General features: G+C 60.6%; 55 protein-coding genes and 4 pseudogenes (1 of these 59 running past the window's edge). 26 read left to right on the plus strand and 33 right to left on the minus strand.

All coding sequences use genetic code 11. The features are described from left to right. Together AWB65_RS25160 and AWB65_RS25165 are read left to right on the plus strand one after the other, a co-directional pair. Positions 1 to 117: 4Fe-4S dicluster domain-containing protein (locus AWB65_RS25160; RefSeq protein WP_143189302.1), on the plus strand; the 117-nt coding region annotated here is incomplete at its 5' end. Positions 118 to 378: 261 nt separating this feature from the next. Beyond that, positions 379 to 1326: a LysR substrate-binding domain-containing protein gene (locus tag AWB65_RS25165; protein WP_087669740.1), complete on the plus strand. Its 948-nt coding sequence runs from the start codon at positions 379 to 381 to the stop codon at positions 1324 to 1326. 43 nt (positions 1327 to 1369) lie between these two features. Here AWB65_RS25165 and citF read toward each other — a convergent pair whose 3' ends face one another. From citF to AWB65_RS25190, 5 genes and pseudogenes are all read right to left on the minus strand, one after another. Beyond that, positions 1370 to 2911 (minus strand): citrate lyase subunit alpha, encoded by a 1542-nt coding sequence (citF, locus tag AWB65_RS25170; RefSeq protein ID WP_087669741.1) that lies wholly within the window; start codon positions 2909 to 2911, stop codon positions 1370 to 1372. A gap of 125 nt (positions 2912 to 3036) precedes the next feature. Continuing rightward, positions 3037 to 4215 (minus strand): CaiB/BaiF CoA transferase family protein, encoded by a 1179-nt coding sequence (locus AWB65_RS25175; RefSeq protein ID WP_087669742.1) that lies wholly within the window; start codon positions 4213 to 4215, stop codon positions 3037 to 3039. Positions 4216 to 4228: 13 nt separating this feature from the next. Further along, entirely contained in the window at positions 4229 to 5392 is a 1164-nt protein-coding gene (locus AWB65_RS25180) for an acyl-CoA dehydrogenase family protein (protein ID WP_087669743.1), read from the minus strand. Positions 5393 to 5420: 28 nt separating this feature from the next. Continuing rightward, a pseudogene (locus AWB65_RS25185) lies at positions 5421 to 6262 on the minus strand (HTD2 family dehydratase). Between the two features lie 123 nt (positions 6263 to 6385). Next, positions 6386 to 7357, minus strand: a complete 972-nt coding sequence (locus AWB65_RS25190; protein ID WP_087669744.1) for a LysR family transcriptional regulator — start codon at positions 7355 to 7357, stop codon at positions 6386 to 6388. A gap of 128 nt (positions 7358 to 7485) precedes the next feature. Between AWB65_RS25190 and AWB65_RS25195 the strand changes: the two genes are divergently transcribed. The 3 genes from AWB65_RS25195 to AWB65_RS25205 all read left to right on the plus strand — a co-directional run bounded on the left by AWB65_RS25195 (position 7486) and on the right by AWB65_RS25205 (position 10208). Beyond that, positions 7486 to 8028 (plus strand): thiamine pyrophosphate-binding protein, encoded by a 543-nt coding sequence (locus AWB65_RS25195; protein ID WP_087669745.1) that lies wholly within the window; start codon positions 7486 to 7488, stop codon positions 8026 to 8028. After that, entirely contained in the window at positions 8021 to 8617 is a 597-nt protein-coding gene (locus tag AWB65_RS25200; RefSeq protein WP_087669746.1) for a thiamine pyrophosphate-dependent enzyme, read from the plus strand. The genes AWB65_RS25195 and AWB65_RS25200 overlap by 8 nt, the downstream gene beginning before the upstream one ends. 112 nt (positions 8618 to 8729) lie before the next feature. Further along, a complete protein-coding gene (locus AWB65_RS25205; RefSeq protein WP_087669747.1) occupies positions 8730 to 10208 on the plus strand; it encodes an aldehyde dehydrogenase in 1479 nt (492 codons plus the stop codon). A 165-nt stretch (positions 10209 to 10373) separates the two neighbouring features. Here the strand turns inward: AWB65_RS25205 and AWB65_RS25210 are convergent, their stop codons facing one another. The 3 genes from AWB65_RS25210 to AWB65_RS36420 form a co-directional block, all read right to left on the minus strand. Further along, entirely contained in the window at positions 10374 to 11360 is a 987-nt protein-coding gene (locus tag AWB65_RS25210) for an alpha/beta hydrolase family protein (protein WP_087669748.1), read from the minus strand. A gap of 68 nt (positions 11361 to 11428) precedes the next feature. Then, positions 11429 to 12373: an oxidoreductase gene (locus tag AWB65_RS25215; RefSeq protein WP_087669749.1), complete on the minus strand. Its 945-nt coding sequence runs from the start codon at positions 12371 to 12373 to the stop codon at positions 11429 to 11431. A gap of 61 nt (positions 12374 to 12434) precedes the next feature. Next, positions 12435 to 12605, minus strand: coding sequence for a hypothetical protein (locus tag AWB65_RS36420; protein WP_159907765.1), 171 nt, complete (start codon positions 12603 to 12605; stop codon positions 12435 to 12437). Here AWB65_RS36420 and AWB65_RS25220 point away from each other — a divergent pair. The 4 genes from AWB65_RS25220 to AWB65_RS25240 all read left to right on the plus strand — a co-directional run bounded on the left by AWB65_RS25220 (position 12585) and on the right by AWB65_RS25240 (position 17900). After that, on the plus strand, positions 12585 to 13604 hold the full coding sequence (locus AWB65_RS25220; protein ID WP_235007758.1) for an NADP-dependent oxidoreductase: 1020 nt from the start codon (positions 12585 to 12587) through the stop codon (positions 13602 to 13604). The genes AWB65_RS36420 and AWB65_RS25220 overlap by 21 nt on opposite strands. Positions 13605 to 14277: 673 nt before the next feature. Beyond that, on the plus strand, positions 14278 to 15522 hold the full coding sequence (locus AWB65_RS25230) for a DUF1479 domain-containing protein (RefSeq protein ID WP_087669751.1): 1245 nt from the start codon (positions 14278 to 14280) through the stop codon (positions 15520 to 15522). Between the two features lie 83 nt (positions 15523 to 15605). Beyond that, entirely contained in the window at positions 15606 to 16853 is a 1248-nt protein-coding gene (locus tag AWB65_RS25235; RefSeq protein WP_087669752.1) for an ABC transporter substrate-binding protein, read from the plus strand. 66 nt (positions 16854 to 16919) lie between these two features. Then, complete coding sequence (locus AWB65_RS25240; RefSeq protein WP_087669753.1) at positions 16920 to 17900, plus strand: aldose epimerase family protein; 981 nt, start codon at positions 16920 to 16922, stop codon at positions 17898 to 17900. Between the two features lie 161 nt (positions 17901 to 18061). Here AWB65_RS25240 and AWB65_RS25245 read toward each other — a convergent pair whose 3' ends face one another. Both AWB65_RS25245 and AWB65_RS25250 read right to left on the minus strand, forming a co-directional pair. Next, positions 18062 to 18970 carry a sterol desaturase family protein gene (locus tag AWB65_RS25245; RefSeq protein ID WP_087669754.1) on the minus strand — a complete coding sequence of 303 codons (909 nt, stop codon included), beginning with the start codon at positions 18968 to 18970 and terminating at the stop codon, positions 18062 to 18064. Between the two features lie 408 nt (positions 18971 to 19378). Next, positions 19379 to 20671 (minus strand): D-amino acid dehydrogenase, encoded by a 1293-nt coding sequence (locus AWB65_RS25250; protein ID WP_087669755.1) that lies wholly within the window; start codon positions 20669 to 20671, stop codon positions 19379 to 19381. 216 nt (positions 20672 to 20887) lie between these two features. On the opposite strand from AWB65_RS25250, the gene AWB65_RS37885 reads away from it, so the two are divergent. Beyond that, positions 20888 to 21073, plus strand: coding sequence for a hypothetical protein (locus AWB65_RS37885; protein ID WP_159907768.1), 186 nt, complete (start codon positions 20888 to 20890; stop codon positions 21071 to 21073). Between the two features lie 146 nt (positions 21074 to 21219). Here the strand turns inward: AWB65_RS37885 and AWB65_RS25255 are convergent, their stop codons facing one another. Next, positions 21220 to 22452: a M24 family metallopeptidase gene (locus AWB65_RS25255; protein ID WP_087669756.1), complete on the minus strand. Its 1233-nt coding sequence runs from the start codon at positions 22450 to 22452 to the stop codon at positions 21220 to 21222. 142 nt (positions 22453 to 22594) lie between these two features. After that, positions 22595 to 23527 carry a LysR substrate-binding domain-containing protein gene (locus tag AWB65_RS25260; RefSeq protein ID WP_087669757.1) on the minus strand — a complete coding sequence of 311 codons (933 nt, stop codon included), beginning with the start codon at positions 23525 to 23527 and terminating at the stop codon, positions 22595 to 22597. A 236-nt stretch (positions 23528 to 23763) separates the two neighbouring features. Here AWB65_RS25260 and AWB65_RS25265 point away from each other — a divergent pair, with 236 nt between their 5' ends. The 5 genes from AWB65_RS25265 (at position 23764) to speB (ending at position 28079) form a co-directional block, all read left to right on the plus strand. Then, positions 23764 to 25026, plus strand: coding sequence for an aromatic ring-hydroxylating oxygenase subunit alpha (locus AWB65_RS25265; RefSeq protein ID WP_087669758.1), 1263 nt, complete (start codon positions 23764 to 23766; stop codon positions 25024 to 25026). A gap of 7 nt (positions 25027 to 25033) precedes the next feature. After that, a complete protein-coding gene (locus tag AWB65_RS25270) occupies positions 25034 to 26170 on the plus strand; it encodes an FAD-binding oxidoreductase (RefSeq protein ID WP_087669759.1) in 1137 nt (378 codons plus the stop codon). A gap of 59 nt (positions 26171 to 26229) precedes the next feature. Beyond that, positions 26230 to 26523 (plus strand): DUF1330 domain-containing protein, encoded by a 294-nt coding sequence (locus AWB65_RS25275; protein ID WP_087669760.1) that lies wholly within the window; start codon positions 26230 to 26232, stop codon positions 26521 to 26523. 71 nt (positions 26524 to 26594) lie between these two features. Beyond that, a complete protein-coding gene (locus AWB65_RS35815; RefSeq protein ID WP_268808262.1) occupies positions 26595 to 26918 on the plus strand; it encodes a dihydrodipicolinate synthase family protein in 324 nt (107 codons plus the stop codon). Positions 26919 to 27101: 183 nt separating this feature from the next. Further along, a complete protein-coding gene (gene speB / locus AWB65_RS25285) occupies positions 27102 to 28079 on the plus strand; it encodes an agmatinase (protein ID WP_087669762.1) in 978 nt (325 codons plus the stop codon). Positions 28080 to 28142: 63 nt separating this feature from the next. Here the strand turns inward: speB and AWB65_RS25290 are convergent, their stop codons facing one another. Continuing rightward, positions 28143 to 29066, minus strand: a complete 924-nt coding sequence (locus tag AWB65_RS25290; protein WP_087669763.1) for a LysR family transcriptional regulator — start codon at positions 29064 to 29066, stop codon at positions 28143 to 28145. Between the two features lie 229 nt (positions 29067 to 29295). Here AWB65_RS25290 and AWB65_RS25295 point away from each other — a divergent pair, with 229 nt between their 5' ends. Next, complete coding sequence (locus AWB65_RS25295) at positions 29296 to 30438, plus strand: branched-chain amino acid ABC transporter substrate-binding protein (protein WP_087669764.1); 1143 nt, start codon at positions 29296 to 29298, stop codon at positions 30436 to 30438. A gap of 336 nt (positions 30439 to 30774) precedes the next feature. Here AWB65_RS25295 and AWB65_RS25300 read toward each other — a convergent pair whose 3' ends face one another. The 17 genes and pseudogenes from AWB65_RS25300 to AWB65_RS25375 form a co-directional block, all read right to left on the minus strand. Then, positions 30775 to 32145, minus strand: a complete 1371-nt coding sequence (locus tag AWB65_RS25300; protein ID WP_087669765.1) for a hypothetical protein — start codon at positions 32143 to 32145, stop codon at positions 30775 to 30777. Between the two features lie 129 nt (positions 32146 to 32274). Continuing rightward, positions 32275 to 33315, minus strand: a complete 1041-nt coding sequence (locus AWB65_RS25305; protein ID WP_087669766.1) for a rod shape-determining protein — start codon at positions 33313 to 33315, stop codon at positions 32275 to 32277. A gap of 430 nt (positions 33316 to 33745) precedes the next feature. Further along, positions 33746 to 35209 carry a mechanosensitive ion channel domain-containing protein gene (locus tag AWB65_RS25310; protein ID WP_087669793.1) on the minus strand — a complete coding sequence of 488 codons (1464 nt, stop codon included), beginning with the start codon at positions 35207 to 35209 and terminating at the stop codon, positions 33746 to 33748. A 93-nt stretch (positions 35210 to 35302) separates the two neighbouring features. Next, positions 35303 to 36117, minus strand: a pseudogene (locus AWB65_RS37070) (helix-hairpin-helix domain-containing protein); the annotation flags it as partial. 156 nt (positions 36118 to 36273) lie between these two features. Further along, on the minus strand, positions 36274 to 37743 hold the full coding sequence (locus tag AWB65_RS25320) for a PQQ-binding-like beta-propeller repeat protein (RefSeq protein WP_087669767.1): 1470 nt from the start codon (positions 37741 to 37743) through the stop codon (positions 36274 to 36276). A gap of 493 nt (positions 37744 to 38236) precedes the next feature. Then, positions 38237 to 38386, minus strand: a pseudogene (locus AWB65_RS35825) (ISL3 family transposase); the annotation flags it as partial. Positions 38387 to 38534: 148 nt separating this feature from the next. Then, positions 38535 to 38672: a DUF3564 family protein gene (locus AWB65_RS35830; protein WP_327358947.1), complete on the minus strand. Its 138-nt coding sequence runs from the start codon at positions 38670 to 38672 to the stop codon at positions 38535 to 38537. Between the two features lie 2 nt (positions 38673 to 38674). Next, complete coding sequence (locus AWB65_RS25330) at positions 38675 to 39043, minus strand: c-type cytochrome (protein ID WP_235007759.1); 369 nt, start codon at positions 39041 to 39043, stop codon at positions 38675 to 38677. Continuing rightward, on the minus strand, positions 39040 to 39699 hold the full coding sequence (locus tag AWB65_RS25335) for a nitroreductase family protein (protein ID WP_087669769.1): 660 nt from the start codon (positions 39697 to 39699) through the stop codon (positions 39040 to 39042). The genes AWB65_RS25330 and AWB65_RS25335 overlap by 4 nt, the downstream gene beginning before the upstream one ends. Before the next feature lie 29 nt (positions 39700 to 39728). Further along, positions 39729 to 40472, minus strand: a complete 744-nt coding sequence (fnr, locus tag AWB65_RS25340; protein WP_087669770.1) for a fumarate/nitrate reduction transcriptional regulator Fnr — start codon at positions 40470 to 40472, stop codon at positions 39729 to 39731. Between the two features lie 16 nt (positions 40473 to 40488). Next, positions 40489 to 40902 carry a response regulator gene (locus tag AWB65_RS25345; RefSeq protein WP_087669795.1) on the minus strand — a complete coding sequence of 138 codons (414 nt, stop codon included), beginning with the start codon at positions 40900 to 40902 and terminating at the stop codon, positions 40489 to 40491. 108 nt (positions 40903 to 41010) lie between these two features. Continuing rightward, the gene (locus tag AWB65_RS25350) at positions 41011 to 41661 is read right to left on the minus strand and encodes a response regulator (protein ID WP_087669771.1); all 651 of its coding nucleotides are present in this window, start codon (positions 41659 to 41661) and stop codon (positions 41011 to 41013) included. Then, positions 41658 to 42860, minus strand: a pseudogene (locus AWB65_RS25355) (PAS domain-containing sensor histidine kinase); the annotation flags it as partial. The pseudogene AWB65_RS25355 and the gene AWB65_RS25350, both read right to left, overlap by 4 nt. A gap of 98 nt (positions 42861 to 42958) precedes the next feature. Beyond that, positions 42959 to 44125, minus strand: a complete 1167-nt coding sequence (locus AWB65_RS25360; RefSeq protein ID WP_087669773.1) for an oxygen-independent coproporphyrinogen III oxidase — start codon at positions 44123 to 44125, stop codon at positions 42959 to 42961. A gap of 58 nt (positions 44126 to 44183) precedes the next feature. After that, complete coding sequence (locus AWB65_RS25365) at positions 44184 to 45011, minus strand: universal stress protein (protein WP_087669774.1); 828 nt, start codon at positions 45009 to 45011, stop codon at positions 44184 to 44186. Next, complete coding sequence (locus tag AWB65_RS25370; protein ID WP_087669775.1) at positions 45008 to 45514, minus strand: universal stress protein; 507 nt, start codon at positions 45512 to 45514, stop codon at positions 45008 to 45010. The genes AWB65_RS25365 and AWB65_RS25370 overlap by 4 nt, the downstream gene beginning before the upstream one ends. A gap of 33 nt (positions 45515 to 45547) precedes the next feature. After that, positions 45548 to 46387, minus strand: a complete 840-nt coding sequence (locus tag AWB65_RS25375; RefSeq protein WP_087669776.1) for a universal stress protein — start codon at positions 46385 to 46387, stop codon at positions 45548 to 45550. Positions 46388 to 46601: 214 nt separating this feature from the next. On the opposite strand from AWB65_RS25375, the gene AWB65_RS25380 reads away from it, so the two are divergent. The 5 genes from AWB65_RS25380 (at position 46602) to AWB65_RS25400 (ending at position 49419) form a co-directional block, all read left to right on the plus strand. Then, entirely contained in the window at positions 46602 to 47258 is a 657-nt protein-coding gene (locus AWB65_RS25380; protein WP_087669777.1) for a BON domain-containing protein, read from the plus strand. A gap of 5 nt (positions 47259 to 47263) precedes the next feature. Then, positions 47264 to 47512, plus strand: coding sequence for a hypothetical protein (locus AWB65_RS25385; RefSeq protein ID WP_087669778.1), 249 nt, complete (start codon positions 47264 to 47266; stop codon positions 47510 to 47512). Positions 47513 to 47596: 84 nt separating this feature from the next. Further along, on the plus strand, positions 47597 to 48586 hold the full coding sequence (locus AWB65_RS25390; protein WP_087669779.1) for a universal stress protein: 990 nt from the start codon (positions 47597 to 47599) through the stop codon (positions 48584 to 48586). Positions 48587 to 48588: 2 nt separating this feature from the next. After that, positions 48589 to 49152: a universal stress protein gene (locus AWB65_RS25395; RefSeq protein WP_087669780.1), complete on the plus strand. Its 564-nt coding sequence runs from the start codon at positions 48589 to 48591 to the stop codon at positions 49150 to 49152. Between the two features lie 30 nt (positions 49153 to 49182). Next, positions 49183 to 49419, plus strand: a complete 237-nt coding sequence (locus AWB65_RS25400) for a hypothetical protein (RefSeq protein ID WP_087669781.1) — start codon at positions 49183 to 49185, stop codon at positions 49417 to 49419. Between the two features lie 30 nt (positions 49420 to 49449). Here AWB65_RS25400 and AWB65_RS25405 read toward each other — a convergent pair whose 3' ends face one another. Next, entirely contained in the window at positions 49450 to 50496 is a 1047-nt protein-coding gene (locus AWB65_RS25405; RefSeq protein ID WP_087669782.1) for a LacI family DNA-binding transcriptional regulator, read from the minus strand. Positions 50497 to 50682: 186 nt separating this feature from the next. On the opposite strand from AWB65_RS25405, the gene hisD reads away from it, so the two are divergent. The 3 genes from hisD to AWB65_RS25420 are packed head-to-tail and all read left to right on the plus strand — an operon-like array spanning position 50683 to position 52947. Beyond that, the gene (gene hisD, locus AWB65_RS25410) at positions 50683 to 51996 is read left to right on the plus strand and encodes a histidinol dehydrogenase (protein WP_087669783.1); all 1314 of its coding nucleotides are present in this window, start codon (positions 50683 to 50685) and stop codon (positions 51994 to 51996) included. 20 nt (positions 51997 to 52016) lie between these two features. Next, positions 52017 to 52499 carry an acyl-CoA thioesterase gene (locus tag AWB65_RS25415; protein WP_087669784.1) on the plus strand — a complete coding sequence of 161 codons (483 nt, stop codon included), beginning with the start codon at positions 52017 to 52019 and terminating at the stop codon, positions 52497 to 52499. A gap of 58 nt (positions 52500 to 52557) precedes the next feature. Next, positions 52558 to 52947 carry a tautomerase family protein gene (locus AWB65_RS25420; RefSeq protein ID WP_087669785.1) on the plus strand — a complete coding sequence of 130 codons (390 nt, stop codon included), beginning with the start codon at positions 52558 to 52560 and terminating at the stop codon, positions 52945 to 52947. A gap of 26 nt (positions 52948 to 52973) precedes the next feature. On the opposite strand, the gene AWB65_RS25425 is transcribed toward AWB65_RS25420, so the two are convergent. Continuing rightward, entirely contained in the window at positions 52974 to 53924 is a 951-nt protein-coding gene (locus AWB65_RS25425; protein ID WP_087669786.1) for a GlxA family transcriptional regulator, read from the minus strand. 262 nt (positions 53925 to 54186) lie between these two features. Between AWB65_RS25425 and AWB65_RS25430 the strand changes: the two genes are divergently transcribed. Next, on the plus strand, positions 54187 to 54999 hold the full coding sequence (locus AWB65_RS25430) for an SDR family NAD(P)-dependent oxidoreductase (protein ID WP_087669787.1): 813 nt from the start codon (positions 54187 to 54189) through the stop codon (positions 54997 to 54999). Positions 55000 to 55060: 61 nt separating this feature from the next. On the opposite strand, the gene AWB65_RS25435 is transcribed toward AWB65_RS25430, so the two are convergent. Further along, positions 55061 to 55492, minus strand: a complete 432-nt coding sequence (locus tag AWB65_RS25435; protein ID WP_087669788.1) for a MarR family winged helix-turn-helix transcriptional regulator — start codon at positions 55490 to 55492, stop codon at positions 55061 to 55063. A gap of 489 nt (positions 55493 to 55981) precedes the next feature. Between AWB65_RS25435 and AWB65_RS25440 the strand changes: the two genes are divergently transcribed. After that, positions 55982 to 56210, plus strand: partial view of a tautomerase family protein gene (locus AWB65_RS25440; RefSeq protein WP_087669789.1) — the 5' portion only. Its footprint extends 143 nt past the window's final position; the window shows 229 of its 372 coding nt (coding positions 1–229); the start codon lies at positions 55982 to 55984; its stop codon lies off the right edge, out of view.

Below are 56210 nucleotides of genomic sequence, written 5' to 3' on the forward strand. Positions count from 1 at the left end.
CAAATCAACGCGCAGAACTGCGTGCACTGCAAGACCTGCGATATCAAGGACCCGACGCAGAACATCGTCTGGGTCACACCGGAAGGAGGCGGCGGGCCGAACTATCCGAACATGTGAGGCGCAGCTCGACGGCATAGCGTTGCCACGCCCCGACGTCGCAGGGGTTCCGTTGAGCGAGTGCAGGGCGGGATGAGGTATAACAGCGCCGACCGAAGGCCGAATCGAAGAACTAAGTCATTCCCCGAGGGTATCATCGTGAATGTGTCAAGAGCCGGCAAATGGATGAAGTGACACTTCGCAGGAAGTTACCTTCGTCATTGCCAAGCAAAGGATTTAAACCAAGCACGATTTGGCCGACACGGAAGTTTCTAACTCACCATGGACGTTCGACAGCTCAGGTATTTTGTCAGCATCGTTGATTACGGCAGCTTGGGCAAAGCAGCCGAGAAGCTGTTCGTCGCGCAGCCCTCTTTAAGCCAGCAAATGGCTCGTCTCGAAGAGGACCTCGGCGTACCGTTGCTCCTGCGCAGCAACCAGGGCGTTAGCCCCACTTCCGAAGGCAAGGCACTCTATCGGCACGCACGGCTCATCTTGCGACAAATGGAGCAGTTGAAGCAGGAGGTGACGAGGGGAGGTGGGGCCGAGTCAGGCACCGTCGCCGTAGGTCTTCCGACTACTATGGCGTCAGTCCTTGCGGTACCTTTATTTGAACGGGTCCAGGAAACCTATCCGGGCATCAGATTGCAGCTCTTCGAAAGCATGAGCGGTTACCTGAACGAGCTATTGGCAAATGGACGCCTCGATCTTGCAATCTTGTTTCGCGGTTCCGATACGCCAGGCATCACCGCGTTGCACGTCTTTGACGAAGCCTTGTATGTTCTGGGTGAGCCGGGGGGCGAAGTGTCCGCGCGGTCAACGACGTGTCCACTTGAGAAGCTCGATGGTGTCAGGCTCGTTGCCCCCGGGGTATTGAACGGGCTGCGTCTTCTATTGGAACGGACTTTTTCACGTGAAAACGTTGATTTGAACATCGTCGCCGACATCGATTCCTTGCCTGCCTTGATCTCGATAGCGTATTTGGGAAAGGCTTGTACGATTCTTCCTGGTTCTGCCGTTGCGCAGTTGGACCCGTCACGGCTGCCGAAGATTCGACGCATCGTCGAACCGACGATCGAACGGCCCGCAAGTATTCGCTGGCCAAACGCAGCACCGGTTCATGCTGCGACGGTTGCCGTTCGTCAAATGATCATTGCTCTCCTCACCGAGCAAATTAACGACGGTATATGGAAGGGCGTCAACTTGCGCGTGAGTCCGTCGACTGGCTGATTCTTGCGCCGCTCCAGTCCTGCTATTTGCCGCGACAAAGGTTCTACGGGACTTCACGTAAGACATCAATGATAGTTCCGTCGCGATATTGCTGTAGCGCAACGACTCGCGAGTCATGCTTGGCTACGATGTCAGCCGTCCCCGCGCGGTGGGCGGCTGCTGTCGCCAGATCGTGTAGCCGGGCAATCGGCAGCGTCTTGATGCCGGTCCGCTCCAGCCTGTCCAATAGATCGCCTCGACGCGGATTGACTGCTACACCGGCCTCAGTCACTACCACGTCGATGGTGGAACCCGGCGTCGTTACGGTACGAACGCTTTCGACTACCTTCGGATTCGGTCCCGCGTGCAGGCGAGTCGTCACGATCGCGAGTTTCGCGCCGGCAGCGGTGTCGCTATGGCCGCCTGATCCGCCCATAAGCCGACCGTTCGCCTTCGTCGTGACGTTCACGTTGAAGTGCAAATCAACTTCTGCAGCACCGAGAATCATCGTGTCGAGCTTGTCGACAACAGCCCCCCTTCGTGATGGGTTGGCGTACATGGACGCCGACATCGCCTGGTGGGCTGAATTGTCCCGATAAGACTGTACCGCGCGTAAATCGAAACATTGCACATCCAGAAGCGAGGTGAATAGCCCAAGCTCCAGCATCTCGACAATCTGACCGGTGATACCGCCTGATGCGAAGCTGCCCACAACGCCTTTACGCTGCATCATCTGCTGAATGAATTTGGCAACGGCGAGCGACACGCCGCCAGCACCGGTCTGAAACGAAAAGCCGTCGCGAATCAGGCCTGCAGCCTCGACGACGTTCGCCGCGACTCCCGCAATTTCAAGACCCAGAGGATCCTCGGTTACGCGCGTCGTCCCGGATACGATCTGCGCCGAATCACCGATCCTTTCGACCGCAACGACGACGTCGACGTGATCCTGGGTGATTTCGACTGGACACGCCGGGTAGGCGACGAGGTTGTCCGTCACAGCAACGACACGCTTAGCATGCTGAGCGTCGACGATCGCATAGCCGAGCGTACCGCACGCGGTCGGACCCGAAACCCCGTTGATGTTGCCGTAATCGTCGGCAGTGGGGGCGGCGATAAAAGCGACGTCGATTATCAGGTCACCGCATTCGATTGCGCGCGCCCGACCGCCATGCGTCTGGAGAATCGCCGGGCCCTCAAGAAGACCGGCACTGATGGCATCTGCGACGGGCCCCGACGCATAGCCTGTGTAGATCGCGCTTACCACCCCGCGTCGAATCAAATCGACAAGCGGAGCGTGGACAGGAAAGATCGAGCTGGGCGCGATTTTGAGATCTCGAAGACCCAGGCGATCGGCTTCCTGGAGAACCATGTTCATGACCTGGTCGCCGTTACGCAGGTGATGATGAAACGAAAGTGTCGCCCCGTCACGAACGCTGCATTCTCTTAGTGCCGCGCCAATGTCCGGCACTCGTTTTGAGGACCTTCCACCTGCTTTGCCGCGACTAGAAACTTCACTACCTGATCGAGGCTCGGCTCCGACAAAAGGTGAAATGTCTCCAAAACCGGCAACGTATGCCGGAACGACTCGATTCAACGCGTTGAGCAAGCTGGAATCTCCAGCAGCCGGCGCGTGACTCGTGCTGCCATTGCCGTTGGTTGAGAACGAACTTTCCTCCACTTTGCGCACTCCCGTAAAGATCAGGCGCGAGCCTGAATTCAATGCACTGCCGCTCAGATGGCGCCTACCGCATGCATGTCCTCGATTTGGGTGCTGCTAAAGCCCAGTTCCTGAAGAATTGCCTCGGAATGCTGGCCGAGCGCAGGCACGGCGCCCATGCGTGGCTCCTCAGACGGGGCCACGCCAGGCGGATAAAGTGCCGGGATCTCGCCCGCCGGAGTTTGTACCGTCGTCCATCTCTGACGAGCTACCAGCTGTTCGTGGGTCCACACAGCCTGCATGTCGTTCATGCGGGCGTTAGCGATACCCGCCTCATCGAGGCGCTCAATGACTTGGGCAGCGCTCAGGCTTGCAAACGCGTCCAGAATCAGCCGGGCGAGTTCATCGCGGTTCGCAACCCGGCGGCTGTTCGAGCAGAATCGGTTGTCCGCCTGCAACTGCGGGAGCTGTATGACAGTCTCGCAGAACTTCTTCCACTCGCGTTCGTTTTGCAGTCCAAGCATGACTGTCTTTCCGTCACCGGCCTTGAACGGACCATACGGAAAGATCGTCGCGTGGGATGCACCCGTTTGACGAGGCGCTGTTTGACCGTCAATCGCGTAATAGAGTGGGTAGCTCATCCATTCGACCATGCTTTCCAGCATCGAGACGTCAATATGCTTCCCTCGTCCCGTACGTCCACGCTCAAGAAGCGCGGCAAGGATGTTGGTGTAACCGTACATGCCAGCCGCAATGTCGGCGATGGAACAGCCGGCTTTCGCCGGCTCACCTTCAGACCCGGTAATGCTCAGGAAACCCGACTCGCTTTGGATCAGCAAGTCGTACGCTTTTTTGTCGCGAAACGGGCCATCGAGCCCATAACCAGAGATATCGCAGACAATCAAGCGCGGATACCGCTCGCTCAATGCCTCGTAGTCGAGGCCGAGGCGCTGGGTGGCGCCGGGGGCGAGGTTCTGCACGAAGACGTCTGCGTCCGCGAGCAGCTTGTGGACGACCTCGATCGCGTGAGCCTGCTTCACGTCGAGCGTGATGCTTTCCTTGGAGCGGTTCGTCCAGACGAAATGCGAGGCCAGGCCGGAGACACGCTCATCGTAACCGCGTGCAAAATCGCCGGTGCCGGGCCGTTCAACCTTGATCACGCGTGCGCCGAGGTCGGCGAGTTGCCGGGTGCAAAACGGCGCTGCAATCGCGTGCTCAAACGTGACAACCTTGATTCCATCGAGTGGGCGCATAGTGGAGTGCCCCTTAGAACGAACGGGGCAGGCCGAGAATATGCTCGGCAACATACGACAAGATCAAGTTCGTCGAAATGGGCGCCACTTGATAGAGACGCGTCTCCCGGAATTTGCGCTCCACATCGTACTCGGAGGCGAATCCGAAGCCACCATGAAACTGGAGGCATGCGTTGGCGGCTTCCCAGGAAGCATCGGCGGCAAGCAGCTTGGCCATGTTTGCCTGAGCGCCGCAGTGTTGATGCGCGTCGTACAGTTCGCACGCCTTGTAACGCATCAGGCTGGCTGCTTCGACGTTGACGAGCGCTCGCGCAATCGGAAACTGAACGCCCTGGTTCTGGCCGATCGGACGCCCGAACACCACGCGATCCTTGGCGTATTGAGTGACCTTGTCGATGAACCAGTAGCCGTCGCCAATACACTCGGCTGCAATGAGCGTTCTTTCGGCATTCAGGCCGTCAAGGATGTACTTGAATCCTTTTCCTTCTTCGCCGATCAGGTTCTCCGCCGGAATTTCGAGGTTGTCGAAAAACAGCTCATTCGTCTCGTGATTCACCATGTTGGGAATTGGGCGCACAGTCATCCCCTTGGCTTCCGCCTCGCGAAGATCGACGAGGAAAATCGACATGCCTTCGCTCTTCTTCTTCACCTCCGCAAGGGGTGTCGTGCGAGCGAGCAAAATCATCAGGTCCGAGTGTTGAATGCGGGAAATCCAGACCTTTTGACCGTTGATCACATAGCGATCGCCCTTGCGTTGCGCTGTGGTCTTGATTTTAGTCGTGTCTGTTCCGGTCGTCGGTTCGGTCACGCCCATGGATTGCAGACGCAACTCGCCCGAGGCGATTTTCGGCAGATAGCGTTGTTTCTGTTCGGCGGACCCATGACGCAGCAGCGTGCCCATGTTGTACATCTGGCCGTGACATGCGCCCGAATTCCCGCCAGATCGATTGATCTCCTCCATGATGACCGATGCCTCGGTCAGGCCGAGGCCCGAGCCGCCGTATTCCTGCGGGATGAGCGCAGCGAGCCAGCCCGCTTTTGTCAGGGCTTCGACGAAAGCCTCCGGATAGCTGCGCTCGTCGTCGACTTTGCGGAAATACTCTGCGGGAAATTCCTGACACAGGTCGCGCACGGCTTCCCGAAGGTCTTGATAGGGATCTGCTGAAGTGTTGATCATGACGATTCTCGGTCCTGGAAATAGGGATTCAGGCTAGCGTGGCGCGCGCGGACATCGTGAGCCAGCCTTCATGGTCTTTGGCCCAGAGTTCGGCAGTCTTTCCGTCCGGCGAAAGACGCCCGCAAAGCGTCAGCGCGTTCCCGGCAAAACTCGGGCGAATCGCCTTGAAGGCGAAGTCGAGCACGCGGGCTTCAGGCCGATTGCGTCGAATGAGGTCCATCAGCAGCGTTGCGATGAGCGGCCCATGCACAACGAGACCCGGATAGCCTTCGATCCCGGTGACGTACGGCTTGTCGTAGTGAATGCGATGGCCGTTAAAGGTCACTGCGGAATAGCGGAAGAGAAGCACTTCGTCGGGAACGAGTGCGCGATGCCACTGTTCATCCGCAGGCGGATTTATCGGCGATGGAGGGGGGCGCCCGGCAGTGCCAGCTCGCGGTACACGATGTCATGCTCCTCTTCGATCGCGAGCGTATCCGAGGTCCGTATGTCGTGCTTGACCGTGACGAAGGCGAGCTTGCCGCTGCGGCCTTCCTTTACGCTGACATCGGCGATGCGCGAGTCGCGGATAATCGGGTCGCCGATTCTCAACGGCGTATGGAAGCGCAGCCGTCCGCCCGCCCACATCCGGCGAGGCAAGCCGAGGTCAGGGAGGAAGCTGCCTTTGGCGGGATGGCCGTCGGCGGCAATGAGGGACTGGCGCACCATCGGCTTGAAGAACATCCAGTGCCACAGGAGGGGGAGAGGATCGCCCTCGAGGGGAACCGTGTCGTAATCGAGCGTCGCGCTGAGCGCCTCCGCCGATGCGGCCGCGACGACATCCGCGGCGCTTTCCGTACGTCCGATGGACGAGGCTGGGGTATCGGTCATGCTTGTCTCCGTCGCTGGCACGCCAGCAAATAAGTATCCATTAGCTGGACTTTATTTGAAGGCGCTTTTGAACGGAAATACGAGTTACATGTGCCGGACATAGGGTGAACCTATGTCGACAGCTCAACCTTTCAGGTGCGATATTTTCGCCTCAGGCGGTGCTGGTTCATCTGCGAGCCATCGCGCCGTTGTCCACTTCCCGAGCTTGATCGCGTCGCTCATTTGGGAGACCAGCAATTCGACGACGCAACGAACAGCGACCGGTATGCGACGGGAGTTCGGCAAAGCCAGAACGATTTTGCGCAGAAGGTTGGCGTCCGAGAGCGGGGCGGCACTCAAGATCCCGCGCGCTACATCGTCAACGATCGCGATGCTTGGCAGAATCGTGAGACCGAGGCCGCTTACGACAAGCCCTTTCTGCACGCTCATCGCATTCGTCTCGGCCGCAATCGATAGCTCAATGCCCGCTGAAGCGCACGCTTGCTCGACCAGACTTCGTATCCCGTGCGGAGCATTGGGCAGAATCATCGACTCGCCGGCGACCTGTTTGAGATCGACAGGGACATCAGCCTGAAAGCCTGCCTCCGGACGTCCAACGATCCACAACCGTTCCTCGAGCAGCGGCTGGACTTGCATGGTCGGAGAAGGCTTCGGGTCGTACAGGAGCGCGGCATCGACTTCGCCAAGTTCGAGCCAGTTTTGCAGATTGCCCGTATATCCCATGGAAATCCGTAGCCGGACTGCCGGATAGTCGCGCGCCACATTGGAGACCAAAACGCCCGCCAGCAGGTCGCAGGTGCTCGGCAGCAGCCCGATCGTCACGACGCCTGCGACGCCTCCGGCGGGCTGCAGTTCAGATCGAGCGCGATCCAGCTCGGCCAGCGCGCGGCGCGCGTATTCAACAAATATTTGGCCAGACTCGGTCAACTCCATACCGTAGCGCCCGCGAGCAAAGAGCGCCGTCCCGACATCCTCCTCCAGCAGGCGCAATTGTCTCGACACAGCAGGCTGCACAAGATGCAGCAAGGTAGCCGCTTTCGTCACGCTGCCGGTCTCGGCGATCGTCAGCAAAGCCCTGAGTTGCTTGATGTCCACGTTTGCCTGTCCTTCGCATACCCGCTCCGATACCAAAATCGTATGGAGACATCAAAATATTCTATTTCTGAGGCTATCACATCACGAACTAAGATGTCTCAACTAAACCCGTCTCAGGAGACAACCCCATGAATACACAAGCGCCCTCGGCGCCCGCTTGGCAACAGGAGATCTATCAGGTCCTCAAAGCCGGCAACGTCAAGCAAGTCGCCTATGTCCCCGATGCGGGCCATTCGCATGTGATCCGCAGTGTGATCGCCGATCCGGATATCGAAGACGTGGTGCTCACCACCGAGGAGGAAGGCGTGGCCGTGACGAGCGGTGCCTGGCTCGGCGGCCAGCGCGCGGTTCTTCTGATGCAAAGCAGCGGCGTCGGCAATTGCGTGAACATGTTTTCGCTCCTGCAAAGCTGCCGCTTCCCGTTCTTCACGCTGGTCACGATGCGCGGCGAATACGCGGAGTTCAATCCCTGGCAAGGCCCGATGGGCAAGCAGACGCAAGCCGCGCTCGAACTGATGGGCATCACCGTATTCAGAGCCGACGACCCGGACGCGGTCGGCGAGATCGTGAGCGCGGGCTTCGATGCCGCTTTCGAAGCGGGTGAGCAAGTCGCGGTTTTGCTGTCGCAGAGCCTGATCGGACGTAAGAAATGGGAGAGAAGCAATGGCTAAGTCGCCTTCCACCGCTGTAATCAACCGCCGTGAGTTCGTCGCGGCTTTGCTCAAGGCCATGCCCGATGCTCTCGTGGTTACCGGCTTGGGATCGGCTTCGTATGATGTGTTCGCCGCGGGCGATCGCCCTCGGAATTTTTACTTATGGGGCGCAATGGGCGGCGCATCGTCGCTCGGCCTTGGACTCGCGCTCGCTCAGCCCGACAAGCCGGTATTGGTGATTACGGGCGACGGCGAGCAACTGATGGGCGTAGGCAGCTTGGGAACGATCGGCGCCAAGCAGCCCAAGAATCTCACTCTCGTCGTCCTCGACAACGGTCATTTCGGCGAGACGGGAATGCAGCGCAGCCATACCAGCCTCGGGACTGATCTCGTTGCAGTCGCGAAAGGCTTCGGCATCCGCGACTCGTTCACGGTTGAGATTCAAGGAGATGTATCGAGTGTTGCCGAGCGCGCCCTGTCGCGCAATGGACCGACTGTGGCGCAAGTCCTCATCAAAGCGGATGAGCCCCCGCGAGTGCTGCCGCCCCGCGACGGCGTGTATGTCAAGAACCGCTTCCGCGAAGAACTCGGATTCGCGCCTTTCTAGGCGAGGCCGCGCCCAACCGGTGATCGCGCGGGCGCAGGTCCGATTCCAGTGGTCGTTCGATCAAGCTGAACGTCCCCTGACCGATCCACCGAATTACTGCAAAGAGAGACAGATGGAACGCTATCGGCTGTATATCGACGGCAAGAACTGCGACCCCGATGGTGGCGAGTGGTTCGCAAGCGAAAGCCCCTTTACCGGTCAACCGTGGGCGGAGGTGGCGCGTGGCAATACGTCTGACGTCGAGCGGGCCGTCAGCGCGGCGCACCGTGCGTTCGAGGCAGGACCCTGGCGCGAGCTCAGTGCAAGCGCGCGGGGCCTGCTTCTGCATCGCCTCGGCGATCGCCTTGCGGCTGAGGCTTCGCGCCTCGCTGCTATCGAAGTTCGGGACAACGGCAAGCTTTATTCCGAGATGCACGCTCAAATGAGCTACTTGCCACAATGGTTCCGATATTACGGGGGCCTGGCCGACAAAGTTCAGGGAAGTGTCATCCCACTCGACAAAAAAGGCTACTTCAACTACACGAGGCAGGAGCCCTTGGGGGTCGTCGCCGTCATCACGCCGTGGAACTCGCCGCTGATGCTGCTTACGTGGAAGCTTGCACCCGCACTTGCCGCCGGATGCACGGTCGTGATCAAGCCATCGGAATTTACCTCCGCCTCAACCCTGGAACTCGTGCAGCTACTCAACGAGGTCGGTTTTCCGCCAGGCGTGGTCAACGTCGTTACCGGCTTCGGCAACGAAGTGGGGAGCGCGCTCGTCGATCATCCGCTCGTTAAGAAAATCACCTTCACCGGCGCGGATGCCACGGGCCGGCGTATCAACGAACAAGCCGCGCGAGACTTCAAGCACGTGAGCCTGGAACTGGGTGGAAAGTCCCCGAACATCGTGTTCAATGATGCGAACATCGACGATGCGGTGAACGGTGCGGTCTCAGGCATCTTCGCCGCCACCGGCCAGACCTGTATCGCGGGCTCCAGGCTGCTCGTTCAAGACGGCATCTACGACGAAGTAGTCAGCCGCGTAGTGCAGCTGGCTCAAACCGCTCAGATGGGCGACCCGATGAGCGAAGACACCCAAGTAGGGCCGATCACCACGCGTCCACAGTACGAGAAGGTTCTGAACTATATCGGGATCGCTCAAAACGAAGGAGCGACGCTCGTGCTCGGAGGCAAGCCAGCAGCGCGGCCCGAGTGTGGTAACGGATGGTTCATCGAGCCGACGATCTTCACGAATGTCGACAACAAAATGCGAATCGCACAGGAAGAGGTGTTTGGGCCCGTCCTCTCGGTGATTCGTTTCAGGGATGAAGATCACGCAATAGAAATCGCGAACGATGTGCGGTTCGGCCTGGGCGCGGGTGTCTGGACTCGCGACATTGGTCGTGCATTCCGCATGGCCGAACGAATCCAGTCGGGCACCGTCTGGATCAACACCTATCGCGCCGTCAGCTACATGTCTCCCTTCGGCGGATACAAGGACTCGGGACTGGGCCGGGAGAACGGCGTCGACGCAATCAACGCCTACCTGCAAACCAAGAGTGTCTGGATCAATACGGGCGCGCCAACCGGCAATCCGTTCGTGATCCGTTGAGGTATTAGCGCTTTCGGACACGGCAAGCGCCGTGTCCAGTGCGGGACTAAGCAGAAGTCGATCGCGGCGCCTCGACGGATGCATGAGAAAATTCGCACGTGGATAGCGGCGCAAGTTATAGATGAGCGGTGACCACTTCTGCGGATCGATGTGAAGCTCAACGACTCATCGCAACTCCGCCTTAAAGAACCGCACGACTTCGGCATTGAATTTTTCGTGAAACCCCGACCGGTCAAACCCAGGACCACTGGCACAAAGCGCTGGTGACTTGCGGGTCAGGCGCGCATCGCAAGGTGGCAGAAAGTCGTAATGCCCCGCGTTGGCGACTACGTGATATTCGGGTGATCGCGGCAGGTTCGCGTGTACCGCCTCCTCGTAATAGGGATTCGGCTGATGCTGATCATCGGCTGCTCGCCATAGCTGGACCGGGACGCGCACGCCGCGCAAACCCGCGCGTCCGAATGTAAATCCGAAAGCGGGAGCCGCGATCACCACGGCTTTGATACGCGGGTCCGGGCCCCAGGCGTTAGCGGGCACGCTCACGCTCAGGTTGAGATCGACGCCGGCTGTCTTCAGCGCCTGGCACAGGTCATGATCCGGGTGCGCGCGGCAATACGGGGCCATCTCAGACAGGTTTGGCACTCCGCCAGCGGCCACGAGCACGGTGAACCCACCATTAGAAAAACCGAACGCACCTATGCGTGCCTTATCCAGATGGTTACGACCTAACCATTCTGCGAGCATGTAGTCGACCAATCGGCGAAGCTGAATCGGACGACGCCATAGCTGGAGCACTTGGGTCTGGTCGTCGAACGTGTCGCCTGCGTGGCTCACCGCCGCCGCTACGAAGCCGGCATGAGCCAGGGCGAGGGCCGTGTCATAGTGGCTGTCGTACCAGCCGCCGCCGCCGTGCGACATCACGATCAGCGGCAGGTCGTGACCCTCGATCAGAGCGTTCTCTGCGACGCGTTGTGTGTTGTTCCCCCATGAGTGCACGATTGCCGGCGCGTTGGTGGGATACCAGATTCCAACCGTCAGCGGCGGTTCTGTGCCGTTGCCGATCTTCACCTCCATGAAGCCGACATTGCCGGCAAACGAGGGCGCGGCGAAAAGGGCAAGAGCGAATGCGGTCAAAGCAACAAGTCTCACCATGGGCAAACCTCTTCTGCGTCCAGTTGCGCCGTCACGGCCTGGTCAGCCTGATTTTCCTGGCGTCAGCCTTACTCGAACACGACTCCCGTCAACACCTCACACGTGCGCCACAGTCGGTTCGCATCGGCTTCGTCGCGTGCCTGAGACGCGATCTTTGCCGGTCCGACCCGTTCGCCGCGTGTCTCGAACAGGCGAAGCGGTCCATAGTAGCCACCGTCGACGACATCGGGAGCGGTCGCGGCATAGAGCGTCGAGAGCGCGCCGGAGAAATCGCTGTTAAAGAGCGCACCGATGAGGCTGCCAAGGGCGGATCGGACTGTCCTGCTTGCGGCCGAACGATCGTCGCGAAACAGGTTCGTCTTGGCCACGCCGGGGTGCGCGGCAACCGACATCACACGAGATCCGGACGCGCGCAAGCGTCGGTTCAGCTCGAACGCAAACATGAGGTTGGCCAGTTTCGACTGCCGATAGGATGACATCGGCCCATAGTGGCGCGTCGCCTGGAGGTCGTCGAAGTTGAGGCGGCCGGTCTTGTGCGCGATGGAGGCGATCGTGACCACGCGCGGACGTTCCGGTGATGCTTGTGCGGCCTGTTCGAGCGCGGGTCGAAGAAGAGCGGTCAGCGCGAAATGCCCGAGGACGTTGGTGCCGAACTGAAGTTCAAAACCGTCGGTCGTCTCCAGGCGTCGGGGAGGCGCCATGACGCCAGCGTTGTTGACCAGGATGTCGAGCCGTCGGCGAAGCGAAAGCTGCCGGTCAGCAAACGCGCGCACCGAGGCGAGGCTTGCGAGATCAAGCTGCTCAAGCTCAAGTCTTGCTCCAGGCATCTCTCCTTGCATGCGAGCGACGGCCGCTGCGCCGCGTTGCTCGTCCCGGCAAGCGAGAACCACATCCGCGCCATGGCGAGCCAGGATCGCGGCTGCGTGATAACCGATGCCGCTGTTCCCGCCGGTGACGATGACGCGTCGGCCATTCTGAGGCGCGATGTCATCGAGGCTCCACTCTTTGCTCATGTGATTAGCGTTTGCGCGGAAAACTGGATCGGTGCAAGCGGTGGGCCAGCCAGCGAGCACCTTACACGGGACCCGCCGCCGCATGCGTGGTGCAGAGCGTGTACAGCACGTCGGCGCGCTCGGGCTCGACATCGAACCACCGCTGAGCAAGAAAGTCGCGCAGGCCGTGCAGCTTGATGTCGGGGTAGCGATTTGACCACTGGTCTCGTGTTTGGTTGCGGAGGACTATCATGCTAATCGTCAGCGAGGCAGCATACGCGGCACGGCGGGCGGTCAGACACCACCACCAGGGAACGACATGACCACGATGATGAATGCGGTTCAGGTTTCAAAGTTCGGCGGAACCGACGTGCTCGAGTGGGTCGAACTGGAACAGCCTCGACCCGGGCCGAATGAAGTGCTAGTGGAAATTGCGTGCGCCGGCGTCGGGCCTTGGGATGCATGGATCCGGGCGGGAAAAAGCGTGCTTCCGCAACCGCTGCCATTGATTCCAGGATCTGACATTGCCGGCACGGTGGTCGAACTGGGCGAGGGCGTAACAGACTTCGCCATCGGTGATCGCGTGTTCGGCGTGACCAATCCGCGCTTCACGAACGGATACGCCCAGTTCGCTTCAGCCCATGCCGGCATGATCGCGAAAATGCCGGACGGCATGAGCTTCGCGCGTGCCGCTTCGATGCCTGTCATAGCAGTCACGGCCTGGCAAATGCTGCATGACTTCGCGCGAGTCGCACCCGGCCAGCGGGTACTGGTCTATGGAGGTGCTGGAAACGTGGGCGCCTACGCCGTGCAGCTTGGACGGATCGCGGGCGCCTTCATCGTTGCCACAGCGTCCCAAAAGGACCTCGATCGCGTCAGGCAAAGTGGCGCGCAGGAAGTGGTGGAGCGCTCGCAATCTCTTGACGCTTACACGGGAACGTTCGACGTTGTCATCGATACCGTCGGCGGGAACGCGCTTGCTACGTGCTATCCGCTGATCAGGCGCGGCGGCGTCATCGTATCCATCGTCGAAAAGCCCGACGCGGATCGCGTGGCATCGCGTGAAGCGCGCGCGGATTTCCTGCTCGTTTCCGTCAACACGATGACGCTCGCAAGGCTCGCCGAATGGGTCATGACGGGCCAACTGGAGACATGCATCGGCGAAGAGCTTCCGCTTCGCGAAGCGCGACTTGCCCATCAAATGATCGAGGGCCTGCAGCACAGGCCGGGGAAAATACTTCTTGTTCCCTGAAGGCGACTTTAGCAATTTGACCGGTGTAGCGGGAGCGCCGCTTTAGCCGGCATTCCGTGGTTGGATGTTGGCGTTGAGCGCGTTCGATGGTCGCTCTGAGCATCTCTTAGACGTTGCGGTTGGGAACGCAGTGCAATACAGCGAGGCGATGGCAAAGAAGACTCCTGAACCCTGGTATCAGCCGCAGACGATGAGCGAAGTCTGCCCGCTATGCGGTCGCCCGATTCCAACAAGCGAGCGGAGCTTGCACCATCTGGTGCCGAAGACCAAGGGCGGTCGGCACACCGAGGCGATGCACCGGATTTGTCATCGGCAGATTCATGCGCTCTTCTCCGAGGCAGAGCTAGCGGAGCGTTATCCCACTGTGGAGGCATTGTTGTCGAACGAGGCCATTCAGACGTTCGTCCGATGGGTTCGTACAAAACCCGATAACTTTTACGAGCGTACGCGCCGGAGCCGCCGAACGCGGTGAAAATTGGCTTGGCAGCAATGCGGGCGCTTTGATCATCGATAAACCAGATTCCGCGATGAGTTCGTCCGCGCTCGATCGACAGGGTCGCCGTTATATTTCACTCTCATGGCAGAAGACGCAAAGTAATTGTCCGGATACCATCACTTTTGCGGACATGGTCGGCCTATGCTGCGCACATAGACGACCCACAAGGAGACGACCATGGCACTCAACGTTGACGATCTGCCGGCAGCTATCCGGCAGGCGAAACAGGAGCTTCGCGCCCGGCTTCCAAACTATTCCGAAGTATTCGCCGAAGTGGAAGAAGCGGTCCGCGCCGAAGCAAACAGAATTGCTGAACAACGGAATAGCGGCGAAGACGTGATCCCCGAAATACTGTTCTCCGACATCGCGGAGCAGCGTGTAAGTGCGAAGCAAATCGAGCTGGTCAAGACGCGCGGCGCCTGCGTGATCCGCGGTGTGTTCGATCGGTCGGTGGTGGAAGGATGGGACCGCGATATCGCGGAGTACGTCGAGCGCAACGATCTGGATACGCGTCTTCAGAACCGGGCCGAAGACAAATACTTTGGTCAGCTTGCATCGAGCAAGCCGCAGATTTACGGGGTGTACTGGTCGAAGCCGCAGGTCCTTGCGCGGCAGGCGCCGTCGCTGACCGCGGCGCGAGTATTTCTGAACCGGATGTGGCGCAATGAGAGTGAAGGCCGGGTTCACTTCGATCCGGAGCACGTGCCGGTTTATGCGGACCGGATGCGTCGGCGGCCGCCCGGTTCCGAATCATTGGGGTTGTCAGCGCATTGCGACGGAGGATCGGTCGAACGGTGGATCGAGGGAAACTTCCGCAAGGTGTACCGGCATGTATTCGACGGCAACTGGCGTCGATACGATCCATTCGACGCCGCCTTCCGGCCGGACGTCGAGGAGATCGCGTCGCCGGCCGTGTGTTCGATGTTCCGCACCTTTCAGGGGTGGACTGCCCTGACGCCGCAAGGTCCCGGCGACGGTACGCTGCAACTCGTGCCCATTGCGAATTCGATGGCTTATATCCTGTTGCGCGCCCTTCAGGACGACGTCGCCGACGACGACCTGTGCGGCGCGATGCCCGGCCGCGCGCTCTCCATCAAGCCTGAATTTCATGCGCCGCTCTTCGACGCGTTGTCATCGATTCCCCACATGCAGGCGGGCGACACCGTGTTCTGGCACAGCGACGTGATACACGCTGTTGAAGATGCGCATCGCGGTGCAGGCTATAGCAACGTGATGTATATCGCATCGGCGCCCGCCTGTGCCAAGAACGATGCCTACCTCAAGCGCCAGTTGCCCAGCTTCCTCGAGGGCAAGAGTCCGCCCGATTTCCCGGCGGATCATTTCGAAGTCGACTTTGTCGGACGCGCCAGGGCCGACGAACTGACGCCCCTCGGTAAAGCCCAGCTCGGCTTCGATCTGTAGGTGCTACCCCAAAAGGACTTGACGCACGCCGCGATGGGCGTGCGTCGGTCTGCCATGCAAAAAGAAAATGAACGGAGACGGCAATGAAACGAACTCTCATGTCAGCCGCAATTGTCGCGGCGGCGCTCGCCACGGCCGCGCAGGTCGCCGGTGCCGCCGAATCGCTTTCTGTGCTTCACTGGTGGACCTCGGGCGGTGAATCGAAGGCGATCAGAGTCCTGAAGGACGACATGAACAAGCAGGGTTACGAGTGGAAAGACTTCGCCATAGCCGGAGGAGCCGGTGCGGCCGCCATGACGGCGCTGAAGACGCAGGTCATGTCAGGTAACGCACCGTCGGCTGCACAGATCAAGGGGCCGTTGATACAGGACTGGGCTGATCAGGGCGTGTTGGTCGACATAGATAAATCCGCTACCGGCTGGAAAGCTCAACTGCCCGCGCAAATCAACAAGACCATGATGTCGGATGGTCACTATGTGGCCGCGCCATTCTCCGTGCACCGGATCAACTGGCTGTGGATCAACAAAGCCGACCTCGATAAAGTGGGGGGTAAGCCGCCTGAAACGTGGCCTGAGTTCTTTGCGCTCGCCGACAAGTTCCGCGCTGCGGGCATTACGCCCGTCGCGCGTGGTGGCCAGCCTTGGCAGGACATGACCATCTGGGAAGCGGTTGTCCTTTCCCAGGGTGCGGATTTTTATCGCAAGGCCATGATCGATCTCGACCAGAAAGCACTCACTTCGCCGCAGATGTTGCAGGTGTTCCAGATCGTGCGAAGGATTCAAAGTTACTTCGACAAGGGTTCCGCCGGCCGGGACTGGAATCTCGCGACGGCAATGGTGATCAACGGAACGGGTGGGATGCAGTTCATGGGAGACTGGGCGAAAGGCGAGTTCGCAAATGCGAGCAAAAAAGCCGACGTCGACTATGTCTGCACGGCGACGCCCGGTACGTCGAATGCCTTCACCTACACGGTCGACTCGTTTGTGTTCTTCCAGCAGAACGGCAAAAAGGAAGCGTCTCCTGGGCAGCTTGCGCTTGCCAAGACGATCATGTCCAACGATTTTCAGGAACAGTTCAGTCTCTACAAGGGTTCCATTCCTGTCCGGCAAGACGTCTCCATGGACAAGTTCGACGCCTGCGCCAAGAAGTCATACGCAGATGAGCAATCGACGATTAAGTCCGGCACGTTCTTTCCTTCCTTCGCTTTTGGTGATGTTCAGTCCTCGGCCACCGAAGGCGCAATTACCGACGTCGTCACCACCTTCATGAACTCGAACGAAGACCCGCAAGAGGGAGTGCGAAAGGTAGCCGCCGCAGCGAAGGTAAAGTAGACAGCCGTTTCAGAACGCAACGGACCCGTATCGCCAGCCTGGTGCAAGACCGCTGGAGGAGGAGCAATGAATGCAATTACCCGCTGGACGTTGAAGTGGGAGCACGGCGACGCAACGATCCAGTCGCTGGGCGCAATGCTCGGGCCCGTCCGCTTCGAACTCGGCCGGGGTCGAAGCATATCGCCTCTATGGGTTGCACCGTGGGACGACGACGCGCAGTGGCCCGGCCTTATGCGGGCGTTGCGCGGCGAGTGGCCATGCCTCCCGTTTGGTGCCGTCCATCCACCCATCGGCCTGCCGCAAGGTTTCGAGCGACTGGATCCATCCGACAACTGGAATCACGGCTATGGATCGAACCATCCCTGGCAACTAGTGGACCAGACTTCGCATATGTTCCGTCTCCGAATCGACTATCCGGACAACGGCGAGATCGAGAGCCTTGAGCGCGTCATCGAAGCCGATCCCGACGAACCGACGCTGGACGTCTCGCTTACCGTCCGTGTCAGGCGAGAGGCCGTGTTGCCGATCGCCCTCCATCCGACATTTGCCGTTCCCGCCGAAGGCGTGGAAATTGTCGGATGCTCTCATCAGGCCATCCATACCTACCCGGCTCCGACTGAGCCCGGGGTGTCGAAAATCCTGCCGGACCGCGCCGCCGCTTCGCTCACGGCACTTCCAACCGAAACTGGCAGCATCGATGTGACCCGACTGCCTCTCACGGTAGCAACTGAAGAAATCCTGCAGATGGCAGGGTGCCAGCCCCCTTTTGTTCTGAGATACCCAGCCAGCGGCGCCGATGTCCTGCTCGACTGGAATGCCGAAGACCTCCCGGATGCCTTGCTTTGGATCAGTAACGGCGGCAGGGCGCAGTCACCGTGGTGCGGGAGGAACTTCGCACTGGGCGTGGAGCCAGCAAACAGCTTCTTCGATCTCGGACGCGTCGTGGTTCCGCCTGCCGGCCACCCACTCGCCACGCGATCTGGATTGAGATTTCTCGTTGATCAACCGCGCACCATTTCTTATCGGCTTTCGGTACGGGCAATGTGAACTTGGAGAATCGGTCGGCAAGATCGATCTGACACTTGTAGGAAAGTAGCAGTACGCTTTCCGAGTTGTGTGCTTTCGCAATGCCCTGAGCGGGAACTGGACCGCGGCGCCGTATAACAAGGCTAGTCACGCGAACTACACTCGATCGGCGCGAAATCCTTTCACCGGCCCGGGCTTGCTGGAACCGCCGAATTCTTTTGACGCAGCGATTCGGTTGTTTCGCAAAGACCGTCCGCGCGCCAACCCGGCGGCAGGATCACGTAGCGGACGGCGGTCCACACGCTGCCAGCCGACGCGACATCGCGCGCGAGGCTCACCCAGTGCTCGAATTCGACGACGAGCGGATTGCGGGAGCGCGTCGGAGTCGTCAAGCCGTAGCGACACGGCTCATCGGCGCGTTCTTCGACATACGTGCCGAACAGGCGGTCGAAGACGACCAGTACGCCGCCAAAGTTCGCATCGAGATAATCGACGTTCGATGCGTGGTGCACGCGATGCGCGGAAGGCGTATTGAACACGTATTCGAGCCAGCCGAGTTTCGGGGTCCACGTGTTGTGCAGCCAGAACTGATACAGCAAATTGAAGCTGAGGGTCGCGAGCACGATGTCCGGACGCACGCCGAGCCATACCAGCGGCGTAAAGAAAATCGCCGAGCCGGTCAGTTTCCCGGTCAGCCCGAGCCGGTAAGCCGACGACAGCGTCAACTGGTTCGGCGAGTGATGAACCGCATGCGTCGCCCAAAAGAAGCGGATGCGGTGCGACGCGCGGTGGTACCAGTAGTAGCAGAACTCCTGCCCGATAAAAAGCAGGAATACCATCAGCGCGCTGTTGAACGTGACGGTGAAGATCCGGTGATCCCACGCAAGCGCGAAAACGGGCGCCGCCAGCGAAAGCGGCAAAAAGGCAAGCAGCTTGCGGCCAGCCAGGTCAGTGAGCGAAATCCACACTTCATACCAGTCGAAGGGCGTGGCGCTGTCGCGCTGTCTGCGGGTGAGCATGCACGCCTCGATCAGCGAGACGCCAACGACGAACAACGTGACATAGAGCGCGATTTTTCCAGTGGTGAACATGATGGGCGATTGACGGGTTGGGATTGACGCGTCGTCTGCGGGAAAAAGCCGCTATCGCGTCGGGTGAAGCTAATGTAGTGGGCTCGCCGGTTACAGGCTATGCAAAAGCTATGTCGCCGAATGTCACAGCGTCGCGTCCGGCGGCGACTGATCGCCTCCTGCTGTTCGCAGATCAATGGCCGCGGAAATCGGCTTCAACAGTTTCCGATTGCGTGCTCTGGACCCGTCTCCGCCCATCATTTCGTCATGTCTTTACCGCCGACTTTCGGTGAGCGGTGTTATCACGGAAGCGACTCGGTGGGCTTACGCTTGTCGAGCGGGGAGAGCATTCGCGCCTTGCTGTATAGGTGACAGACGGCAATCAAGGCCAACACGATCGCCAAGGTGAGTTCTCTCCCGGCGTCAACGCTAGTTGAGTGCGAAATCGGCCGGAGCGGGCAACTCCTTGGCATAGCGGAAAACGTTCAGGTCGTCATGCTGAATAGCCGGCCGCCGGCCTGATATCAGATCCGCGAGAAGCTGCGCCGAGCCGCAAGACATGGTCCATCCTAGCGTGCCGTGTCCCGTATTCAGATAGAGGTTGCGCACCGCGGTATGGCCGACGATCGGCGTGCCGTCTGGCGTCATCGGACGCAGTCCAGTCCAGAACGTGGCCTTTGACGTGTCGCCACCACCGGGAAAGAGATCGTTGACGCACATCTCTAGCGTTTCGCGCCGGGCTTCGCGAAGACGCTTGTCGAAGCCCACAATTTCAGCCATGCCGCCAACGCGTATGCGCTTGTCGAAACGTGTGATGGCGATCTTGTATGTTTCGTCGAGGACAGTCGAGACCGGCGCGCAGGATTCGTCGACGATGGGCGCCGTGATGGAATAGCCTTTCAGCGGATAGACCGGAATCTTGACGATGCCGGCGAGGAAGTTCGTCGAATATGAGCCGAATGCCACGACATACGCGTCTGCATGAATCAGCTTGGTGCCGTGGCGCAGACCGACGACTTTGCCGCCTTCGACAACGAGACCGTCGACCTGGGTGTTGTACCTGAACGTAACGCCCGATTGTTCCGCCAAGGCAGCGAGGCGGGTTGTGAACAACTGGCAGTCGCCGGTTTCATCGCCCGGCAACCGCAGTCCACCGGTCAACTTATGCGACGTGGCCGCAAGAGCGGGTTCAACCCGAGCGAGTTCGGCTCTCGTCAGCAATTCATATGGCACGTTGGCCTCCTTGAGCACGGCAATATCCTTCGCCGCGCCTTCGAACTGCTGCTGCGAGCGAAAGACCTGCAGCGTGCCTCCGGTGCGCCCCTCGTACTGAATGCCTGTTTCAGCGCGCAACGCCTTCAGGCAATCGCGACTATATTCCGCAAGCCGGACCATGCGGTTCTTATTGATGGCATAGCGCTCGGACGTGCAGTTCTGAAGCATCTGCCACATCCATTGCAACTGGAACTGCTTGTCTTCGTCGTCCGGCCTGATCGCAAGGGGCGAATGCTTCTGGAACATCCATTTCACAGCTTTGAGCGGCACGCCGGGAGCCGCCCAGGGTGCCGCATAGCCAGGCGAAATCTGTCCTGCATTCGCAAAGCTCGTTTCAAGGGCCGGCCCCTGCTCCCGGTCGATGACGGTAACTTCGTGGCCTGCACGCGCGAGATAAAACGCGCTCGTCACACCAACGACACCGCTTCCCAATACGACGATACGCATGGCAGCCGCTCCCGGTCTCGAACAAATTTCTAACAATGCACACATCGGTGCATGCAGATATAAGCGAATGCTATCCGCAATCTGGCAGTTGAAACAACCATTTGAGCGCATGAGCGGCGCCGACGGGGGAGCCGTGCTTCGTCGGGGCTGTGCCGCACGCACACGTCGCGCGGCGAGTCACTATAGGAAGCGGATGATCCGCTGACCGTTGCCGACGTGGACGATCGCGTCCAACAATTGTGGCGGCCATTTCATCGAGCCGTGACCGACGAGATCCGCCGCCTGGGCGCACAGCATGAGCATCTCCTGATGCTGGTGCCGCACGCTGGCTGGTGGCTATCGCCCTTCCGTGCGGAGTCTGCGGGACGCGACTGCGCAGGCTGGCGTGCGCATTCCAGGTAGTCACATCAAGGTGCATGATGTGGACGTTCCGGCAGACGTGATGGATCGCGTGCGGGCTTATCTTGTTCGAGTTTGCCTCGCGTTTCGATGACGCGAAGAACTTCATGCGCGGCTCCTGGCGAACCCGCGCATGCCCTCGATCCCGTTCAAAGCCAGTCCATTGCGAAGCGGAACGTGGAAAGCGGCGTGCAGCCGTTCTCTGTCAGACGCACTTGCTGTTCGAGCTTCACGCCTTCCTTGCCGCCTTCATCGCCGATATAGCTCTCGATGCACAGCGTCATGCCGACTTCGAAAACGCCGTCATACCCACGGTCCTGGACGTACGAGATAGACGGATATTCGTCGACCATGCCGATGCCGTGCGCCAGGCAGCTATAGCGGTTCTTGAAAAAGTGATCGGGCATCGTCCAGCTTCGTTCGGCGAACTCGTTGAACGTCATACCGGGCTCGATGAGCGCCATGTTCGTGTCCAGTTGCTCGTACGCGGCCGCGTAGAGGCGTCGCTGGTCATCGGTCGGACGCACGTGACCGACTGTCCAAGTGCGCGAGATATCGGCGCAGTAACCAAAAGGACCGACGAGGTCTGTATCGAACGCGATCAGCTCGCCCTTGCGCATCACCTTCGGGCTGCATTCCTGCATCCACGGATTCGTGCGGTTTCCCGAGGCCAGCAGCCGTGTTTCGATCCATTCGCCGCCGAGCCTGATGTTCTCGAAGTGCAGGTGTGCCCACAGCTCCTGTTCCGTCATGCCTGGCTGCAACACGTCATACATGCGCTCAATGCCGCGTTCGCACACGTCAATCGCGGCCTGCATCACAACGATTTCGTCGTCCGACTTGATGGTGCGGGCGACTTCCATGATCGCCTGTCCATCGACCACGCGAATGCCTGCTTCGCTCAGCGCATGCAAACCTTCGGGATCGAGACGGTCGACCGCGATCTGCCGTTCGGACGGTGCGTGCTGACCGAGCAGGTCCGCGATCTCGCGTGCCCATTGCCTCGCCTTCACCGCCGCTTCCGGTCCGGCATTGAAGTAGTTCCAGCACACCGCACTGCGGATTTCCGCTTCGAGGGGCACGTCACTCCAGACGTGCTCGCAATTGTGGAACTCGAAGCCGACTACCGGTCCATCGGCTACGACCACCACGTAGCGGGTCGGATTTCGTCCGGACCATATCTGCATGTTCGAGGTGTCGGTCGCATAGCGGATGTTGACGGGGTCGTACAGGACGATCGCCGGCACGCGGCGCTTGCGAAGCTCGCGACGTACCCTCTCCAGCCGGTAGTGACGCACGCGATCAAGCAGACCCGGCGGCAAGCAGATGACGCCGTCTGCCGTCTCCGGCATGGCCGCGTGAAGCGCGGAAATCCCCGACATGAAACTGTCTCCTGACTTGATGTTCAGGCAGTATCAGGATGATGAAAAAGCGGGTCAACGGCCTTTATTTTCCTGCTCGCATGACTTCAAATCATTCGATAGCGCATCGTACGTGCGCTGCGAGGCCTCCCTCGATCGCGCATTAGTCGCGGGTGGCCGGATCGCCCCGCAGCCACTCGATCAGTTGCGTGATTACCGGCGAGATCGTGCGCCCGTGCGGCACCACGACGAAGAACGACTCGGCGGGCGTCAAGGTGGCAACACCCAGACGCACGAGTTCTCCTGTCATGAGTAAGTGATCGACGAGGCGGCTCCAGCCGAGCACAATGCCTTGCCCGTACCGCGCGGCCTGTACCGCATCGGTGTACAGGCTGCAACGCAGCACCTTGTTCAGGCGCGTCGGACGGAAGCCCACCGCATGAAACCATTCGGTCCAGTCCATCCAGCCCTCGCTCGTCGAATCGGATTCGACGAGCGCCATGCCAGCAAGCTGTTCGAGCGATACCGGCACGTCGTTTTCCTTCAGGAACTGTGGCGAACAGACCGGGAAGATCTCCACATCGAACAACAGCGTTGACGTGCCATCCGTCCACTGACCGTCGCCGTATCGCACCGCCACATCGACTTCGACGTGGCGCAGGTCGGCCGTAAACATCTGCGTGGTCAAGCGTAGCTGCAGCGGCGGATCGAGCTTCTTCAGGTTGGCGAGGCGAGGGAGCAGGCGGAACTGCGAGAACGCGGCGGTGGAGGCGAGCACCAGTTCGCGCTGTTCGACCCCGGTCGTCGCCAGACGGTCGAACACGCCTGCGATCTTCTGCATCGATTCGGCCACGACGAGGTACAGCGCCTCGCCTTCGGTGGTCAACTCGATGGAACGATGCCCGCGGCGAAAGAGCCGGACAGCGAGGGTTTCTTCCAGGAACCGGATCTGACGGCTGACAGCCGACTGTGTCACGCCCAGTTCGGTCGCGGCAAAGGTAAAACTACTGAGGCGAGCTACCGCCTCGAATTCGACCAAGGCGGTAAGCGACGGGACGATTCTGCGGTAGCCCTTCGTTGCTCGGAAAGTCTTCATCGTTGTCTCTGATCTTGATGTCGTCGCCGCAGCCGCGCACGCGGGAGAACAGGGATGGGCTCGCATGTTGCAGTGCGTTTCCGACATCAGCCTATCCGTTTTCAGGACGCGATTTTCGCATGACTTAAAGGAATGGCAAACGGTAAATAAAGCGCATTGACGGTGCATATTGGCAAATCAATACTCGGTCCCATGCTCAAGACAGCGCTGCGGCGCGCACCCATCAAGAGGCCCCCATGTCGACCATCATCCCCATCAGAACTCATCGCGAATTGCTCGAGAGCCGCGAGGCCGGTCATGGCATGCCGGGCGAATTATTTGGCCGCCAGGACGTGTTCGAAACCGATGTCGAGCTGTTCTTTCACAAGCTCTGGATTCTGGTCGGCGTGACGGCCGATGTGCCTGAGCCGGGCGACGTCCATACGGTCGATATCGGCAAAGCTTCGGTCATCATCCTGCGCGACGACGACGAAAACATTCGCGCATACCGCAACGTGTGCCGCCATCGCGGCTCGCGCATCATGAAGCAGCCGGGCAAGGCGACCGTCGGCATGCTCGTCTGTCCGTATCACCAATGGACGTACGATCTCGACGGCAGCCTGCGCCACACACAGCACATGGGCAAGGACTTCGATCCCGGTTGTCATAGCCTGATTCCGGTTCATGTTAAGACGGTCGGTGCGCATATCTTCGTGTGCCTCGCCGACGAACCGCCGACGGATTTCGCAAAGCTCGAAACAGTGATGGCACCGCGCTTCGTGCCCTATGACCTGACGCGCACGAAGGTAGCGTACGAGATGGAAATCATCGAGAACGGAAACTGGAAGCTCGTGATGGAAAACAATCGCGAGTGTTATCACTGCTCGGCTACGCATCCGGAGCTTGTGAATTCGTTTTTGGCGGAAGACTTCGGTTTCTGTCCCGACGGACAAAGCGAGGACGCGTTGAAAGCCTACGAAGACTACGTGGAGCGCAACGCGGCGACGCAGGCGGCGTGGGAGAAAGACGGCTGGATCAGCGAACGGTTCGAGTCGGTGGATGAAGGCGTGCAGACGAACTTCCGCACGCAGCGTCTGGTGATCGCCGGGGCCAACGAGTCCCAGACGATCGACACGAAGGTGGCAAGCACGAAGCTCTTTGGTAACCTTCAGCGTCGTGATCTGGGCGACGTGCACATGTGGGGCCACCATTCGTGGACGCACGTGATGAGCGACCACGCGGTGATTGCGTACATCCTGCCGCTCGCGCCCGACAAGACGCTCGTACGCACCGTTTGGCTCGTGCACGAAGACGCGGTTGAGGGCATCGATTACGACCTGAAGAAGCTGACCGAAGTCTGGGTGGCGACGACCAATCAGGACGCGGAGTTGGTCGCCAATACGCACAAGGGCACGCAGGATCCGGCCTATCGCCCAGGACCGTTCTCGCAGTTCACTGAAGCCCCGCTGGACGAATTCTCGCGCTGGTATGACGCGCGCCTCAAAGAACACGGTGTGTGAGGGCCATATGAATAGCGTTGTCGAACCCCGCATTCTTCAGAAACGACCCGAAACGGTCGATCGTTTCGGTCTCGCCTCGACATGGGAACGCGCGGATGCGCAATGGCCCAGTCACGAGCAAAGAACGTTGGTGTGTTGCCGCGTGCTCGATGAGACGCATGACGTCCGCACGTTCGTGTTCTCAAGTGAAGAAGGGCAACCTCTTTCCTTCGAGCCAGGTCAGTTCATCACGGTGAGCGCCGAAATCGATGGTCAGACGGTAAGCCGTTGCTACACGATTTCGTCGCCGCCGACGCGCCCCTACACGTTGTCGATCACAGTCAAGCGCACGCCGGGCGGTGTGATGTCGAACTGGCTGCACACCAACATGACCTTGGGAAGGACGTTGTCTGCATTCGGACCTGCGGGTGTGTTCACACCGTCGGCCGGGCCGGCGCGAAAGGCGCTCTATCTTTCAGCGGGCTCGGGCGTTACGCCCTTGATGGCGATGACGCGGGCGGCCTTCGACCTCGGACAGGATCGCGATGTGGTGTTCGTCCATAGCGCGCGAACGCCTGACGACATCATCTTTGCAAAGGAACTCGACGCGCTTTCGCAAATGTCCAGCGCGTTTCGCGTGATTCACGTTTGCGAAGCGCAGGGAGAGCAGGGCGGCTGGCAGGGTCCGATGGGACGCTTGAGTCTCGATCTGTTGAGAGCGCGCGTGCCGGACTATCAGGAACGTGAGGTCTTCACCTGCGGTCCCGAGGGATACATGGATGCAGTTCGGCAACTGCTCCTCGATGGAAACCACGATCCCGCGCGATATCACCAGGAAAGCTTCGACTTTGCGGAGACGATCGAAGTCGTCGAAGCAGCGCCGGAAGAGGCGAGTGCGCAAACCTGCTTTTCCGTGCGTCTCGCCCGCTCAGGAAAGACCTTTACAATCGAATCGTCGCAGACAGTTCTCGCCGCCGCACGCAAGGCCGGCGTGCCGTTACCTTCGTCGTGCAGCCAGGGCATTTGCGGCACATGCAAGACCACGGTGCTTGAAGGCACGGTCGAGATGAAGCACAACGGCGGCATCCGTCCACGTGAGATCGATAAAGGTCTCCGGCTGATGTGTTGCAGCAGGCCCACCTCAGATCTGGTACTGGATATGTAACGCCGAAACCTGGCCGAACAGTGCGCAAGCTAAACAGCGCTTTGTCGTGAGGAGATTTGATGAAAGGCTATTGGCTCATTCTAGGTTCGAATGTCGAAGATCATGCCGCTCAGGAACGTTACGCGGCGCTGTGGGAGCCCATCGCAGCGCGTTATCAGGCTTCTGTTCGCATGCTTGATGTTACTGCCGTGCTCCAGGAGGCGCGCTCGACAAAGCGCGTTCTGGCAGTCGAGTTTCCGTCAATCGAGCTCGCCCGCGCGTGCTATGAAGATCCTGCCTATCAGGAAGCCATGCCGTTCGCGCTTAAGGCTTCGTATCGCGAATTGCTGATCATTGAGGGCGATCTTGCGTGATATTGCGCGCAACTGGATTGGCCTAAGAATGGTTTAAATCGAATACGTCAACGTGAATTCATGCCAGTTTCCTGGCATTAACCGACGAATCGGAGGCGATCGTCGCGTTCGGCGCTAAAGTGGTCGACGGACGCGCGCGGATCATTGCTCAGGCATATGCGCTGTTCGTTGACGAATTGGTCGAGCGCACGCGCCATGCAGTTGATTGCGGCGCCGACGCTGTGATGGTGCTGCCGCCTTTTTTCGAAGGCCCGGCAGATGACGACGGCGTGTTCGCATTCAAACAGCAGCCGAGTCGCCGGAAGCTTATCGGCAGTTGGGAAAGCGATTGCGCTGCGTCGACGATAGTAACGACGCAATCTCCCGTCCACGACTTGGGAGGCCAAAGCGCGTAGAGCTTTGCTTCGTTCATTCCCGAAGTCTATTTCTTATTTCAGGCATTTTTTCGTTGGATTTCCTTGCTTAGACTCCGTTTCAGATGCATCGCAGGCCCGCCACGACGGGCGGCGCTGCAGCGGCGTGGAAGGCTACGTCCTGTGCGCCGAACCTATCTGAACCATTAACGTGACGGGACCATCATGTCTGAGAACAGCTACGAAACCGGTCGGCTCAATTTGCCGTTTGTTGGAATCTGCACGTTCGCGAAGTCCCCATTGTGCCTCGACTGGGACAAAATCGACGCGGACGTCGCGGTGATGGGCGCGCCCTTCGACTGCGGTACGCAATGGCGCGCCGGCGCAAGGTTCGGTCCGCGATCGATTCGCGATGCATCGACGCTTTTCTCATTCGGACACGGGGGCGCATACGATTTCGAGGACGACGTCGTCTATCTGCCCAGCGACGAAGTTCGCATCGTCGATATCGGCGACGCAGACATGGTTCACACCAACACGGAAAAGAGCCACGCGAACATTGAATACGGCGTGCGCAAGATCCTGGCGGCGGGGGCTTTGCCGGTAGTGATGGGTGGCGATCACTCGATCAACATTCCGTGCATCAACGCGTTCGAAGGCCAGGAGCCGTTCCATATCGTCCATATCGACGCTCATCTCGATTTCGTCGACGAGCGTCATGGTGTGCGTCACGGCCATGGCAATCCGCTGCGGCGTGCAGCGGAAAAGAGCGTTGTATCCGGCATGACGCAGGTCGGCATCCGCAACGTGTCCTCGACGGCGCGCGAAGGCTATGCGCAGGCGCGCGAGATGGGTTCTGACATCATCTCGGTGCGCGACCTGCGGCGCCTCGGCATTCAGGGCGTCCTGGATCGAATCCCGAAGGGCGTGCGCTATTACCTGACCATCGATATAGATGGCTTCGATCCGTCGATTGCGCCCGGCACGGGCACGCCGAGCCACGGCGGCCTGCTCTATTACGAAGGACTTGAACTGTTCGCGGGCCTGGCGGAACAGGGTGATGTGATCGGCATCGACCTTGTCGAAGTGGCGCCTGACTACGACCACTCGGGTTCGACTTCGATCCTGGCGGCGCAATTGCTGTTGAACACGATTGGCCGCGTGATGCATCAACGCAAGGTCAAACGAAATCTTTTCCGCTGAACGGGAGGCGGTTGTGCCGACCTGACGTACACCGCGTTCGGCGGGGCGAGGCACAGGCACCCGCTATTCGCCGCCTCGCCTGGCGCGGTTCGCGTCGATGGCAGCAGCCCGCAGTTGCTTGCAAAAGGCCTGCACGACACGCGTCGGCTCGCCTCCTTTGCGCGTGATGATCTGAAATTCCAGATGGGTCACGTAGTGCTCGGGATCGATGCGGTGCAACAGGCCGCCCTCGACCCAAGGCCGCGCGTAATGAGGCGGCAGGAAGCCGATGTAGTTGCCCGACAGGATCAGCATCGCGCGGCCTTCGACGTTATCGACCGAAGCCGCAGCCTGCGTCATGCGCAGGAGCTTGACCTCCTGGCTGCCGAGATAGGCGCGGGCGGCGAGCCGCTGATTGCTGAGCGCCGATACGGGCACATGAGTGCCCGCCCGCTCGAATAGCGGGTGGGTCGACGCGCAATAGAGGCCTTGTTCCTCGCGATAGAGCGGCAAATAGTCGAGGCCGGGAATCTGCGCGGGAAACGGCCCTACTGCCAGATGCAGACGGCCGTCCAGTACGTGCTGCTCCATGCTGCCCGGCGTTTCGATCTGTACATGCAGGCGAACTTCGGGCGCCATCTGGCCGAACTCGCGGATCGCCACCGGCAGAGGCGAGTGCTGGTCGGTCAACGTCGCCTCGATCATGCCGAAACGCAGCACGCCAGAAAGCTGATTGCGCAATGCGCCGGCCTCCAGATGAAACGAATCGACCGCGCCGAGCAGACGCTGCGCGGCGGCGTGCAGCTCCGCGCCTTCTTCGGTGAGGCGGAAACCGGCGCGTCCGCGTTCACACAATCTCAGTCCGAGACGGGTTTCCAGTTGCGACATGTATTCGCTGATGCTCGACGCACCGACGTTGAGGACCGGCTGCGCCGCGGCGAAGCCGCCGCATCGCACGATGGTATCGAAAATCCGCAACAGCTTGAGATCCGTGTCCTGGACTTGCATCGTGCCGCCTCTCGATTACTTCGGGAATCGCCGAAATGTGTTTCAACAATGGTGCATTTTATTGGTGAATTTGGCTACACAAAATTGCTGTCAACCCGGCCGCCCGATGCCCCCGAAGGCATCCGGACAGCGGGGGCCCAAGGCGATGTTTTTCTGTGCCGAAGCGCGGTGGTTGCGTCACCTTTGGTGACGGGCGGTTTGGCGCGTAACGATGTGAGGAGAGAGCGCGATGAGAAAGCCGTACGCAGGTGCGAGCTGGTTGACGGCAGCCGCTTTGAGCATGATGTCCACGGGCGCGGCGGCGGGTGAACAGGTGGTCAGGATCGGTTTGACCGGACCCTTGACCGGCCCGCAGGCCGCCATCGGCAAGGACGACGAAAACGGCGTCCGAATGGCTATCGAACGTCTGAATGCCGAGGGGCTTGTGATCGGCGGTCAGAAGACGCGGTTCGAACTGGTTTCGCAGGACGATGCCGCCGATCCGCGGACCGGTATGACGGTTGCGCAAAGCCTGGTCGACGCCGACGTGAAGGCGATCTTTGGACCCTTTAATTCGGGCGTTGCGATCCCGATATCAAACCTGGTGAACGTATCGGGCATCGTGATGGCGACGGTCGCGTCGAACCCGTCGATCACGCAGCACGGCTATCCGTTCGTGTTTCGCATCTCCGCCAGCGATACGCAGCTTGGTAGCCGCATGGGGGAGTTCGCGGCAAATGAGCTCAAGGTCAAGCGTGTCGCCGTGATCGACGACCGCACTGCGTATGGTCAAGGTGTCGCAGATGAGTTCATCAACGCGGCCAAGGCCAACGGCATTGAGATCGTGGATCGCGAATATACAACCGACAAGGCCACCGACTTCGTCGCCATTCTCACCCGCGTCAAGGGCGCGAACGTGCAAGCCGTCTTCTACGGAGGCTATTACGCTCAGGCTGGCGCGTTGCGCAGGCAGATGAAGCGCCTTGCCATGAATGGCTACCTGCTCGGTGGCGACGCCATGTGCAATGCGGAACTGGCAAAACTCGGCGGCGAAGCCGTCGATACGCGAGTGTATTGTCCGCAAGGCGGTCCCGTTCTTGATCAGACGCAGGAGGGCCGTCAATTCAAGGCGGATTACAAGCAGCGCTTCAACGCGGAACCGTTGACCTACAGCGCGGCCTTGTACGATGGTGTGAATATCGTCGCGCGCGCCATGCAGAAGGCCAACTCGATCGAACCGGCACAGTATCGCGTTGCACTGGCGGCTATCGACGCTCGCGGCGTTTCAGGACACTATCGATTTGACAAGAACCGCGACCTGACGGACTCACCAATCACGATCTATAACTATCGAAATGGTGAGCCGACTCCGCTGGCATCCTCCAAACCCTAGAGCGACGTCTTTCAACCGAGGCAGGGGATAGTAACGCATCACACTGATGCGGCTAAGCGGTGTCATGCGACCAGAGTGGGGCGTGCGAGGGGAAGGAACTGAGAACGCGCGGCTGGGACTATCGCGATTGCCTGCCCTACTTTCGACGCGCGCAGAGCAATGGAAACCTGAGCGCGCCGACCGTCATGCTCGCCGAGCGAGCGTCGGATCGGGTTCGCGCGGTTTCCATGTTGCCCGTGAAATTACTACGTCGCGCGAGCGTGAGCATGATTTTCGGAAGTGCGATTTACTTCACGGTTCGTGGCGGACCACTGCATGTTCCACCAAGCCGTCTGCTCACAGCAAGACCGCTTGCTGCAAAAGCTCCAGCGCTTTGAACTCGTCCAATTTACCTGCGCGCGCTTTGCCCGCCAAGGTCTTGATCAGCGCCTCCGCGATCGGTTCGATTCCGTCGAGATTTGCCAGACTGGTCAAGGAGGCGGCGGGGCGATGCGACAGCGAATGACGATGCGCGTCAGAAGCGGCAGCAAGTTGCTCGGGTGTTGCTGGCGGTGCGGCGCTTTTCTCTGCGATTGCGGGAGCGTCAAGCCCAGCGGGGGATTCGCTGGTACGCGCTTGCTCGCCCACGATCACGGCCTTGTCAACTCCGCCACCTGCTGAAATATGAGGGCTGTGTTCGACTGACGTGCTCGCCGGAGCGGGCGAGGGGCGCACATTCTCGATATCGACGTCGGCTTCCGCACTTTCTTCTATTGCAGTAACGAGTGGTCGTTGCGTTTGAGATGCCTTACCGCGGGATGTAGGAAGAAGCAACTGCGACACTGAATCTGGAATTTCCATTTCCGATCGCGGAGTGTCCAACCAGCCGGTCGGCAAACCCAAGCGTTCGGTGAAACGATTCGCTTCGGCATCGTCCATGCGTCTCTTGCCGTGTAGCCGATGGGCCATGTTTGAACCAGTAATCGCCATGACCGCAGCGAGCCTTACTTTAGATCCATTGCGGGTTGTAAGAACGTGAAGATTGGCACGTCGGATGTTTTGCACCGCCGCGCTGTCATTTAACGCGAGCGATTGCTGGTGGCCGCCTTTTGGCGACGTCCCGGATTTTATGCGCCCGTTTCTTGGCGATTTGCTGGGCACAGGTTGCACGACTGTTGTGTTCTTATTATTCTGCACGGCCCTTGGCGATGCGCCCGCTGCTTTCTTCGGCATTTCCGATTCCTCGGGCAAATGTTCTTTAATGGATGACTGCTGGCTGACCACTTGAGCGGAAGCCGGTTCGGAAGGCAATTCAAACACTTCTTCTGATTCGGCTTCCGCTTGAACAAAGTCCAGCGGCGATTTCAATCGAGCGACTATCTCCGGCGTTAACACAGGATTGGGCTGGTCGAAGAAACCATGTGGCAGCCCAAGCGTGGTCTCCATGTGAAAGGCCGTTTCGGGCGTGAATTTTTCGCCCTTCATCAGTTCCGCTACTCGCGTCAAGTTGGACTCAAGTCCTAACGCGATATTTTCGGCGCCCACCGCCTCGACCAACAACTGAAACGATCGCGTCTTGAAAATGGAAGCCGTCTGACCTTGGTCTAGCGCAGAATGTCCCTTTACGTAGGGCTGGCTCTGCCGATTGGAAAGCGATTTTTTGACGTGGCGCGATGGCCGCTGGCCACTGTCACGAGTTCCCGAGTATCGCCCGCGCGCTTGACTCATAAATTACGGCTCCCCGCCATTGTTGAGACTGTAGGCGTCGATTATAGACGACGCGATATTCGAGGTTTGCCCGGGCAAAGGCGCTCCAGGCAAGGCAGGAGACCATGCGTGATGCCTTTGCCGCCGCGTTCACTCGTAAGCAAAAACGCTGCCGAATTTGTCCAGGCGTTCGAGTGCCATTCCCGATCCGCGCACGACGCAGGTCAGCGGGGTTTCGGCCACGAGCACCGGCAGTCCGGTCTCTTCGGCGAGCAGGCGATCGAGGTCACGCAATAGCGCACCGCCACCCGCGAGCATGATGCCGCGCTCGGCGATATCGGCGCCGAGTTCGGGCGGCGTCTGTTCGAGCGCGATCCTGACCGCCGATACGATCTGGTTAAGCGGATCGGTGAGGGCTTCGAGGATTTCATTGCTGGAAACCGTGAAGCTGCGCGGAATGCCTTCCGACATGTTGCGCCCCCTCACTTCTATCTCCTTCACTTCCGAGCCGGGGAACGCGGAGCCGATCTCTTTCTTGATGACTTCGGCGGTCTGTTCGCCGATGAGCATGCCGTAGTTGCGACGGATATAGTTGACGATCGCTTCGTCGAACTTGTCGCCGCCGACCCGCACGGAGCCCTTATACACGATGCCGCCGAGTGAGATCACGCCGACTTCGGTGGTACCTCCGCCGATATCGACGATCATCGAGCCGGTTGCTTCCGACACCGGCAGGCCGGCTCCGGTTGCGGCGGCCATCGGCTCTTCGATCAGGTAGACCTGCGAGCCGCCGGCACTGTGCGCGGCCTCCTTGATTGCACGTCGTTCAACCTGGGTCGAGCCGCACGGTACGCAGATGACAATGCGCGGCGACGCCGCAAAGAGCCGCGGCTTATGCACCATCCGGATAAACTGCTTGATCATCTGCTGCGTGATGTCGAAGTCGGCGATCACGCCGTCCTTCATCGGCCGGATGGCTTCGATGTTGCCCGGCACTTTGCCGAGCATCTGCTTTGCTTCCTTGCCCACTGCCAAAATGGTTTTCTTCCCATTCGGACCGCCTTCTTGACGAATCGCCACGACAGAGGGCTCGTCGAGGACGATGCCTTTGCCCCGAAGATAGACCAGTGTGTTCGAGGTGCCAAGGTCGATCGCCAGATCGTGGGAAAAGTAGCGCATAAAACCGGCCATTCGAAATCCTGTCTCGCTTGTTCCCGGTGCGCGATGCACCCGGTTCGACCATACGACGGCCGGGAGACGCAAGAATAGCAGCTTCGGATGGACTGCCCTGGTTCAAAATTTACAATGAGGACAAGGTGGCGGTTTCTGCGTCAACGTGCTGAGCGGATTGGATAGCGTGGCGGCCCTCGGCGTGAAAAAAACCCCCGCTACCGGGAAACACGCCGCCTTCGCTGGCCCCGGTTGTTCAACGAATCAAAAAGATTCGTGAGGGGAGCCCTTAGCTGCTTGATAACGAGGGTGTTGCGCTCGGCCTGGCGCTTCGCTCGCTTACGACACATCGCTTGCGGCAAGTTCGTCTACGTCGCACGTCACCAGTCATACGCATAACAGTCGTCTTAAGGCTTCGTGCGGGGCGCAGGTGACAACTGCCATCGCTCGTTCAGGAATCGTTGTGCAGCGAATGAAGATGCCGAACCTTATCGAACAGCCATTGAAACACCGAATGTCCTTTCTCAGGTTCGGTGGGAATGGGCGACGTCAGTTCCCCGAGCTTGTTCTGCCGGTAGGCCAACAACTGACACATCTGCTTAGCAACCTCGACGTGTTGCTTCAGGAACGGCGTCATGTCATCTTTGCTCAGTTGATAAAGCACGCACGGTGTGACTGTAGAGATAGACACGTGCATCGCGAGTCCTGCGAGCAGGCCGGCCTCCCCAAATGCTTCACCGGGGCCAATTCGGGCAATCTCCCGTTCGCCCGACGGCTCGTTAAATGTGACCGAAAGTACCCCGGAGTGCACGATGGAAAGACTGTCAGGCACTGTCTCAGGCGCAAGAATCTGCTGGTTCGCCTGATATTCGTGTCGGGACAGGCGTTTGGCAAGCTGCGCCACTTCGTCTTCAGCCAGGCTCTCAAACAGGCTCACTCGCTTCAACAGTCCTTCTTTTGCATCACGCGCGGTAACTGCTGATGGAGGGACGCCAAGTGCACGAAGACTCACGTCGGCGGCGGCAAGGTGTCGGTAGCAAAGGTCAAACAACTCGTTAGACACAGCTTGCTTCTTGCTCATGTCGTCGACGAAGGCGACCACCTCATATTGCACCGAGTTCAGTGTGGTGCGCTTCATGCGGACATTAGGAGCCGGCGAATCAAGTATGGCGTTGCAGCCGGTCAGGGCACGGCCTAAGGCATCGAGCACCGTCCTAGGACGCGCCTCCGGGTCAATCTCGAGGAGGAGCGAAATTCCGTGAACATTTGCGGGCCTGCTGTTATTGAAGATTTTTGTCTTCGATGCCACCGCGTTCGGCACGATGACGGTATTGCCCTGACCGGTCAGCAAGTGCGTTGCGCGCCAGTTCATTTCGACGACCTTGCCTTCGACGTCATCGATGACTACCCAGTCACCGACAGAATAGGGCTCTGTGGTATTCAACACGATGCCTGCGAACACGTCGCTGAGCGTGCTTTGAATAGCGAGACCAAGCACGATGGCGAGCGCGCCCGATGTGGCGACGAGGCCACGCACTGGCAGTTCGAGCACGAAACCGAGGGCGGCCACGACCGCGGCCAGAAATATCACGGCGCCGAATACGTCCGAGAATAGTCGTTGCCTTCTCCAGGCGCGCGGCAGCAGCAGTGAATCGAGCGAGAGAGTAAGTAGCCGTGCGCCCATCAGCCACCAGATTATTTCGAGCACCTGTCCCAGCCAGTGCGGCCCGGCTGCGTCCGCGGCCGGCGCTTGCGTGACAGGACTCAGGCCGGCGGAAAAGAGCACCGCGCTCAGTGCCGCAAAGAGCGCTAGCCGAACGAAGAGCCGTACGAACTCATTCGGCGGCATTCGCAAGCGCCAGACGAATACATCCAGAGCGACGATGCAGAATCCCAAAATCAGCGGGTATTTCATAGGCGCTCTCCCATGAGGCAACTTCGAGAGGATACATAGGCTGGACGTGCAGGGGGTGAATCGCAGCCCTCTTTGGCTTACCGCCGTCGGCCCGCCCAGCAGGTGCGACATGTCGACGGGGCGCTGGGCGACAAGATGTCGGACTTCTCCCTCACATTGCCAAATACCCTACACCGCGAGCAACGCTGGGCCCAATGCCTCGCGTCGCTGCTTTTCGAGCAACGACGGCCATATAATCCTGTTGACGTTACCAGTCTCGTCCTGGAGCGTCGCGACCATGACGCCCTTGGCAGTGCCCGGTCGCTGCCTTACGGTGGCGAGGCCGCAACGGCGCGCCAGACGGCCGTTGCGGTAAGTGCGCAGCGTCGATGCGGGCACGAGCCGCTGCTCGAGAAGTGTGGGACGCAGCAGCGAAAGCGGATGTCGCCCGAGCGTCAGGCCTGACCAGTTGTAATCGCTGACGATTTCCCCAGCTTTTGACGGCGCCTCAAGGGCGGGCGTCTCGTCGTTGACGCTGGTATCAGCGAGGATGTCACTGTCGGGAACAGCGACGACCGATTGTCATAGTGCCTCGCGGCGACTTTTCGGGGATTGCAGCGCATTGGCGGCAGCCCACACCGGAAGATCATGTCGGTCGAGTTGCGCGGCGGCGCTAGGTCACTCGCTCCGGTGAATGGTTTCACGGCGCGGGCAGTTCAAATGCGCTCTGCAGCTCCGTCGCGCATCCCTTCCAGAAGTGAAGGCCCGAGCCGGACGACGGGCTTCGAGCAACTTGTTCGCCTCTCCAGCACGGAATCCTATCCGCTCACAGCAACATCGATCGCTACGACTTTATCCCCGTGACGCCGCGCGTCTTGCACGAGTTGCGACGCGGAACAAGAACCCATAGGCTTAGAATTGAGCATCGAACACCATATTCGCGAGTAGTAAGTGGCCCGGAAATGTCCGCGAATCACCAACGGACTGGCTGGGTCTACCGCAACGAAGAGGAGTGTGGGTTCGGCCGCTCGACGACGGCTTACACGCAGCCGAGGCGAATCAGACGAACTGAGGCGGTAGGAAACTTATCTCCTTGCTGAGCCGCCAAGCGTCGTTGTCGTTGCCTCGCATGCGGTGCCGTGAAAACTGGTCGCCGGGGGGCTTAGCGGCGGAAACACGAACATGAAGTTCGTCGCGTCGTTGCCGGTAGCCGCCGCCGCATATACGTACCCCGTCGAACTGATCACCGGCGACGATCGTCCACCGCCATGCCACTTCAGTGTCGCCACCGGCTGTAACGTCTCGATGTTTAACGTGGTTAAAGCGCCTGCGGTGGCGACATACACCAAGTTGCATGAGGAGGCCGCGGCAGCGATAGACTCACCAACAAGGTCGACATGGTTGCTCAGCACGTTTCCGCCGGAAAATGCAGCCAATCCTCCTTTATGCTCGACGGCGACAAGCCGGCCGTCCGGCAGACGTGTTGGAACGGCCGCAACGACGCCGAGACTGCCGGTGGAGTCAGCCACAGGTGTAAAGTTCGGCCCGGCGAACGCAAGCCTGTTCGACTTTTCACCGCTCGCCGCCACGACCGTATGGCCGTCGGGCAGGATGAGGGGACCGGAGGACGCAACGCGATTCGAGTCATGTACGCGGAACCGCTCGGTGAAACCTTGTATTGGTTCGAACGTGTAACCGACGACATCCTGCCTCGCGTCGGAGACCACGACGGTCGGCGCCTCTCCTTTGTTGCTCTGCCAGATTGCGACGTTGGAGAGCGGCCAGGTCGTGTCGTCGGGCAGGCAAACGGAGAAATCCGTGCATGACAAAGGCTGAGAGGGAGCGTCAAAGCCCCATGGAGGTAGCAGATCAAGCAGATCCTGCCAGGTCGCCTCGCCCGACACCGTGCCGGGCGTCGGTTCCGACACCAGGCTGTCGCCCAGTACGGCGCCGCTGGTGGCGAATGCGATCAGTCGCAGCGAGGTGTACGTCGGTATGCCATAGACCGCCGGCACGATGATGGCCTCGACGCCGTTGCTTCTCCAGATATTCGGCGGTGCGTTGGCATCGCCCCGGCTGCTGTACTTGGTATTGCCCCAGCGCTGTGGAAAGGGCGCTTGGTAGAGCCATCCTCCGCTTGAAGAAAACTTGTGGAGCGTGGATTCGTAGCGATAGAGGCTCGAGGCTCCATCGACGAGAAACCGTGTCTCGGCGACCACGTACACCGCTCCGTCCGTGCCAACCACAGGCGAGGAGGTCACCCATTGTCCCGCGGGCAACTGACGGGTCCAGGCCGGCGTGCCATCGGGATGAAACGCCAGCACCTGGCCGTTGAGGTTGCCGATATAGACCGTTCCGTCGGGCCCCACGACTGGCGCGGCACCTGAGGCAAGGGGGCCCACCGTCACTGCGCGCAGTGTCTTCGTTGCGGGAGCCGTGACGACCTTGGCGAAACCCGTGTTCTGCGTGTCAGCGTGCGGATAACTCCACTCTGCGTGGCCAAGGTCGGCAACCGCGGCGAGAGCGGCGGTACATAGCATAAGTTTGGCGTTCATCGCGATCCCCTCGGATATCCATTTGTCTCGGAGGAGAGCGGTGGCGCGCTTTGCAGATGGCGCCAACCTTCGAGTCTGCAACAACGTCCTTCGACTCGAATGGCGTGAATCCGTGCGTCCTTTCTATTGTTGTTGAGCGCAGTCGGCGATTGACTCTCCGTGACCGGACGAATGCACAGACCGCGCCAGTCGAGCATCGCCCTAGCGGAGGAGAGGCTAACTGTCTGATTCTTCGCTGTTTCCGCATTTCAGGGCATCGTTTGGAGTTGACATGGTATCAATCGACAGGGAATGGGATGGTGGTATCGATCCAACACATCAGCTCATGCTGTTGGCTTTGTTACGGGCGCTCACTGGCGTTGGCATCGCATGCTGCCAGCAGCATCGGTTTTGCCAACGGCGTGCGGCAGGTCCTTGGGGAAGGCATTGCAGCAAACGTTTCGACGTGCTCTACGTGATGGCATACACTCGATGCCACGACAGATTGACGATGCGCCACAGCGGCAAACGACATTTGCTGGGCCAGCATCAGTACCAGGGCTCCGAACAGCAACGTGAAGCCGTCGAGCTGGCCGACCCAATCCGGCTGCGCGATCCGTACCGAGCCGTCCGGCAAGCGCACTCGCGGCACCCGCACTTCCATTAGCCGGCCGGTCCTTGCATTTCGCTGACGTCGGCGGGTGCACATACTTCGAATCCAAGCGCTCCCAGCATCTTGATGATTCTGCTTCCAGTTGTATCGCAGATGGCAAGTCCTTGCGGCACCTCGCGCACCACGCCCCCCAGGCCGGCTAATCAAGTGATTCGTGACCTTCGCGCGACCAGCGTTGCGTTTCGCGATCAAGCCATAGCACGGCAAAGGCGTTCGGGCCCGCGCGATCAAACGTAACCAGCTTCACAGTCACTCTTATCAAATTTCTCCAGTTCATAATCAATGGCTCAATACCCACTGCACGAGCGTGTGGGCATCTTCGGCCGAGAGCGGGCCGCCCCTCTCGGCTGCCAGAGGCATCGGTGTATCACCCCAGTGCGCGCGGCCACCCATGCGCAGTTTGTGTTCCAGCATCGAAGCCGCATTGGGCATATCGCGATAGCGTTCTGCGATCTGCTGAAACGACGGCGCCAGAAATGCCGCATTGTCGGTATGGCAGAACATGCAGTGTTGTTGATCAACAAGGCTGGTCGGCTCGGGCTGTGCGTGGACGATCGTCGAACTGGACAGGAACGCCGCCACCAGGGCCAGCGTGCTTTGTCGGCAGCGTGCTTTCCGATGGCACAGCTTGACGCTGTCCGGGATCATTGCGATATCCCCGTGCAAAAATGCCCGACGGTCTGAGCAAGGACAGGCACGCAGTCGCGCCCGAGCCTCATGTGCTTGGCGAGCGCGCTGCGGTTCAGCCAGCCGCGCGCTCCAACAGCGAGCCCTGCGGACGCGCAGAACAGATAGACGTTCTGGGCGATCGCCCCCGCGCTCGCCGCGGCAAATGATTCTCGGTGCGACGCCGGGATGTCGCCCATGCGCGCGTGGTTCGCGACGTACACCAGATCGAGCGGCGCTTCGCCGACGAAATCCTGATAGCCCGTGAGCCCGCGCAGGTCCTGAGCGACCGCGAGCGCCAGACGGTGTGTCTGCGGAACATAGCGATACAGTCCGCGGGCGAGTGCCGCATACACGTCGATTTCGTGCACTCCAAGCGCCGAGGGTGCAGTCCGCCCGTCTCCGGCTTCACGATTCACGCCATTGGCGGCCCACAGAAGATCGCCGAGCAGAACCGCGCTTAATTCGTCCGGTGCGAACTCGCGCGTGGTCCGCCGCAGCGACAGCGCTTCCATTAGCGGCCGGCCGCCGTATCGCCCCGGTTCGGGAAGCTCGATGAATGCGCACGCGTCGCCGGACGATGGCCGCGGCTGCGGGCTATCGAAAAGCGCAGCGCCGAGAGGAAAGAGAGATTTCATGATGTCTCGCGTTCGTGGTGAGCAAGTGGCTACAGGCGTGCCAGTCGTTCGTGATCGAGGATGCGGATTTCCTTGCCGCGCGCGTCGACGATGCCCGCCTTGTGCAGCCTCGAGAACATGCGGCTCACGGTTTCGATCTTGAGCCCCAGATAGCTGCCGATTTCCTCACGGCTCATGCGCAGGACGAAGCTCGCGGGCGAGTAGCCGCGCGCTTTCAGCCGTCTGGAGAGATTGAGCAGGAACGCGGCGACGCGTTGTTCGGCGCTCATCGTGCCGAGGAGCATCATGAGCCCCGACTCGCGCACGATCTCCCCACTCATCAGCCGGTGGACATGATGCTGCATCGCCTTGACCTCGCGGCACAGCAGTTCGAGCAGATCGAACGGAATGATGCAGACGGTGCTGTCCTCCAGCGCAATGGCGTCGCTGCCGTGACGATCGTCGAATACGCCTTCGAGGCCGAGCGCATCGCCCGGTAGATGAAAGCCCGTCACCTGCTCCTGCCCGTCGCGATGGATCATGACCGTCTTGAAGCAGCCAGTGCGAACCGCGTAGATGCTCTGGAAGCGATCGCCTGCGCGATACAGCGCCTCGCCGCGCCTGACGAGCCGCGTCGAACAGATGATCGCGTCGAGCCGCGTGAACTCGGCCACCGACAGGCCCGGCGGCAGGCAGACCCGCTGCATCGAGCAGGCCGAGCAGCGGCCGCCATTGACATGTTCAGCGGTGTCGTCCGCCTGAGTTGAAACAGGTCTGTCGATCGCGGACAGCATGTCTTGCTCCTCGAGATCAGTGATCGTTGGCGAGCGCAAGGCGGCTACGCGCAAGACGCTCCAGGGTGGCTCGTGCGGCGTCGTATTCCGTCGTTTTGTCGAAGAAGTAGCTGGCGCCCGCAGCGAGGCACGCGCTGCGAAATTGCGGACCCGAATGGTTGGTGAAGACGATCGTCACGACAGGCAGCGCGCGTTGCGAAATGGCCGCTAGAAGATCGAGTCCGCTGCCGCCCGCCAGGCGCAGGTCGACGAAAGCCACGTCGGCGCCGCAGACCGCGATGCCCTCGATCGCGGCGAGCGGGTCCTCCGCCGCGCCGACGATAGCGACCCCGTGGATGCCGCCGAGCATCGAAGCGATGCGTCGGCGTACCAATGGCGATTCCTCGACGATGAAGACCTTGAGCGGGGCGGGGAGCGTGGTCGTGTCCATGAGGTTCATTATTGGACACGCCATCTCGAAATTAAATCGGCAACGGCGGAAGCTCGCGTAGGGTTTCGGGAAGCCGTGTAGGGCGTTCCTGACACGAGAGGTGCCGCGTCACAACTCGTCATCGTCCTCGAAGAGCTTGTGGCGCACCGCGTATCGCACGAGCGCGGCTTCGTGCGGCATCTGCATCTTTTCCAGAATGCGCGCCTTGTAAGTGCTGACGGTCTTCCCGCTCAGACACAGCGCTTCGCCGATCTCGGTGATCGTTTCGCCCGCGCAGATACGCCGGAACACGTCAAACTCGCGGTCGGACAGGCGCTGGTGCGGTAGCGTATCGGCGGGTTCATTCAGGCTTTGCGCGAAGCGCTCGGCCATCGCGAGACTCACGTACACGCCGCCCGCCGCCACCTTCGTGACGGCGGCCACCAGCTCGGCGCTCGCGCTCTCCTTGGTCAGATAGCCCGCCGCGCCGGCCTTGAACGCGCGGGCCGCGTATTGCTGCTCGGCGTGCATCGTGAGCACCAGGACGCGCAATGCGGGCTGTTCGTCCCGGATCAGTCTGATGAGTTCGATGCCATTACGGCCTGGCATCGAGAGGTCGAGCACGAGCACGTGCGCCGCTGTCGAGCGCACGAGTGCGAGCGTGCCCGCGCCATCGCTCGCTTCTCCCGCGACTTCGAAGCCGGACGCGTTCGTCAGGATGTGCCGCAGGCCGTCGCGCACCAGCGCGTGGTCGTCGGCGATCAGGACGCGGATCGTCATGGCTGCCCTTCCTCTTGCTGCACGCGTTGCAGGGGTAACGTCACCGTGAGCGCAAAGCCTTCGCCTTCGGCCGTGCGCATCGACACCGAGCCGCCCAGCATGCGCGCTCGCTCGCGCATGCCGATCAGGCCGAACGACTTGCCGCTGCCGCGCGGGCCGTGCGGCGCGGGACTGCCGCGTCCGTCGTCGGTGACGGTGAGGACGCAATCTCGCTGGTCGATACGCATGTCGAGCGTGACGCGCGTTGCATCCGCGTGGCGGGCGACGTTGGTCAGCGCTTCCTGCACGATGCGAAACATCGCGGTCGCGGCGGGCGGTGTGAACAGGATATCGACCGCGTCGATGCGGCGTTCGACGTCGACACCATAGCGGTTCGTGAAGTCGTCGGCGAGCCAGTCGATGGCGGGCAAGAGCCCCAGGTCATCGAGCATGATGGGGCGCTGATCGGCTGCGATCCTGCGTACCGAGGCGACCGTGCTGTCCACCAGCCGGCGCATGTCGCGCAACTGCCCGACGATCTCGGATACCGGGCGCGTCTTCTCACCGAGCGCCGCTTCGACCGACGACAGGTCCATTTTCAGCGCGGTCAATTGCTGGCCGAGATCGTCGTGCAACTCCCGCGCGATGCGGGTCTTTTCTTCTTCGCGCACGTTCTGCAGATTCGCCGACAACTCGCGCAGTTCCTCGCGCGAGCGCCTGAGCGCTTCGTCGGCTTTGACGCGCCCGGTGACGTCTCGCAGCATGACGGTGTAGAGCTTGCCGCTCCCGTCGTCGATCTGCGAGATCGACGCTTCGATCGGAAACTCCTCGCCATCGGCGCGCAGGCCGAACAGCACGAGCTGCCGCCCCATCTGGCGGTCCGAGACGCCCGTGATGCCGAATTGCGCAACGTGCCGGGCGTGCGCTTCGCGAAAGCGTTCGGGGATGAAGCGGGAAAGCGGCGCGCCGAGCGCGTCCTCCGTCGCACAGCGAAACAGCTTTTCGGCGGTCGGATTGAAGATGACGATGCGCTGCGCTTCGTCGATCGTGATGATCGCTTCCATCGACGAGCGCACGATCGCCTGCATGCGCGCCTCGTTGAGCGTGGATTGCGCACGCGTCTCCCCGCTGCGCTGCCGGGCGAATGCCAAGACGGCGCCGCCTGCCAGCAGCGCGACAAGCCCGCTCGATAGCAGCGCGGCGCATGAACGCTGTTTGCCGTGAACGCCCATGAAAGCCTCTTTGGTTTCGTCGCGTGCCGCACACTGGACGCATGCCGTCGATTCTCGCCGATTGCCGCTTTTCGTACCAGTGCCGTTCAGAGCAGATGAGGGCGCTCACAAGCTTCGGTGAGCATGCGGGCACGCTGGTCGAAGACGCGGCAAACATCGTCGCATACAAGCCGTCCTTGCGGCGTGAGGGCGAGATGTGCCGCATCGATTGAAAGGGCGCCCATGTCTTCGAAATCGCGCAGCGCGTTCCATTCGGCGCGGAAATAGCGGCGGAAGTCGATACCGCAGGCGGCCTCGACCATCGCGATATCGATGGAGAAATCGGCGGAAAGGCTTGCCATCACGAGACCGCGCACGATGTCGTCGTGCGTCAGCAGCAAGCCGCGTTCGATGGGCAGCGCTCCCTGTTCGAGCGCGGCGAGATACGCGCCCGGCGCACGGTGATTTTGATAAGAAAGCGGCCCGACCCGGCCGATCGAGCGCTGGCCCAGCGCGATCACGGAACCTGTCGAGGGCGGTTTCAAGGGCTCTGTACGCCGGCTACCTGCACTTTGACCTGAACGCGATGCAAACACGTTTCGCGCAACGCAGGAACGACCGGCGCCGATGAGCCGCTGCGCTACGTGGCCCATGTATGCAGATGGAAGCACGATACGATCGGGCGCCGCGGCAATCAGGCGTTCGATCAGGCTCTCGACTTCGCGTTGAAGGCCGGGCGTGACAGACACCACGGCTTCGATTCGCCTGAATTCGAGCCGCCGGGCTGTCGTGATGGTGGATACGGCCTCTTTGCCGTCTCCAAGGGACACGACGCGCAAGGTGGTCGTGCCGAGCGCATGCAACGTGGCGAGCGACGCATCGGCGGCGCCGGTAGGATCGATGACGGCCACGCGATTCGCGTTGGCCGTGAGCCTGAAATGCCGTTCGACGGCATCGCGAAGCCCGGCGAGCGCAGCGGGCGAACGCGACGTCACACCGCATGACCATTTCATTTCGAGCACGTCAGCGGGCTCTTTGCGCGCCGCATGATAGAGCGCCATCTCTGCTTCGAGCCGCAACAGGCACACGCACGAGTCACCGCAATCCCGGCGTTCGCAGGCGGGGTCAGGCAGGGCGACATCGAGCGTGACGGGCTGCCACCAGCCGGGCGCTGCGTGGCGTTCCAGCCATGCGCGAACGACGCTGGCCCCGAACGCTTCGACGAACCAGTCGGCCCCAGGATAGATCCAGCGAGGCGTCTCTGTGGGATGCATGGCGCCCCGATGCGATCGTTGTCGAACTCTGCCGGAGCCAGAAGGCAGCGCGCCGCGCTCAGCGGGACATCAGCACCGGCAGCGTGGCCGATTCGAGCATTGTGCGTGTGACGCCGCCCAGCACGCGCTCGACGCCGCGCGAGTGCGCATAAGCGCCCATCACGAGCAGGTCGGCGCGCACGTCGTTTGCCTTCGCGAGCAGCGTCGCGCCTGCGCCAAGGCCCGCGCTGCGTTGCATCGAAGAGAAGCTCGCGCGCACCCCGTGTAGTTCGAGGTACGCGGAAACTTCGATGCCGGCGGGCGCTTCGTCGTCGCGATGACGCTCGACGCTCACGACCTCGACGAAGCGCGCTCGCTGGAGGACCGGTAGCGCATCGGCGAGGGCGCGTGCCGCTTCGCGGCTGTCGTCCCACGCGATGAGCACGTTCTCGCCGAAGGTCTTGATCGGCTCCGAGCGCGGCACGATCACCACCGGCCGGCCGCTCGCCATCACGACGTCCTCGACGAAATGTCTCGCTACGAAGGCGGCGGGATCGTCGGGGTCATTCTGGCCGAGCACCAGGACGTCGGCATGGCGCGCGTGCAGGATCGCGGTGTCGAGTGCGGCGCCAACGGGCGCTCGCCATTCCGCGCTGCCGCCCGCGCGCCGCGCCACCGCCTCGAACGCTTCCTGCGCGCGCTCGCGCCAGGCGGCGTGCTGCTTCGCGTTCGTCGCGAGATGGAGGCTCTCGTTCGGATTGAAAAGCGGCCGGAGCAAGTCCTGGCACACGATATAGAGGCCGATCACATGCGCATCGAAGCGGCGCGCGAGATCGAAGGCGAACTCGACGCGCACATCGCTGCGGCGACCGTCGTCGATGTGGACCAGTACGGTTTTCCAGTTCATGACGGCTCCTTTTGCGCGTCCGACTCGTCCTGCGTATCCCCGGCGCGCGTTTCGGCCGTGCGTGCCGGGACTAGCAAGACCGGGCAGCGCGCGAGGCGAAGGAAGTGTTCTGCCACGCTGCCGAGCACGAGCCGCCGCCAGCCGCGCCGTCCGTGCGTGCCCAGCACGACGAGATCCGCGTGATATTCCTCCGCGCTTTTGAGAATACGGTGCGCGATATCGTCGCCCGTCAGTTCGACTTCGACCACGCGCGGCGCGCCTGGCACGCCTGCCTGCTTCAGGCACGCATTTGCTTCGGCTGCGACTGCGGCGCCTTCCTTCACAAACGCGCTGCGGATATCGACATAGAAGGCGGCGCTCGCGTCGCCGACAATGGGCGGATTGTCGATCACGAAGAGCGGCTGCACTTCGGAACCGTGCGCGCGTGCGATTTTCAGCGCCTCGTCGAGCGCATGGCTCGCGATAGCGCTGCCATCGATGGGTACAAGGATTCGGCTATACATGGATGACCTCGCTGGTCCGCAGACAAGACGCGTTCAGTGCGACATCAAAACGGGCACCGTCATTGAGGCAAGGATGGTACGGGTCGCTCCGCCCAGCACGAGTTCCTGCCAGCGCGCGTGGCCGTAGCCACCCATGACGATCAGATCCGCGCTCATGTCGGCCGCCTTCGACAGCATTTGCTCGCCCGGTGAAAGCCCAGACGACTCCTCCATCGCGCAGACCTCGACCTTCACGCCGTGACGCGCGATGCTCGTCGCAATCTCCGCACCGGGAATGCGCGCGTCCGGAGCGTCGCCGCTCGTTGAATCGATGGAGACGAGGGTGACGTGCTTTGACTTCTTGAGGAGCGGCAGCGCATCGTGCACGGCGCGGGTGGCTTCGCGGCTGCCATCCCAGGCGACCATTACGCGCTCGCCCACCGTTGCAAAGAAGCCCGCGTAAGGCACGAGCAAAACGGGCCGGCCGGCGGACATCACGAGCGTCTCGGGGAAGTGATTGCCGACGTACGACTCGGGGTCGTTCGGATCGTCCTGTCCCGCGATGATCAGATCCGCGCAGCGGCCTTTGCGCGGCACGGCGAGATTCGCGTGACCCTGCGCCTCGACCCATTCGCCCTTGATGCAGGCACGAGCCACTTCCGCATGGAAGAGCCGTTCGATGGCGCCACGCCGCTCGCGGCGGGACGCTTCGTGCCGTTCGAACCAGGCGGCCGAACCCGCCATCACGTAGAACGAGCGCGCCTCGGGCGTGAAGACGGCGTAGAGCGCGGTCAGATGCGCGTCGAACCGCTTCGCGAGGAGCAACGCGAGTTCCATGCGTGCATGAGAGCGTTCGCTTGCATCCAGGTGGACAACGATACTTTTGAAACTCATCGCACGTCTCCGGTAGGTGGGACAGGAGTGCGGACATCGGCACTCGGACTGCATCGACTTTACGGGCGCGCCGCGCCGCGCAATTGATTCAGGTCAAGTGGGTGCTGTTGGCTTGCTTGAGGGCGCGGGCGCTTGATGCAGGTCAATTGGCGGCACGGGTGCCGAGTCAAGATGACGTCAACTGAAGGTTGGTCGTGAGAACCGGAGGCAGTCAATGAAAACCGATATGAAACTCAAGCAGGACGTAGAAGACGAACTCGACTGGACACCGGACGTCGAGTCGGCTCATATCGGCGTTGAGGTTTGCGACGGCGTCGTCACGCTCTCCGGTCATCCAGCGAGTTTCTCGGAGAAGCTTGCCGCGGCGGCTGCGGCTCGGCGTGTCCTTGGCGTCAGGGCCGTCGTCATCGATATGGAAGTGCGTCTGCCAAACGCCGAAGTGCGCGACGACGAGGAGATCGTCCACGCGGCGCAATCGGTCCTGCACTGGACCGTCGGATTGCGCGCTGACGCAGTGACGCTCCAGGTCGAAAAAGGCAAGGTCACGCTGCGCGGGGAGGTGGACTCAGCCTTCCAGCGCGATATGGCGTCGCGTCATATCGCTCACATGCGGGGCGTGATCGCGGTAGACAACCTGATTCGCGTGCGGCCGGGCTTCGCCCTGGGCGATATCGGCGAAAAGATCGCTCGCGCCCTTGTGCGGCACGCCGAGCGCGAGGCGCATCACATCGCCGTCGATGTATCCGGCGGCACTGTCACGCTTTCGGGGACGGTCGGCACTTGCGCCGAACGCGATGCAGCGCGCGGGGCCGCATGGTCCACGCGTGGCGTGCACGCGGTAATCGATAACCTCGAAGTCGAGGCCCGGTGACCGCCATGACGCTGAAGGGTGCAATCGACTGCGCGCAATGGAGCGTGCACGCCGACACGCTCGAAGTGCCGGACGGATACGCGTGCGAAGTGCGAGTCGAACATGGAGATGCGTCCGGTGCGAGCTTCGAACATCGCTTCAGGGAATGCGGGCCCTTCGACGACGAACGCGACGCCATCCTGGCCGGTTTGCGCGAAGGCATGGTGTGGATCGGACTGAAGGTCACGAGGACGATCGGCATGCAGTCTGGATAGCGTGTGCGGCGGCGAGCGCATTGGAGCGTCTCGGATTCTCAGGTCCTCGCGCCTCGTAGCGACGGGCAGTCAAGGGAGTACCCCATGAACAACTCGGCAGGAGACGCTTCGCCGCGTGGCTTCGCCCGCATTCTGCTGTGCGTCGACGGCTCGTTTGCCGCCGCGCACGCCGCTGCCTTCGCCCGTCGGCTGGCGGGAAGCGGGACGACAGTGCGCATCGCGGGCGTCGTCGAGAATCCGCGCAACCTCGTACCGCTCGGGCCACTCGCGGGTTTCGACCAGAGCGCTGCGCATGTCGAGTTGCTGGAGGATACCGAAGTCGCCCTTGCGACCGCGCGGGAAGCGTTCGCCGGCTCGCCGGCCACCGTTGACACGCAGTTGATCGACCTCGTGAAGCTGGGTGGCGATGTGCCGCATGCGATCGTCGCAGCCGCTGCTGACTGGCATGCCGATTTGCTGGTGCTCGGCGCGCGCCAGCATCATGGACTGTTGCGCTGGGTCGAAGGCGTGGTCGGGGAGCCGGTGCGACGGTTGGCGCGCTGTCCGATGATCGTCGTGCCAGCGCAGACGGACGTCCCCGGAAATGGCCCGCCTATGCGGCTTCTGTTCGCAGTCGACGGCAGCCGGACATCGGGGGACGCGCTGCTTGCCGGCGCGCGGCTTGCCCCGGCGGGAGCGGCCATCCGCGTAATCAGCGTGATAGACCGGGCCGTGCGCTATGGCGACTTCGTACCCGTCACGCTCTTCGAAGAGGCGATCGTCGAGGAAGGCCGCACCAGGCTGCAAAGGGCGGAGGCCTTGCTTGCACATCTGCCGGACGTCGCGCAAGTGTCGATGGAAACCGCCTTGATCGAGACGTGCCCCGACCAGGATGACATCGCACACGCAATCGCGCGCGAGGCCGAAGGCTGGCGCGCCGATCTGCTCGTGCTCGGCACTCACGGACGGCGCGGCCCTGCGCGTTGGCTGCTCGGCAGCGTTGCAAGCCGTGTGGCGCGCATCACGAAGACACCGCTCATGCTCGTGCTCGTGCGCGGCAGCGAGCGTCAGCTTCGGGATATCGACGGAGAATGACCATGTACCGCAAAATTCTGGTGGCTTTCGATGGCAGCGAGGCGTCCGAGCGGGCTGTAACGGAAGCGATCGGCTTGGCCGCGAACTCGCAGGCGCGCGTCTGGGTGACGTTCGTGCTCGATAAATCCAAGGCCTATTCGTATCCCGTGACCCATCGCGACGAACTGATCAAGGCGGGCGCGCGCATGCTCGACGGTGCGCGGACGAGGTCATTGCAGGCGGGCGTGCCGTGCCATACAAAATTGGTGGAGACCGACAACATCCATGAAACGATAGCGGTTCGTTTGGAACGATGCGCGCAACTTCTTGAAGTCGATCTTGTGGTAATGGGAACGTCGGGGCGCAGCGGATGGCGACGGATGGCGTTCGGCAGCGTCGCCGAAGAGTTTGTGCGGATCGCACGTTGGCCCGTACTTCTGATTCGTGCCGATCCGCAAGCGGGCGGGAGTGGCGTGTCGGCGTTCCAATCCACTCCTGCTGAAGGCGCGACCGAGCTTGCGCATCAAGACCCCTTCCGCGCGGGTATCCGTTGCGATGAGTTGCATCATCGGCACTGCTCTCGGTAGAAGGATGCCGATCCAGTGACTTCATCGGATATGCAACAATTCGTGCGCCCGGTCACGCGGCAAGCCGAAACGCAACCATCGACGGGCGAGCACTGCGGGGTGGAAATAGGCACCACAGCCGTCGTCATGGCGAAAGAAGAATATCCCGCCCGCGCGCGTCGTCAGGCAGAGCCTATGATGGCTGCCGTGCTTGAACTCGCGATGAAGCAATGGAAGCTGAGTTCGATCCCGGCAAAGGCACGCGCGCCCGTTGCGCTTGATGGCTGACGCCAAGAAGACCGGCTGCCGGTCAATTGGTTAGCCGAGCGGCCCCGTCGTTTCGCGACGGACCAGTTGAATGGGCAAGACATCATGGGCGGGTGCGCCCATCCCACCGGCTCGAATACGCTCAACGAGTCGGCGGGCGGCGGTGCGCGCCATTGCTTCAACCGGCTGTCGGATCGAGGTCAATCCGACTAGAGGCGATCCAGCCAGGGGCATGTCATCGAACCCGATGATCGAAAGTTGTTGCGGCACCGCGATGCCCTGCCTTTTTGCCGCTTCAAGCACACCGAGCGCGATCGTGTCGTTCCCGGCGACGATGCCGGTGACGCGGTTATCGTCGCTCAGCATCGCAATGGCGCTGGAATATCCCGCCTCGCTGGTGTAATCACAATAAATCAATGGCACACTTGTCGGCGGTATGCCCGCTCCCTCTAGCCACTGCAAGGCCCCTTTGACGCGGTCTCTGCTTGTCGACGTGTTCTGCGAACCCATGACCAGCCCGATTCGGCGATGACCCAGTTGGTAGAGATGCTCGGCCGCGAGGGCGCCAGCATAAACGTTGTCGATCTCGACCGTGTCGACCCTCACATCGTCGACGGACCGAACGACGAGTACAAGAGGAATGCCTCGTCTCTGCATCTCTGCCACTACGGGTGAGTCGAGCGTCGCGGTGGCAAAGATCATCCCATCGAGATAGCCGTCGATCAGGGGCCGAAACGCGAGCATGTTCTCTGAGTCGTTCATCGGGTCGATCATCAGTGTGATCTGGTAGTCGAACTCCTTCAGGGCGTCATGGAGATGCGTCAACAACAACGTCATGAACCGGTTATGCAGTGCGCCGACCACCACCCCGATCAGCTTCGTTGCGGACTTACGCGTGGGTCGACCTTGTGACGGAATTCTGTAACCCATCTCGGCAGCGACCGCCTGCACCGCGCTACGGGTGTCGCTACTGATGGCGGGGTGTCCCGCCAGAGAACGAGATACGGTAGAAACAGAAATGCCGAGGCGCTCGGCAACATCCTCAAGACGGACTTTCGAAGCCTTCGAGCGAACTACTGACCGGCTCGTGGTTTGCATAAATTTGCATCGTCAGGTTGTACAAGGCGAGGCTATCTCACGCCGTGAATGCGGGCCTCTAGGGTAAGTGTGGAGCATTTGCGAAAATTTTGCATAAAAAATTGCGCTACATTTGCATCAACGCAGCAGGCCATTGATTCGGATAGCAGGCTGCTCCCAACTACCCCGCAAAAAAGGAAAATGCAAATGGCAATCCAATACTTGAAACATGGCCGCAGCGCGGAAGAGTCCTCGCAAGACGCCGCCAAGGTTCGTGACGTGGTCACGGGCATCCTCGCCGACGTTGCATCGCGCGGCGACGCAGCAGTCGCCGAACTTTCGGCGAAGTTCGATAACTGGTCGCCCGAGAGCTTCCGGCTGTCGGACGACGAGATTGCGAGCTGTGTCCGCACGCTGTCTCCCGGCCAGCTTGAGGACATCAAGTTCGCGCAGGCACAGGTGCGCAACTTCGCCCAGGCGCAACGCGAGTCGATTCGTGACGTCGAAATCGAGACGCTACCGGGCGTGGTATTGGGCCACAGGAACATGCCGGTCGACAGCGTGGCGTGTTACGTCCCCGGCGGAAAGTTTCCGTTGGTCGCCTCGGCACACATGGGCGTCGTGACGGCCAAGGTGGCTGGCGTTCCCCGCATCATCACCGCATCGCCGCCGGTCGGTGGTAAACCAAATCCGGCTGTGGTTGCCGCCATGCACCTTGGCGGCGCTGACGAGATCTACACGTTCGGCGGTGTCCAGGCCATCGCCGCGATGGCACTGGGCACGCAGACGATCGATCCGGTTGCAATGGTGGTTGGACCGGGCAATGCCTTCGTCGCGGAAGCGAAGCGTCAATTGTTCGGTCGCATCGGCATTGACCTGATCGCAGGGCCCTCTGAAACGCTGGTGATCGCCGACGACAGCGTCGATGCGGAACTGTGCGCGACGGACCTTCTGGGTCAGGCAGAGCACGGCTTCAATACGCCGGCCATTCTCCTCACGAACTCGCTACAGTTGGCCAAGGACACCATCGCCGAGGTCGAACGCTTGCTCGAAATTCTGCCGACGGCAAACACGGCAGGGGTTTCGTGGCGCGACTACGGCGAAGTGATCGTGGCGGACACGCTCGAAGAAATGGTCGCGGTAGCCGATCGCATTGCATCCGAGCACGTTCAGGTGATGACGCGCGATCCGGACTACTTCCTGAAAAATATGAAGAACTACGGCGCGCTCTTCCTCGGTGCGCGCACCAACGTTGCCTACGGCGACAAGGTCATCGGCACGAATCACACGCTACCGACCGGCAAAGCCGCGCGCTACACGGGTGGTCTCTGGGTCGGCAAGTTCATCAAGACTTGCACGTATCAGAAGGTACTGACGGATGAAGCGAGCGCGCTGATCGGCTCGTACTGCTCGCGGCTGTGTGCCATCGAGGGCATGATCGCGCACGGTGAGCAAGCCAACATCCGTGTGCGTCGCTTCGGCAACCGCGATGTGCCGTACGGCACGGCTGTTCCCGCGTAACTGCCGCTGAGGAGGCGCTCATGACACGGACCAAGCCACGGCCTCGAAGCGATTTTCACTGGTTTTGTCAAGTCAACACCCAGTGGAAAGACATTGATATCTACGGGCATGTGAACAACGCTGTCCATTACACGTGGTTCGATACCGCGGTCAATGGATGGCTCGTCGAACGAGGCCTTCTGGACCCGGTTCGTAGTGAGACTGTCGGCTTGGTCGTGCGCACGAGTTGCGAGTACTTTGACGAGGTCGTTTTCCCGGACCTCGTCACCTGTGGGCTGTGCGTCAGCAGAGTAGGGACGACCAGCGTAACGTATGAGATCAGCCTGTTCAGAAATGACCGTGATCAGTCGTTTGCGCATGGCACGTTCGTTCACGCCTACGTCGACCGTATCACGCACAGGCCGGTTCCGCTTTCAGAAGATCTTCGGCACGCGGTCCTACAGATCAAGTCCCTCGTTGAGATTCTCGCTGAACCAGACCGACGGGCTAAAGTGGACGTGTGAAGACAACCGACCCCGGCGAACGCCACGGTCGAGTTCCGCTTTGTTTCAGGAGTTCCACATGCCGTATCTTCAGTTGGACGTGAACGACACGTATCCGGTGGACGCCAAAAAGGCGCTCGCGCAAAAAATGGCTTCAGTGTATGCCGACATGATGACGGTCGACATTCGACGCATCAGCATCGCGATTCGCGAAGTGGGCGAAGGTGGCGTCTGGAGGATCGTAGACGGAGAACCCGTTCCCGTCGCCGTGTTGATGTGTGACATCCGAAGCGGACGGACACCTGAGTTGCGCATGCAGGTTGCAAAGGCGCTATGCGGCGCGTGCATCGAGATACTGGGTTTGCGCGAGGATCGTCTGAACGTGGAGTTCACCCAGCACTCAGGCGATGAAATGTACCATCCGACATTGGGAGGCTATAGCCCGGATTGGTCAGAGGACGAAGCGTAAGCACGTCGGTCTTGCCAATGCGTCTTCTACGCGTGCGCAAGACGGCTTGCACCGGCCGTGCGCTGTATTGCCTGTGGAGGCTGTCCGAACGCGCGGAGGAACGCCTGGCGCATACGCTCGCGATCCCCGAATCCAGTCTCGCGCGCAATCACCTCGATGGGATGGTGGCCAGTCTCCATCATGAGCCTTGCCGCTTCGACGCGTAGCCGTTCAATCGCCTTGCTGGGTGACTGCCCGGTTTCCGCGCGAAAAATGCGGCTGAACTGGCGCGGACTCAACCGCGCCACGTCCGCGAGCTTTTCCAGTGACAGTTCGCTGCGCAGATTTTCCCGGGCGTAGGCCAGCACAGTTTGTACACGATCCGACTTCGCATTCAGGTCCAGCAGCGCTGAAAACTGTGATTGACCACCTCCACGTCGTTGATACATGACCAGCTTCCGAGCGACGCGCTGCGCAGTCTCCAGACCGAGATCCTGCTCGACGATGGCAAGCGCCAGGTCGACCCCGGCAGTCATTCCGGCCGACGTCCAGATATGCCCATCCACCACGAAAATACGGTCCTCATCGAGCAGCACGTCAGGGTATCGGCTTCTGAAGGCTTGAGCATGGAGCCAGTGAGTCGTCGCGTGCTTGCCGGCGAGGAGTCCTGCCTCCGCCAACACGAATGCGCCTGTGCAAATCGACGCGATTCGTCTCACATCTTTCGACGCGCCCCGTAGATAGTCCAGCACGCTGGCCGGAGGCTTCTCACAGTCGTTATCGCCTCCGACGATCAACGTGTCGTAGGTCCAGTCACGCAGGCGATCCGTGTTGACCGAGAAGCTTTGTGACGACATGACGGGACCGCCCGACTCAGAGACAACGCGGAAACGATAAACATCATGGCCATGGATGCGGTTGGCATATTCAAAAACACTGCCGACCGCAAGCCCGAGTGCTTGAAAGTTGGGATAGACAAGAAAGCCTACGAGATGCACGAGTGGGTCCGTCATGACTTAAAAACTTGAACCTATCATAAAACGGACTCACGCGCGCAGACGAGCCTTTTTTCGGGTTCATTAGGTTGATTACTATATTCCGTCTTATTTAAGCAAAGTTTCAATCGATCTTGCAGAAGCAGCGCGCTTCGGTGGATGTCTCGAATCATTGGATATATGTCATTGAGGATGATTGCCGTGCCCCTCACAATAGGCAGCAAGGCTTCGGCAAATCCTGTCGAACACACTGAAGAGATACGACATGACATCCTCTACGACATCGCAAAAAGGGACAGCGGTCATTACCGGCGCATCTTCCGGAATCGGCGCGCTATACGCAGACCGACTGGCCAAGCGCGGCTACGACCTGATCCTGGTCGCCAGAAACGCGGAGCGGCTCGGCGCACTCGCGAATCGGCTGAGCGAAGAGACCGGTAGGTCGCTCAAAACTGTTGCTGCTGACCTCGGCGACAAATCGGGTCTTGCACAGGTCGAAGCGCTTTTACGCGAAGACAAGAGCATTTCGATGCTTGTCAACAACGCGGGCGTGGGCTCGGTCGCCTCCGTGCTCGACAGCGACGTTGACGCAATGGAAGCGATGATCGATCTGAACATTACGGCGCTGACGCGCCTGACCTATGCCATCGCACCCGCTTTCGCAGAGAAAGGTTCGGGCACGGTGATCAACATCGCGTCGGTGGTAGGCATCGCCGTAGAGCTGCTCAACGGTGTGTATAGCGCCTCGAAATCGTATGTGTTGAGCTTCGGCCATGCGCTGCAACGTGACCTCGCACCGAAGGGCGTGCGTGTCCAGACGGTGCTGCCCGCAGCCACCGCTACGGAGTTTTGGGATGTGGCAGGCTATGCCAAGCAGAAGGAAGCACCGACGACCATGACAGCCGAAGACCTTGTCGATGCGGCGCTTGCAGGTCTCGACCAAGGCGAACTGGTGACGATCCCCACCTTGCAGGATGGAGGTGACTGGGCACGCTGGGAAGCCGATCGGCGCGCGATGACGCCCAAATTTGCAAATGCGAAGCCTGCTGCGCGTTACAAGCTCGCCGGGAAGGTATAACGCCGAGGCAAAGAAAAAAGCGGAGCATGACTGCTCCGCTTGACTCCCCAAGTGACTCCTCCTATCGGTCGCCGCCTACGTGTTGCAGCGTCTCCAGTGCCTGTAGAAGCACATCCTTGGCAGGCCCTTTCAGGTACTTCTTGAGTTCCTTCTCAACTTGAATCTGCGCCGTGCGCCAGTGCGGCTCGGCCTCTTTCAATACGCGGGCACCGGTGGGGCTGAGCTTCGCCAGCTTGTAGCGCGCATCCTCATCAGCCGATACCTCAACCCATCCTGCATCAATCAGCAACTTGATGTTGCGCGAGATTGTCGTCTTGTCGAGCGACAACTCGGTTGCAATTTCATTGTAGGTTGCCGAACCAAGACGATCGAGGCCACGTAGCAGTGTGAGCTGTGTGATTTTCAGGCCCACCGGGCGTAAAGCTTCGTCGTAAATGCTCGTCAGCGCATTCGCTGAGCGCCTGAACTGGGTGCAATAGCATTCAGTAAACATCGACAATCCTCTCGAACGATTGATCAGTGTATATGCATCTATCCTAGCACTTCCTGGGAGGAAACGTCGAGTCGATGACCCGGTTCAGCGATATGCCCCGTGGCCTTTGTATCTCCTGGCGCGCGCACGCAGCGCTTACCGCACAAGCTTGTCGAGGAAAAGATGAAGCCGGTACGGGTTCTCACTAGGTTGAAGACACACCGAATACTACTAGACTGTTGCATATACATCCGTTGTAGATACATCTACTCCAGACCAACCCTGTTGTGACGGTCCGGAGCGGCGCGTCAGAAGGGTGGCGAGGAGTCGAGGCATCGCGCGGTTTGTTGCGGCCATCGGCTTTGCTCGGACATACTGCGCTCCTATAGATGTATATGCAACCGCGTCTTGGCGCTGACACGGCGATGCAGCTTTTCAACAATTGCATACGTATTCGCGAAGTCTGAAGAAAGCGCCGCCCTTAATTAACCTCGAAAGGAGTTGCCGGAAATGCCCATCATTGTTTGCAACACGCGCGCTGGACTGGACGTCGACATCAAGCGGAAGATCGCCAAAGCGATCACCGTCGCCGTGAACGAGACGATCAAATCCCCGCTCGAAATCATCAGCGTGGTCTTCAATGACTTGCCGTCCGAAAGCAGCTACGTGGGTGGAGAACCCGGCGGCGACACGCTCATCATGTGCAACATCCGCGCGGGTCGATCTGACGACGCGAAGC

The sequence above is a fragment of the Caballeronia humi genome (assembly GCF_001544475.1).
In the GTDB taxonomy this organism is placed as follows: Bacteria; Pseudomonadota; Gammaproteobacteria; order Burkholderiales; family Burkholderiaceae; genus Caballeronia; species Caballeronia humi.

Excerpts from the sequence above, each read along its gene's own strand:
- AWB65_RS25165 (WP_087669740.1), top strand. The coding sequence starts at position 379 with ATGGACGTTCGACAGCTCAGGTATTTTGTCAGCATCGTTGATTACGGC.
- AWB65_RS25175 (WP_087669742.1), bottom strand. The coding sequence starts at position 4,215 with ATGCGCCCACTCGATGGAATCAAGGTTGTCACGTTTGAGCACGCGATT.
- AWB65_RS25180 (WP_087669743.1), bottom strand. The coding sequence starts at position 5,392 with ATGATCAACACTTCAGCAGATCCCTATCAAGACCTTCGGGAAGCCGTG.
- AWB65_RS25195 (WP_087669745.1), top strand. The coding sequence starts at position 7,486 with ATGAATACACAAGCGCCCTCGGCGCCCGCTTGGCAACAGGAGATCTAT.
- AWB65_RS25200 (WP_087669746.1), top strand. The coding sequence starts at position 8,021 with ATGGCTAAGTCGCCTTCCACCGCTGTAATCAACCGCCGTGAGTTCGTC.
- AWB65_RS25205 (WP_087669747.1), top strand. The coding sequence starts at position 8,730 with ATGGAACGCTATCGGCTGTATATCGACGGCAAGAACTGCGACCCCGAT.
- AWB65_RS25210 (WP_087669748.1), bottom strand. The coding sequence starts at position 11,360 with ATGGTGAGACTTGTTGCTTTGACCGCATTCGCTCTTGCCCTTTTCGCC.
- AWB65_RS25215 (WP_087669749.1), bottom strand. The coding sequence starts at position 12,373 with ATGAGCAAAGAGTGGAGCCTCGATGACATCGCGCCTCAGAATGGCCGA.
- AWB65_RS36420 (WP_159907765.1), bottom strand. The coding sequence starts at position 12,605 with ATGATAGTCCTCCGCAACCAAACACGAGACCAGTGGTCAAATCGCTAC.
- AWB65_RS25230 (WP_087669751.1), top strand. The coding sequence starts at position 14,278 with ATGGCACTCAACGTTGACGATCTGCCGGCAGCTATCCGGCAGGCGAAA.
- AWB65_RS25235 (WP_087669752.1), top strand. The coding sequence starts at position 15,606 with ATGAAACGAACTCTCATGTCAGCCGCAATTGTCGCGGCGGCGCTCGCC.
- AWB65_RS25240 (WP_087669753.1), top strand. The coding sequence starts at position 16,920 with ATGAATGCAATTACCCGCTGGACGTTGAAGTGGGAGCACGGCGACGCA.
- AWB65_RS25245 (WP_087669754.1), bottom strand. The coding sequence starts at position 18,970 with ATGTTCACCACTGGAAAAATCGCGCTCTATGTCACGTTGTTCGTCGTT.
- AWB65_RS25250 (WP_087669755.1), bottom strand. The coding sequence starts at position 20,671 with ATGCGTATCGTCGTATTGGGAAGCGGTGTCGTTGGTGTGACGAGCGCG.
- AWB65_RS25255 (WP_087669756.1), bottom strand. The coding sequence starts at position 22,452 with ATGTCGGGGATTTCCGCGCTTCACGCGGCCATGCCGGAGACGGCAGAC.
- AWB65_RS25260 (WP_087669757.1), bottom strand. The coding sequence starts at position 23,527 with ATGAAGACTTTCCGAGCAACGAAGGGCTACCGCAGAATCGTCCCGTCG.
- AWB65_RS25265 (WP_087669758.1), top strand. The coding sequence starts at position 23,764 with ATGTCGACCATCATCCCCATCAGAACTCATCGCGAATTGCTCGAGAGC.
- AWB65_RS25270 (WP_087669759.1), top strand. The coding sequence starts at position 25,034 with ATGAATAGCGTTGTCGAACCCCGCATTCTTCAGAAACGACCCGAAACG.
- AWB65_RS25275 (WP_087669760.1), top strand. The coding sequence starts at position 26,230 with ATGAAAGGCTATTGGCTCATTCTAGGTTCGAATGTCGAAGATCATGCC.
- speB (WP_087669762.1), top strand. The coding sequence starts at position 27,102 with ATGTCTGAGAACAGCTACGAAACCGGTCGGCTCAATTTGCCGTTTGTT.
- AWB65_RS25290 (WP_087669763.1), bottom strand. The coding sequence starts at position 29,066 with ATGCAAGTCCAGGACACGGATCTCAAGCTGTTGCGGATTTTCGATACC.
- AWB65_RS25295 (WP_087669764.1), top strand. The coding sequence starts at position 29,296 with ATGAGAAAGCCGTACGCAGGTGCGAGCTGGTTGACGGCAGCCGCTTTG.
- AWB65_RS25300 (WP_087669765.1), bottom strand. The coding sequence starts at position 32,145 with ATGAGTCAAGCGCGCGGGCGATACTCGGGAACTCGTGACAGTGGCCAG.
- AWB65_RS25305 (WP_087669766.1), bottom strand. The coding sequence starts at position 33,315 with ATGGCCGGTTTTATGCGCTACTTTTCCCACGATCTGGCGATCGACCTT.
- AWB65_RS25310 (WP_087669793.1), bottom strand. The coding sequence starts at position 35,209 with ATGAAATACCCGCTGATTTTGGGATTCTGCATCGTCGCTCTGGATGTA.
- AWB65_RS25320 (WP_087669767.1), bottom strand. The coding sequence starts at position 37,743 with ATGAACGCCAAACTTATGCTATGTACCGCCGCTCTCGCCGCGGTTGCC.
- AWB65_RS35830 (WP_327358947.1), bottom strand. The coding sequence starts at position 38,672 with ATGAACTGGAGAAATTTGATAAGAGTGACTGTGAAGCTGGTTACGTTT.
- AWB65_RS25330 (WP_235007759.1), bottom strand. The coding sequence starts at position 39,043 with ATGATCCCGGACAGCGTCAAGCTGTGCCATCGGAAAGCACGCTGCCGA.
- AWB65_RS25335 (WP_087669769.1), bottom strand. The coding sequence starts at position 39,699 with ATGAAATCTCTCTTTCCTCTCGGCGCTGCGCTTTTCGATAGCCCGCAG.
- fnr (WP_087669770.1), bottom strand. The coding sequence starts at position 40,472 with ATGCTGTCCGCGATCGACAGACCTGTTTCAACTCAGGCGGACGACACC.
- AWB65_RS25345 (WP_087669795.1), bottom strand. The coding sequence starts at position 40,902 with ATGGACACGACCACGCTCCCCGCCCCGCTCAAGGTCTTCATCGTCGAG.
- AWB65_RS25350 (WP_087669771.1), bottom strand. The coding sequence starts at position 41,661 with ATGACGATCCGCGTCCTGATCGCCGACGACCACGCGCTGGTGCGCGAC.
- AWB65_RS25360 (WP_087669773.1), bottom strand. The coding sequence starts at position 44,125 with ATGCATCCCACAGAGACGCCTCGCTGGATCTATCCTGGGGCCGACTGG.
- AWB65_RS25365 (WP_087669774.1), bottom strand. The coding sequence starts at position 45,011 with ATGAACTGGAAAACCGTACTGGTCCACATCGACGACGGTCGCCGCAGC.
- AWB65_RS25370 (WP_087669775.1), bottom strand. The coding sequence starts at position 45,514 with ATGTATAGCCGAATCCTTGTACCCATCGATGGCAGCGCTATCGCGAGC.
- AWB65_RS25375 (WP_087669776.1), bottom strand. The coding sequence starts at position 46,387 with ATGAGTTTCAAAAGTATCGTTGTCCACCTGGATGCAAGCGAACGCTCT.
- AWB65_RS25380 (WP_087669777.1), top strand. The coding sequence starts at position 46,602 with ATGAAAACCGATATGAAACTCAAGCAGGACGTAGAAGACGAACTCGAC.
- AWB65_RS25385 (WP_087669778.1), top strand. The coding sequence starts at position 47,264 with ATGACGCTGAAGGGTGCAATCGACTGCGCGCAATGGAGCGTGCACGCC.
- AWB65_RS25390 (WP_087669779.1), top strand. The coding sequence starts at position 47,597 with ATGAACAACTCGGCAGGAGACGCTTCGCCGCGTGGCTTCGCCCGCATT.
- AWB65_RS25395 (WP_087669780.1), top strand. The coding sequence starts at position 48,589 with ATGTACCGCAAAATTCTGGTGGCTTTCGATGGCAGCGAGGCGTCCGAG.
- AWB65_RS25400 (WP_087669781.1), top strand. The coding sequence starts at position 49,183 with ATGCAACAATTCGTGCGCCCGGTCACGCGGCAAGCCGAAACGCAACCA.
- AWB65_RS25405 (WP_087669782.1), bottom strand. The coding sequence starts at position 50,496 with ATGCAAACCACGAGCCGGTCAGTAGTTCGCTCGAAGGCTTCGAAAGTC.
- hisD (WP_087669783.1), top strand. The coding sequence starts at position 50,683 with ATGGCAATCCAATACTTGAAACATGGCCGCAGCGCGGAAGAGTCCTCG.
- AWB65_RS25415 (WP_087669784.1), top strand. The coding sequence starts at position 52,017 with ATGACACGGACCAAGCCACGGCCTCGAAGCGATTTTCACTGGTTTTGT.
- AWB65_RS25420 (WP_087669785.1), top strand. The coding sequence starts at position 52,558 with ATGCCGTATCTTCAGTTGGACGTGAACGACACGTATCCGGTGGACGCC.
- AWB65_RS25430 (WP_087669787.1), top strand. The coding sequence starts at position 54,187 with ATGACATCCTCTACGACATCGCAAAAAGGGACAGCGGTCATTACCGGC.
- AWB65_RS25435 (WP_087669788.1), bottom strand. The coding sequence starts at position 55,492 with ATGTTTACTGAATGCTATTGCACCCAGTTCAGGCGCTCAGCGAATGCG.